The 56,426-nt window shown below is 60.9% G+C and carries 56 protein-coding genes and 1 riboswitch (1 of these 57 only partly in view); of the genes, 30 read left to right on the plus strand and 26 right to left on the minus strand.

Annotation, left to right across the window (positions count from 1 at the left end):
- Positions 1–36 precede the first annotated feature (36 nt).
- The 6 genes from AACY25_RS10920 to cobO are packed head-to-tail and all read right to left on the minus strand — an operon-like array spanning position 37 to position 5,934.
- Positions 37–1,488, minus strand: coding sequence for a cobyric acid synthase (locus AACY25_RS10920; protein WP_339524487.1), 1,452 nt, complete (start codon positions 1,486–1,488; stop codon positions 37–39).
- Positions 1,485–2,477 carry a threonine-phosphate decarboxylase CobD gene (gene cobD, locus AACY25_RS10925; protein WP_339524489.1) on the minus strand — a complete coding sequence of 331 codons (993 nt, stop codon included), beginning with the start codon at positions 2,475–2,477 and terminating at the stop codon, positions 1,485–1,487. The genes AACY25_RS10920 and cobD overlap by 4 nt, the downstream gene beginning before the upstream one ends.
- Positions 2,470–3,378 carry an adenosylcobinamide-phosphate synthase CbiB gene (gene cbiB, locus AACY25_RS10930; protein ID WP_339524491.1) on the minus strand — a complete coding sequence of 303 codons (909 nt, stop codon included), beginning with the start codon at positions 3,376–3,378 and terminating at the stop codon, positions 2,470–2,472. The genes cobD and cbiB overlap by 8 nt, the downstream gene beginning before the upstream one ends.
- Positions 3,375–4,022, minus strand: a complete 648-nt coding sequence (bluB, locus tag AACY25_RS10935; protein WP_339524493.1) for a 5,6-dimethylbenzimidazole synthase — start codon at positions 4,020–4,022, stop codon at positions 3,375–3,377. The genes cbiB and bluB overlap by 4 nt, the downstream gene beginning before the upstream one ends.
- Complete coding sequence (locus AACY25_RS10940; protein ID WP_339524997.1) at positions 4,019–5,323, minus strand: cobyrinate a,c-diamide synthase; 1,305 nt, start codon at positions 5,321–5,323, stop codon at positions 4,019–4,021. Before AACY25_RS10940 ends, bluB begins: the two co-directional genes overlap by 4 nt.
- Positions 5,323–5,934: a cob(I)yrinic acid a,c-diamide adenosyltransferase gene (gene cobO / locus AACY25_RS10945; protein WP_339524495.1), complete on the minus strand. Its 612-nt coding sequence runs from the start codon at positions 5,932–5,934 to the stop codon at positions 5,323–5,325. The genes AACY25_RS10940 and cobO overlap by 1 nt, the downstream gene beginning before the upstream one ends.
- A 110-nt stretch (positions 5,935–6,044) precedes the next feature.
- Positions 6,045–6,269: riboswitch (cobalamin riboswitch) on the minus strand.
- A gap of 497 nt (positions 6,270–6,766) precedes the next feature.
- Between cobO and AACY25_RS10950 the strand changes: the two genes are divergently transcribed.
- The 9 genes from AACY25_RS10950 to AACY25_RS10990 all read left to right on the plus strand — a co-directional run bounded on the left by AACY25_RS10950 (position 6,767) and on the right by AACY25_RS10990 (position 15,468).
- Complete coding sequence (locus AACY25_RS10950) at positions 6,767–7,492, plus strand: methyl-accepting chemotaxis protein (protein WP_445262150.1); 726 nt, start codon at positions 6,767–6,769, stop codon at positions 7,490–7,492.
- 33 nt (positions 7,493–7,525) lie between these two features.
- Positions 7,526–7,891: a response regulator gene (locus AACY25_RS10955; protein ID WP_339410726.1), complete on the plus strand. Its 366-nt coding sequence runs from the start codon at positions 7,526–7,528 to the stop codon at positions 7,889–7,891.
- Position 7,892: 1 nt separating this feature from the next.
- Entirely contained in the window at positions 7,893–8,201 is a 309-nt protein-coding gene (locus AACY25_RS10960; protein ID WP_339524498.1) for an STAS domain-containing protein, read from the plus strand.
- A 12-nt stretch (positions 8,202–8,213) separates the two neighbouring features.
- Positions 8,214–10,430, plus strand: coding sequence for a chemotaxis protein CheA (locus AACY25_RS10965; protein WP_339524500.1), 2,217 nt, complete (start codon positions 8,214–8,216; stop codon positions 10,428–10,430).
- Positions 10,431–10,440: 10 nt separating this feature from the next.
- Entirely contained in the window at positions 10,441–12,081 is a 1,641-nt protein-coding gene (locus AACY25_RS10970; protein WP_339524501.1) for a methyl-accepting chemotaxis protein, read from the plus strand.
- Between the two features lie 11 nt (positions 12,082–12,092).
- A complete protein-coding gene (locus tag AACY25_RS10975; RefSeq protein ID WP_339410722.1) occupies positions 12,093–12,602 on the plus strand; it encodes a chemotaxis protein CheW in 510 nt (169 codons plus the stop codon).
- Positions 12,602–13,408: a CheR family methyltransferase gene (locus AACY25_RS10980; protein ID WP_339524503.1), complete on the plus strand. Its 807-nt coding sequence runs from the start codon at positions 12,602–12,604 to the stop codon at positions 13,406–13,408. Before AACY25_RS10975 ends, AACY25_RS10980 begins: the two co-directional genes overlap by 1 nt.
- Before the next feature lie 10 nt (positions 13,409–13,418).
- Complete coding sequence (locus AACY25_RS10985) at positions 13,419–14,480, plus strand: protein-glutamate methylesterase/protein-glutamine glutaminase (protein WP_339524504.1); 1,062 nt, start codon at positions 13,419–13,421, stop codon at positions 14,478–14,480.
- Between the two features lie 343 nt (positions 14,481–14,823).
- Entirely contained in the window at positions 14,824–15,468 is a 645-nt protein-coding gene (locus tag AACY25_RS10990) for a response regulator transcription factor (protein WP_339524506.1), read from the plus strand.
- A gap of 36 nt (positions 15,469–15,504) precedes the next feature.
- Here AACY25_RS10990 and AACY25_RS10995 read toward each other — a convergent pair whose 3' ends face one another.
- From AACY25_RS10995 to ttcA, 7 genes are all read right to left on the minus strand, one after another.
- Positions 15,505–15,825 carry a hypothetical protein gene (locus AACY25_RS10995; RefSeq protein WP_339524508.1) on the minus strand — a complete coding sequence of 107 codons (321 nt, stop codon included), beginning with the start codon at positions 15,823–15,825 and terminating at the stop codon, positions 15,505–15,507.
- 6 nt (positions 15,826–15,831) lie between these two features.
- Complete coding sequence (locus AACY25_RS11000; protein WP_339524509.1) at positions 15,832–16,494, minus strand: O-methyltransferase; 663 nt, start codon at positions 16,492–16,494, stop codon at positions 15,832–15,834.
- Between the two features lie 212 nt (positions 16,495–16,706).
- On the minus strand, positions 16,707–17,231 hold the full coding sequence (locus AACY25_RS11005; RefSeq protein WP_339524512.1) for a C40 family peptidase: 525 nt from the start codon (positions 17,229–17,231) through the stop codon (positions 16,707–16,709).
- Positions 17,232–17,391: 160 nt separating this feature from the next.
- Entirely contained in the window at positions 17,392–18,012 is a 621-nt protein-coding gene (locus tag AACY25_RS11010; protein WP_445262151.1) for a C40 family peptidase, read from the minus strand.
- Between the two features lie 70 nt (positions 18,013–18,082).
- Positions 18,083–18,841 (minus strand): NAD-dependent deacylase, encoded by a 759-nt coding sequence (locus tag AACY25_RS11015; RefSeq protein WP_339524516.1) that lies wholly within the window; start codon positions 18,839–18,841, stop codon positions 18,083–18,085.
- Between the two features lie 96 nt (positions 18,842–18,937).
- Positions 18,938–19,609: a DNA-3-methyladenine glycosylase I gene (locus AACY25_RS11020; protein WP_339524517.1), complete on the minus strand. Its 672-nt coding sequence runs from the start codon at positions 19,607–19,609 to the stop codon at positions 18,938–18,940.
- A 31-nt stretch (positions 19,610–19,640) separates the two neighbouring features.
- Positions 19,641–20,465: a tRNA 2-thiocytidine(32) synthetase TtcA gene (gene ttcA, locus AACY25_RS11025; protein WP_090253070.1), complete on the minus strand. Its 825-nt coding sequence runs from the start codon at positions 20,463–20,465 to the stop codon at positions 19,641–19,643.
- A gap of 97 nt (positions 20,466–20,562) precedes the next feature.
- Between ttcA and AACY25_RS11030 the strand changes: the two genes are divergently transcribed.
- From AACY25_RS11030 to AACY25_RS11045, 4 genes are all read left to right on the plus strand, one after another.
- Complete coding sequence (locus AACY25_RS11030; protein ID WP_339524518.1) at positions 20,563–21,165, plus strand: DNA-J related domain-containing protein; 603 nt, start codon at positions 20,563–20,565, stop codon at positions 21,163–21,165.
- A gap of 158 nt (positions 21,166–21,323) precedes the next feature.
- Positions 21,324–21,923 carry a Yip1 family protein gene (locus AACY25_RS11035; protein ID WP_339410702.1) on the plus strand — a complete coding sequence of 200 codons (600 nt, stop codon included), beginning with the start codon at positions 21,324–21,326 and terminating at the stop codon, positions 21,921–21,923.
- Positions 21,924–22,076: 153 nt separating this feature from the next.
- Positions 22,077–22,739 (plus strand): Yip1 family protein, encoded by a 663-nt coding sequence (locus AACY25_RS11040; RefSeq protein ID WP_339524520.1) that lies wholly within the window; start codon positions 22,077–22,079, stop codon positions 22,737–22,739.
- 63 nt (positions 22,740–22,802) lie between these two features.
- Positions 22,803–23,297, plus strand: a complete 495-nt coding sequence (locus AACY25_RS11045; RefSeq protein ID WP_339524522.1) for a SprT family zinc-dependent metalloprotease — start codon at positions 22,803–22,805, stop codon at positions 23,295–23,297.
- Positions 23,298–23,309: 12 nt separating this feature from the next.
- Here the strand turns inward: AACY25_RS11045 and trhA are convergent, their stop codons facing one another.
- From trhA to AACY25_RS11065, 4 genes are all read right to left on the minus strand, one after another.
- Positions 23,310–23,927: a PAQR family membrane homeostasis protein TrhA gene (trhA, locus tag AACY25_RS11050; protein WP_339524523.1), complete on the minus strand. Its 618-nt coding sequence runs from the start codon at positions 23,925–23,927 to the stop codon at positions 23,310–23,312.
- Between the two features lie 104 nt (positions 23,928–24,031).
- Positions 24,032–25,213, minus strand: coding sequence for a CaiB/BaiF CoA transferase family protein (locus AACY25_RS11055; RefSeq protein ID WP_339524524.1), 1,182 nt, complete (start codon positions 25,211–25,213; stop codon positions 24,032–24,034).
- Between the two features lie 83 nt (positions 25,214–25,296).
- Positions 25,297–26,934, minus strand: coding sequence for an AMP-binding protein (locus tag AACY25_RS11060; RefSeq protein ID WP_339524526.1), 1,638 nt, complete (start codon positions 26,932–26,934; stop codon positions 25,297–25,299).
- Between the two features lie 309 nt (positions 26,935–27,243).
- Complete coding sequence (locus AACY25_RS11065; RefSeq protein ID WP_339524528.1) at positions 27,244–28,383, minus strand: acyl-CoA dehydrogenase family protein; 1,140 nt, start codon at positions 28,381–28,383, stop codon at positions 27,244–27,246.
- 361 nt (positions 28,384–28,744) lie between these two features.
- Here AACY25_RS11065 and AACY25_RS11070 point away from each other — a divergent pair, with 361 nt between their 5' ends.
- Complete coding sequence (locus AACY25_RS11070; protein WP_339524530.1) at positions 28,745–29,743, plus strand: AraC family transcriptional regulator; 999 nt, start codon at positions 28,745–28,747, stop codon at positions 29,741–29,743.
- Between the two features lie 128 nt (positions 29,744–29,871).
- Here the strand turns inward: AACY25_RS11070 and AACY25_RS11075 are convergent, their stop codons facing one another.
- On the minus strand, positions 29,872–32,421 hold the full coding sequence (locus tag AACY25_RS11075) for an EAL domain-containing protein (RefSeq protein ID WP_339524532.1): 2,550 nt from the start codon (positions 32,419–32,421) through the stop codon (positions 29,872–29,874).
- A gap of 244 nt (positions 32,422–32,665) precedes the next feature.
- Between AACY25_RS11075 and AACY25_RS11080 the strand changes: the two genes are divergently transcribed.
- The 3 genes from AACY25_RS11080 to AACY25_RS11090 all read left to right on the plus strand — a co-directional run bounded on the left by AACY25_RS11080 (position 32,666) and on the right by AACY25_RS11090 (position 35,397).
- On the plus strand, positions 32,666–32,917 hold the full coding sequence (locus AACY25_RS11080; RefSeq protein WP_339524534.1) for a hypothetical protein: 252 nt from the start codon (positions 32,666–32,668) through the stop codon (positions 32,915–32,917).
- Positions 32,918–33,324: 407 nt separating this feature from the next.
- Positions 33,325–34,035 carry a 4'-phosphopantetheinyl transferase family protein gene (locus AACY25_RS11085; protein WP_339524536.1) on the plus strand — a complete coding sequence of 237 codons (711 nt, stop codon included), beginning with the start codon at positions 33,325–33,327 and terminating at the stop codon, positions 34,033–34,035.
- A 72-nt stretch (positions 34,036–34,107) separates the two neighbouring features.
- Positions 34,108–35,397 (plus strand): M18 family aminopeptidase, encoded by a 1,290-nt coding sequence (locus AACY25_RS11090; RefSeq protein WP_339524538.1) that lies wholly within the window; start codon positions 34,108–34,110, stop codon positions 35,395–35,397.
- A gap of 22 nt (positions 35,398–35,419) precedes the next feature.
- Here AACY25_RS11090 and AACY25_RS11095 read toward each other — a convergent pair whose 3' ends face one another.
- Positions 35,420–36,382 (minus strand): GlxA family transcriptional regulator, encoded by a 963-nt coding sequence (locus tag AACY25_RS11095; RefSeq protein WP_339524540.1) that lies wholly within the window; start codon positions 36,380–36,382, stop codon positions 35,420–35,422.
- An 83-nt stretch (positions 36,383–36,465) separates the two neighbouring features.
- On the opposite strand from AACY25_RS11095, the gene AACY25_RS11100 reads away from it, so the two are divergent.
- Positions 36,466–37,263, plus strand: coding sequence for an MBL fold metallo-hydrolase (locus AACY25_RS11100; RefSeq protein ID WP_339524542.1), 798 nt, complete (start codon positions 36,466–36,468; stop codon positions 37,261–37,263).
- Positions 37,264–37,270: 7 nt separating this feature from the next.
- Here AACY25_RS11100 and AACY25_RS11105 read toward each other — a convergent pair whose 3' ends face one another.
- Positions 37,271–37,987 carry a UTRA domain-containing protein gene (locus AACY25_RS11105; RefSeq protein WP_160087426.1) on the minus strand — a complete coding sequence of 239 codons (717 nt, stop codon included), beginning with the start codon at positions 37,985–37,987 and terminating at the stop codon, positions 37,271–37,273.
- 343 nt (positions 37,988–38,330) lie between these two features.
- Between AACY25_RS11105 and AACY25_RS11110 the strand changes: the two genes are divergently transcribed.
- The 8 genes from AACY25_RS11110 (at position 38,331) to zapE (ending at position 45,176) form a co-directional block, all read left to right on the plus strand.
- Positions 38,331–39,389, plus strand: a complete 1,059-nt coding sequence (locus AACY25_RS11110; protein WP_339524544.1) for an ABC transporter substrate-binding protein — start codon at positions 38,331–38,333, stop codon at positions 39,387–39,389.
- Positions 39,390–39,445: 56 nt separating this feature from the next.
- Positions 39,446–40,252, plus strand: coding sequence for an alkaline phosphatase family protein (locus AACY25_RS11115; RefSeq protein WP_339524546.1), 807 nt, complete (start codon positions 39,446–39,448; stop codon positions 40,250–40,252).
- Positions 40,252–41,091, plus strand: coding sequence for an ABC transporter permease (locus AACY25_RS11120; RefSeq protein WP_339524998.1), 840 nt, complete (start codon positions 40,252–40,254; stop codon positions 41,089–41,091). Before AACY25_RS11115 ends, AACY25_RS11120 begins: the two co-directional genes overlap by 1 nt.
- Complete coding sequence (locus AACY25_RS11125; RefSeq protein ID WP_339524548.1) at positions 41,078–41,872, plus strand: ABC transporter permease; 795 nt, start codon at positions 41,078–41,080, stop codon at positions 41,870–41,872. Before AACY25_RS11120 ends, AACY25_RS11125 begins: the two co-directional genes overlap by 14 nt.
- Complete coding sequence (locus AACY25_RS11130; protein ID WP_339524550.1) at positions 41,869–42,858, plus strand: ABC transporter ATP-binding protein; 990 nt, start codon at positions 41,869–41,871, stop codon at positions 42,856–42,858. Before AACY25_RS11125 ends, AACY25_RS11130 begins: the two co-directional genes overlap by 4 nt.
- Positions 42,858–43,511 carry an HAD family hydrolase gene (locus tag AACY25_RS11135; RefSeq protein WP_339524552.1) on the plus strand — a complete coding sequence of 218 codons (654 nt, stop codon included), beginning with the start codon at positions 42,858–42,860 and terminating at the stop codon, positions 43,509–43,511. The genes AACY25_RS11130 and AACY25_RS11135 overlap by 1 nt, the downstream gene beginning before the upstream one ends.
- 109 nt (positions 43,512–43,620) lie before the next feature.
- On the plus strand, positions 43,621–44,055 hold the full coding sequence (gene arsN2 / locus AACY25_RS11140) for an arsenic resistance N-acetyltransferase ArsN2 (protein WP_339524553.1): 435 nt from the start codon (positions 43,621–43,623) through the stop codon (positions 44,053–44,055).
- Positions 44,055–45,176 carry a cell division protein ZapE gene (zapE, locus tag AACY25_RS11145; RefSeq protein WP_339524554.1) on the plus strand — a complete coding sequence of 374 codons (1,122 nt, stop codon included), beginning with the start codon at positions 44,055–44,057 and terminating at the stop codon, positions 45,174–45,176. Before arsN2 ends, zapE begins: the two co-directional genes overlap by 1 nt.
- On the opposite strand, the gene lpdA is transcribed toward zapE, so the two are convergent.
- Positions 45,173–46,573, minus strand: coding sequence for a dihydrolipoyl dehydrogenase (gene lpdA / locus AACY25_RS11150; protein WP_339524556.1), 1,401 nt, complete (start codon positions 46,571–46,573; stop codon positions 45,173–45,175). The two genes, zapE and lpdA, sit on opposite strands and share 4 nt — an antisense overlap.
- Before the next feature lie 25 nt (positions 46,574–46,598).
- Positions 46,599–47,807, minus strand: a complete 1,209-nt coding sequence (locus AACY25_RS11155) for an MFS transporter (RefSeq protein WP_339524557.1) — start codon at positions 47,805–47,807, stop codon at positions 46,599–46,601.
- A 121-nt stretch (positions 47,808–47,928) separates the two neighbouring features.
- Here AACY25_RS11155 and AACY25_RS11160 point away from each other — a divergent pair, with 121 nt between their 5' ends.
- A complete protein-coding gene (locus AACY25_RS11160; protein ID WP_325509107.1) occupies positions 47,929–48,510 on the plus strand; it encodes a PaaI family thioesterase in 582 nt (193 codons plus the stop codon).
- 39 nt (positions 48,511–48,549) lie between these two features.
- Positions 48,550–49,128, plus strand: coding sequence for a TetR/AcrR family transcriptional regulator (locus AACY25_RS11165; protein WP_339524558.1), 579 nt, complete (start codon positions 48,550–48,552; stop codon positions 49,126–49,128).
- A gap of 74 nt (positions 49,129–49,202) precedes the next feature.
- Here AACY25_RS11165 and AACY25_RS11170 read toward each other — a convergent pair whose 3' ends face one another.
- The 4 genes from AACY25_RS11170 to AACY25_RS11185 form a co-directional block, all read right to left on the minus strand.
- Positions 49,203–49,997 carry an SDR family NAD(P)-dependent oxidoreductase gene (locus AACY25_RS11170; RefSeq protein WP_339524559.1) on the minus strand — a complete coding sequence of 265 codons (795 nt, stop codon included), beginning with the start codon at positions 49,995–49,997 and terminating at the stop codon, positions 49,203–49,205.
- 244 nt (positions 49,998–50,241) lie between these two features.
- Positions 50,242–51,795 carry an alkyl hydroperoxide reductase subunit F gene (gene ahpF, locus AACY25_RS11175; RefSeq protein WP_339524560.1) on the minus strand — a complete coding sequence of 518 codons (1,554 nt, stop codon included), beginning with the start codon at positions 51,793–51,795 and terminating at the stop codon, positions 50,242–50,244.
- 227 nt (positions 51,796–52,022) lie between these two features.
- Complete coding sequence (gene ahpC, locus AACY25_RS11180; RefSeq protein WP_339410645.1) at positions 52,023–52,586, minus strand: alkyl hydroperoxide reductase subunit C; 564 nt, start codon at positions 52,584–52,586, stop codon at positions 52,023–52,025.
- Positions 52,587–52,702: 116 nt separating this feature from the next.
- Positions 52,703–53,668 (minus strand): NAD(P)H-quinone oxidoreductase, encoded by a 966-nt coding sequence (locus AACY25_RS11185; protein ID WP_339524561.1) that lies wholly within the window; start codon positions 53,666–53,668, stop codon positions 52,703–52,705.
- Between the two features lie 128 nt (positions 53,669–53,796).
- Here AACY25_RS11185 and AACY25_RS11190 point away from each other — a divergent pair, with 128 nt between their 5' ends.
- Entirely contained in the window at positions 53,797–55,878 is a 2,082-nt protein-coding gene (locus AACY25_RS11190) for a carboxy terminal-processing peptidase (RefSeq protein WP_339524563.1), read from the plus strand.
- A gap of 95 nt (positions 55,879–55,973) precedes the next feature.
- A protein-coding gene (locus AACY25_RS11195) for a bifunctional diguanylate cyclase/phosphodiesterase (RefSeq protein WP_339524565.1) crosses the window boundary here: on the plus strand, positions 55,974–56,426 show its start. It continues 1,308 nt past the right edge of the window; 453 of the gene's 1,761 nt are visible here — the first part of the coding sequence; it begins with the start codon at positions 55,974–55,976; its stop codon lies beyond the right edge, outside the window.

Below are 56,426 nucleotides of genomic sequence, written 5' to 3' on the forward strand. Positions count from 1 at the left end.
CGCCGCAAATGGTGGATCGATAAAGCGTGATCCACCCTACAGGCCACATAACGTTCGCAGTTTTGCCGTATCCAGATGCGCCTCGACCAGATCGGCCAGGCGCTCGATATCACGCTCACGCAGGGCGTGGTAATCCACCTGCTGCACCTCGCGTAGGCCCGCCCAACGCAGCAGTGCGCTACAGGCTTCGCTGCTTTCAAACAGGCCATGCAGGTAAGTACCGAGCACCTGACCATCGGCGCTTAGTGAACCGTCGCAGCGGCCATCGTCCAGTTGCACAGCTGCCATTTCCAGGGCCGCGCCACTGCTGACGCCAGCATGAATCTCGTAACCGCTGATCGGCGCATTTTCCAGGTACAGCCGGCCACGCACATTGCGCAGCTGTTTCTCCGGTGCAAGCACGGTACTGAAATCCAGCAGCCCCAGCCCCGGGCTCGACCCCGCCGCACCTTCCAGGCCATGGGGATCGTCGATCTGCGTGCCGAGCATCTGCAAACCGCCGCAGATGCCCAGCAGCTTGCCGCCATAACGCAGGTGCTTGTCGATAGCCGCCGGCCAGCCCTGCTCGCGCAGAAAAGCCAAATCGCTGCGTACGCTTTTCGAGCCCGGCAGGATTATCAGGTCGGCCGCAGGAATCGCCTGACCGGGGCCGACAAAGGTCAGCTCGACCTGCGGGTGCAGGCGCAGCGGGTCGAAATCGGTATGGTTGCTGATGCGTGGCAATACCGGCACCACGACCTTGATCCGCTCGGCCGCCTTGGCGCTCTGGCGAATATCGATGGCGTCCTCGGCCTCCAGATGAAAATCCATCAGATAGGGCAATACCCCGAGCACCGGCTTGCCGGTGCGCTGCTCCAGCCAGTCCAGCCCCGGCTGCAACAGGGCGATATCGCCGCGAAAACGGTTGATCACAAAGCCCTGCACCCGCGCCTGCTCGCTCGCGGAAAGCAACGCCAGGGTGCCGACCAGGTGAGCGAACACCCCGCCCTTGTCGATATCGGCAATCAGAATCACCGGGCAATCCACCGCCTCGGCAAAGCCCATATTGGCGATATCGCCGGCGCGCAGATTGATCTCCGCCGGCGAACCGGCGCCCTCCACCATCACCACCGGATAGGCGTCACTCAGGCGCTGGTGCGATTGCAGCACCGCCTGCATCGCCACCTTTTTGTAATCGTGATAGGCGACTGCATCCATGCTGCTTAGCGCGCGGCCGTGGATGATCACCTGGGCACCTGTGTCGCTATTGGGCTTGAGCAGCACCGGGTTCATATCGGTGTGCGGCAGCAGACCGGCTGCCTGGGCCTGCACCGCCTGGGCGCGGCCGATTTCGCCACCGTCGGCGGTGACGGCCGAGTTAAGCGCCATATTCTGCGGTTTAAACGGCACCACGCTAACGCCCTGGCGCTTAAGCCAGCGGCATAGCGCGGTCACTAGGGTGCTTTTGCCGGCATCCGACGTGGTGCCTTGCACCATCAAGGTGGTCATGCTGATTCCTTGGCAAATAGCGCTAACGCCTGCTGCAGGCGTTGCCAGCCAAACTCATCGGCCGGCAGACCAAAACGCAGACTGCTGGGGCTGCTGAAAAGCCGGGTAAGAACGCCCTGGCTCGCAAGAAACTCATGCAGTTCGGCAGCAACGGTTGTGCAGCAAAACTGAAACAACGCGCAACCACCCGTCGGCGCAAAACCTTGTGCGCTAAGCAGCGCGGCCAGGCGTTCGCCATCGGCCAACAGACGTTCACGCTGCAAATGCTGACCGGCGTGATCCTGCAGCAGCGCGATGGCCACCACCCGACTCGGGCCGCTGACAGTCCAGGGCCCGAGCAATTCGGCCAGCTGTTCCAGCACGGTTGGCTGGGCCAGTACAAAGCCCAAACGGATCCCGGCCAAACCGAAAAACTTGCCGAACGAGCGCAGGACGATCAGCCCCGGCCGTTCGCTAAAGGCCGCCAGGCTGAACTCAGGCGTGCAATCGATAAAGGCTTCATCCACCACCAGCCAACCGCCGCGCTCGGCCAGGCGTGCATGCCACTCCAGCAGGCGCTGGGGCTCGATACGCCGGCCAGTCGGGTTATTCGGGTTAATCAGCAGCAGCACATCCAGGCGCTCCAGCGCCCGTTCGATACCGCCTTCGCTAAGTTCCAGCAGGCGATGGCCCTCGCGTTGCCAGGCAGCCGCGTGTTCGGCATAGGCAGGCGAGACGATGCCGACCCGCGCATCCCGCACCAAACGCGGCAACGCCTGAATCGCCGCCTGGGAGCCCGCAACCGGCAGCAGATTGCTCACCCCGTAGTAATCACGCGCGGCGATTTCCAGGCCATCCTGCTGTTCGGGCAAGCGCGCCCAGGCGCTGGCGGGAATCGTCGGCAGCGGCCAACCGTAAGGCGCGATGCCGGTGGACAGGTCCAGCCAGTCCGCTAGGGCGATGCCATAACGCAGCGCAGCAGCACGTAGACGCCCACCATGCTCAAGCATAAAAAGCACTCCACAACAGCAGTAGCACCAACCACAGCAGTACGCCGCCATTGACCAGATTGAGTGCCCGCTCGATATCGCGCGCCCTGGGTGGCGGCCCCGCCCCCAGTTCCGGCCGTACGTGCAGCTCGCCGTGATATTCCGCCGCGCCGCCAAGGCTGACGCCCAATGCCCCAGCTCCGGCCGCCATCACCGGGCCGGCATTAGGGCTGTCCCATAGCGGCGCCTGGGTACGCCAACAGCGCAAAGCCAGCATGGTTTGGCCAAGCAAGGCATAGGTCAGCGCCACTAACCGCGCCGGGATGTAATTGAGTCCATCATCGATCTTCGCTGCGGCCCAGCCGAAGCGCTCGAAACGCTCGTTGCGATAACCCCACATGGCATCCAGGGTATTGCTCAGGCGGTAGAGCACCACGCCTGGCGCACCGGCAACGACAAACCAGAACAGCGCGGCGAAAACCGCATCACTGCCGTTTTCCAGTACCGACTCGCTGCCGGCGCGGGCCACGCCCGTGGCGTCCAACTGCGCGGTGTTGCGGCTGACCATATAACCAACCCGCTCGCGCGCCAGGCGCAAGTCACCCAGACGCAAGGCCTGGGCCACCGGCATGGCATGCTCGCCCAGGCTTTTCAAACCCAAGGCGGCGTATAGCGCAAGAATCTCCACCGCCCAACCCAGCCCACCGATCTGGCTTAACAGCCAGGTCAGCAGAGTCAGCGGCAACACCGCCAGGCACCAGGCACTGACGCCGTGACTGCGCCAACCGCGCCCGGCCGGATTGAAACGCTGCTCGATGCGCTCGGCCATACGGCCAAAGGCTACGAGCGGGTGCCAACCCTTAGACTCGCCAAACACGGCATCCAGAGCGACCCCGGCGCAGGTGCTAAGAACCAGGCTCATGGCGTGCCCCACTGGTTCTCGAACAGCAATTCGCTAAGCGGGCGTGGCTCGGCCCAGCCTTGCTGCACCAGCATCGGCGCCTCATAGAATTCCGTCACAGGCCCTAGACACAGCACCGCCAGCGGTTTGCTGCCGGCCGGCATACCGAGCAGATCCGCCAGGGCCTGGGGCTCGAACAGCGACACCCAGCCCATGCCCAAGCCCTCGGCGCGCGCCGCCAGCCAGAGGTTCTGAATCGCGCAGGCCAAGGACGCCAGGTCCATTTCCGGCAAGGTGCGGCGGCCAAATACATGGGCCTCGCGGCCGCCCATCAGGGCGACCACCAGCAGCTCGGCGCAGTCGCGGATGCCCTCGACCTTGAGCTGCATAAACTCATGACTGCGCTCACCCAACGCTTCGGCGGTGCGCACACGCTCCTCATCCACCAGACCGTGAATCGCCTCACGCAAAGCTGGGCGAGTAATCCGAACAAACCGCCATGGCTGCATCAGGCCGACGCTGGGGGCCTGATGGGCGGCCTCCAGCAAGCGCGCAAGCAGCTCGGGAGCCACCTCGCCGCCGCTGAAATGGCGCATATCGCGGCGTTCGGCGATAGCGCGGTAAACCGCCGCGCGCTCATCAGGGCTGAAGGCCTGTTCACTCATGCCGGCGCTCCAGGGAGAAACAGCGCAGCGGCCGCAGCCGGATCGGACGGCAGATAGAAGTGGATATAGGAGGCCGTCATCCGCCTCTGGCGATAGACCGCTTCACTGGTGCGCTTGTAGTTCGGGCACTCACCACGGGTCAGCGGTTGCAGTTCACTGCTTAACGCCGAGTAGTGGAAGCTGTGGCCGCGCAGCAGCCCTTCCGGCAGTGCAGCCTGCTGCAAGGCCATGGCGGTCATGCGCGGTTGCAGGGTCGCCTCGCCGTTTAACAGCCCGAGCATCTGCCCGCTCGCGCCCTGTTTGTCGGTCAGTTTGTCGAGCAGATAAAGCATGCCGCCGCACTCAGCATGGATTGGTTTGCCGGCAGCATGGTGCGCGCGAATCGACTCGGCCATCGCCTGGTTGGCCTCAAGCGTGGCCAGGTGCAGCTCCGGGTAGCCGCCAGGCAGATACAGGCTGTCGATATCCGGTAATTGCTGATCGCTGAGCGGCGAAAAGAACTGCAATTCGGCGCCCAGTTCGCGCAGCAGATCAAGATTTGCCTGGTAGAGAAAGGCAAAGGCGCTGTCGCGCGCCACGCCGATCCGCACGCCCTCGAGCAGCGGTGCGGGCCTTGCCTGCTCAGGCGCGGCGAAACTGACCGGCGGCGGCAGACTGGTATCGGCGCTGGCGGCCAAGGCATCAGCGGCGGCGTCCAGGCGCGTATCCAGATCAGCCAACTCGCCCGCCTGCACCAGACCCAGATGGCGACTCGGCAAGCCGACTTCGGCGCTACGCGGCAGCGCGCCGTACCAGCGGATCGAGGCCGGCAGCGCATCGCGCAATATCTCGCCATGCCGCGTACTGCCAACCCGGTTACCAAGCACCCCAGAGAACGGCAGATCCGGCTGAAAGGTCGCCAGGCCATGGGCCATCGCGCCGAAGGTCTGCGCCATGGCAGAGCCGTCGATGACCGCTAGCACCGGCACGCCAAAATGCCGGGCCAGATCGGCGGCCGATGGCGTGCCATCGAACAGGCCCATCACCCCTTCAATCAGAATCAGATCGGCCTCACCGGCGGCCTCCCAGAGCAAGCGACGGCTTTCTACTTCGCCGACCATCCACAGGTCGAGCTGGTACACCGGCGCGCCGCTGGCGCGGGCGAGAATCATCGGGTCGAGAAAATCCGGGCCGCATTTGAATACCCGCACGCGCTTGCCCTGGCGTGTATGTAAACGCGCCAGGGCAGCGGTCACTGTGGTCTTGCCTTGGCCAGAGGCCGGCGCGGCGATCAATAGTGCGGGGCAAGAGCGGGCGCTGATCAAAATTCGACTCCCTTCTGCGCCTTTACCCCGGCCTTGAACGCGTGCTTGACCAGGCTCATCTCGGTGACGGTATCCGCCGCCTCGATCATCCCTGGCAGCGCGCCGCGACCGGTTACCACCACATGCTGCAGCAGCGGCCGCCCTTCAATATCGGCGAGCACCGCGTCGAGCTCCAGATAACCGTATTTCAGGGCGATATTCAGCTCGTCGAGCACCACCAGGCCGATGGCCGGATCGTTAAGCAGTTGCGCCGCTACCGCCCAGGCTTCGCGGGCCTTGTCGATATCGCGTTGGCGATCCTGGGTCTCCCAGGTAAAGCCCTCGCCCATTACGTGATAACTGACTTCATCGGGAAAGCGGCGAAAGAAGGCTTCTTCGCCGGTGCTGGCCGCGCCCTTGATAAATTGCACTACGCCAACCTTGAGGCCGTGCCCCAGCGCGCGGGCGACCATGCCAAAGGCGCTGCTGCTCTTGCCCTTGCCATTACCGCTGTGCACCAGCAGCAGGCCGTATTCGTCCCGGGCCTGGGCGATTTTCTCGTCAATAAGGGCTTTCTTGCGGGCCATTCGCGCCTTATGCCGGGCGTCACGCTCAATCGATTCAGTCAACGCACTGCTCCACCGCCACAGGGCGATCTGGCTGGAAAAAGCATGCGGAGATAGAGAAAGCGCGCGCCCACGCAAAGCGCCAAGCACGCGCCAGCCATCGCCCTCCGCGATGCCGTGGACTGCAACAGGCCGGTCTCCGGGCTTGTGAGCGAACCGTCAAGGCTCTCGGCCGCGCCTTCCCATGCATACAGCACAGTGGCACTTGCGGCGATTGACTCACTTACCGTTGCGGGGGCAGCGTCGGAATGACTGGCGTAAACGCACAACGCACCGACTTCCCAGTTTCACCCCGCACACGCACAGCGTTGGGGGGCACCTGTTACAAGGCGCGAAGGGTAGAGAGTTCGGGTTTGGGCGTCAAACGTCGATTGTTCGGGCCTTCAGATGGAAACCCCTAGGCGGTGTAGGGGTTTCCCCTATATTCCGTTGCCACGGCGAACTCCTATCTTTCCCAGCATTCGAACTCGTGGGAAAACTCGCCGTGTTGACCTATTGCACTCTCTGGTTGGGAATCGTCATCTGTCTGGCCGGGCTTGGCTTCGGCCTGCCGTGGGTGAGTGGCGTGGGCGCCCTGCTCACGGCAATCGCCGCGCTGTTCCTGCGGCCGCAAACCGTCGCCGTCGCGCCGCAAATCGAGGTTGTCGAGGCGCCGTCTTCACCAGACTGCGAACCTCTGCTGCGCGCCGTTCTGCCGGCCTGGAACCAGAACCTGGGACAGATCAGGCAATTGCTGACCCTCAATGTCGGCCAGTTGTTCGAGCGCTTCGCCAGCCTTGGCCAGCACCTGGAGCAGACCCTGAGCCGCTCTGACAGCGCAACCGGCAACGCCGGCATGACCGACAGCCTGCGGCAGGCGCAGCGGCGTCTCGACGAAGTCACCACCGCCTTCCACGCCGCCAGCGTGCACAAGAACGAACTGCTCGCCACCATCAGCCACCTCAACAGCTACGCCAGCGAGTTGCAGGCGATGTCCAAACACGTTCAGGACATCGCCAGCCAGACCAACCTGCTGGCGCTCAATGCCGCCATCGAGGCAGCCCGTGCGGGCGAATATGGCCGCGGTTTCTCGGTGGTCGCCGACGAGGTACGCAAGCTTTCCAGCCTGTCCGCGGAAACCGGTCAGCGCATGGTGGAAAAGGTCGGCGAGATCAACAAGGCGATCCGCTCCACGGTGAGCGCGGCTGAGGAGCTTTCCAGCAGCGAGGAAAGCAACCTGCGCTACCTCGACCAAGTCTCGGGCGACATCATCAAGGGTCTCAGCCACAGCCTCGAAGCACTCGCCGACACCTCCCGCGAACTGCAACAGGACGCCCGCTCCACCCAGAGCACCTTGCAGGAAATCATCGTCAGCCTGCAGTTCCAGGACCGCTCCGATCAGATGCTCGACCATCTTCAGCTCAATCTCGAACGCCTGCAACGCGCCATCGAACAGCAGGACCCGATCATCGCCAAGCCGCAGCAATGGCTCGACGAATTACGCCGCCAATTCACCACCGACGAAGAGCGCGGCGTCAAGAAGGCTGGCCGTGCCAGCCAAACCGAAGTCACCTTTTTCTGACGCTTTTTCTCTTCGTAAGCCGGAGCCTGTGCCATGGCAAAAACCATTCTGATCGTCGATGACTCCCTCTCCATGCGCCAGCTGGTCAAGATGACCCTGACCGGCGCAGGCCACCAGGTTATCGAGGCGGTCGACGGGCGCGACGCCCTGACCAAGCTCAACGGGCAAAAGATCAATCTGATCATCAGCGACGTGAACATGCCCAACCTGGACGGCATCGGTCTGGTCAAGGAGGTCAAAACCCGTAACGAGTACCGCTTCACACCAATCGTGATGCTCACCACTGAGAGCGAACAGGGCAAGAAGGCCGAGGGGCAAGCGGCCGGCGCCAAAGCCTGGATCGTCAAACCCTTCCAGCCGCAGCAGCTGCTCGCGGCCGTCGACAAGCTGGCCAGCTGATATGTACCAGCTGACCACTCACGATACGGCCGCCTACAGCCTCAGCGGCAGCCTGACCATCTACGAAGCCCGCGACGCTCACCAGGCGTTGCTGGCGGCTGCCGCCGAACCTGCACCCGGTGTCTGGACGCTCGATATTCAGGCGCTGGAAGAGCTCGACAGCGCTGGCGTGCAATTGCTGCTGGCCCTGGACAAACACCTGCGCCAATACAGCGCCGAGCTGCAGCTGCTACAGCCCGGTCCCGAGTTGCGTGACCTGCTCGACCTGTTGCGTCTGCAGGTCCTGTACCGCTCCTCCCCCTCAGTCTGACAGGACCACGCGATGCTCAATGGAGAACAATGGAGCCAGCTGCTGCTGGGCTTCATCGAGGAAGCCCGCGACCTGACCAAACAGGCCGAGGAGTACCTGTTACAACTGGATCAGCAACCCGAGGATCAGGAAGCGATCAACGGTTTGTTTCGCGCTATGCACACGCTCAAAGGCTCGGCGGGGCTGTTTTCTCTGACGCCACTGGTGAGTTTCACCCACCACCTGGAAAACCTGTTGATGGCGGTGCGCGACGGCCAGCGCAGCCTGACCCCAGAGCTGATCTCGGTAATGCTGCGCTGCCTGGACGAAATCGCCTCGATGGTCGAGCTGATTGATGCGGCCAGCGGTGAGCTGCCGGTCGACACCAGCCACCAGAGCGAGCTGCTCGAAGCGCTCAACGAGCATGGCGGCGGAACCATCGCACCGGCGCTGATCGATATTATCGAAGAAGATTGCAGCAATCGCGGCCGTCTCGCGCGCTGCGCTGACTGTAACGCCCCAGGCGTCTGGCATATTTCGTTGCGCTTCGACAACCAGCTATTGCGCAACGGCTTCGACCCTGCGGGCTTTATCCGCTACCTGCAACAGCTGGGAGAGATCCTCAATCTGCAGGTGATCGACGACACCTTGCCAACGCTCGACGAGCTCGATCCAGAGCAGTGCTATTTGGGCTTCGAAATCGACCTGTGCAGCGAGGCAAGCAAGGCGGAAATCGAAGACGTATTCGCCTTTATTCGCGATTTCTGCACCCTGCGTATCCTGCCGCCCAACAGCGCACTCGACGATTACCTGCAACTGATCCACGAGCTGCCAGAGACCGACGCACGAATCGGCAGCATCCTGGTTGCCAGCGGCCTGCTGACCGAACACGAGCTGCAACAAGGGCTGGCGGTACAGGCCGAAGCCAATGAGCTGAAGCCGGCCCTCGGCGCCGTTCTGGTCGAGGAAGGCCTGGTGGCGCCGCAGGTGGTTAATGCGGCACTGGCCAAGCAACAATCCTCACGCGAGCGCAAGGCCCAGGAAAACACCCAGATCCGCGTCGCCGCGCACAAGCTCGACGAGTTGATCAACCTGGTCGGCGAGTTGGTGATTAGCGCCGCCGGCGCCCAGCTGCATGCGCAGACCCAGGGCAACAGCCAGTGCATCGAAAGTGCGCAGACAGTTAACCAGCACGTCGAGCAGATTCGCGAAGCGGCACTGAAGCTGCGCATGATCGAAATCGGCGACACCTTCAACCGCTTCCACCGCGTCGTTCGCGATGTCAGCCAGCAGTTGAACAAGGACATCCGCCTGGAAATCCGCGGCGCCGACACCGAGCTAGACAAGTCAGTGATCGACAAGCTAGCCGACCCGCTGACGCACCTGGTGCGTAACGCCATCGACCACGGTATCGAGTCTGCCGAACAGCGCCTGGCCGCCGGCAAACCTGCCGAAGGCCATCTGCGCCTGAACGCCTTTCACGAGTCGGGGATGATCGTCATCGAAGTTGCCGACGACGGCCACGGCCTGAATACCGAGCGCATCCGCGAAAAGGCCGTTTCCCGCGGGCTGATCGATACGCAGGCCAACCTGGCCGAACATGACATCCACATGCTGATCTTCGCCGCCGGCTTTTCCACGGCCGAAGCCGTCTCCGACCTGTCCGGCCGCGGCGTCGGCCTGGACGTGGTGCGCAGCGCCATCGACGCCCTGCGCGGCACCATCGAGATCGATTCGCGGCCGGGCATCGGCTGCACCTTCCGCATCCGCCTGCCACTGACCCTGGCGATCATCGACGGCTTCCTGGTCAACCTTGGCGAGGAATATTTCGTGATTCCGCTGGACCTGGTAACCGAATGCCTTGAGCTCGATCACCACCAGCTCGAAGACTGCAAATACGGCCACCTGAGCCTGCGGGGCAAGCCGCTGCCCTGCGTCGACCTGACCGCGCACTTCGGCCTACCGACCAGCCGCAGCAAGCGCCGCAACATCGTCGTAGTCAACTACGGCCGGCACCAGGCCGGGCTGATCGTCGACAGCCTGCACGGCGAGCTGCAAACCGTTATCAAACCGCTCGGCCTGCTGTTTCAGCACCTGCAGGGCATCAGCGGCTCGACCATCCTGGGCTCCGGGCAAGTGGCCCTGATCCTCGATATCGCCAGCCTGTTCCGCCACCTGCAACAGAACATCGACGGCCAGTCGGCCGAGACCCGTACCCCACACCTGCGTCAAGAGCTCAAGGGCATCTAGGAGAACCACCATGCAATTCATTCGAAACATGAAGATCGGCGTACGGCTGATTGCCGGCTTTACCCTGGTGGTTATCCTGACCATCGCGGTAGGACTGATCGGCATCCGCAACCTGTCCCACGTCAACGACCTGTCCAACGACATGTATGAACGCGACCTAGTTGGCCTGAATACCATCCAGAATGCCAATTACACCCTGATCATCGCCGGCCGGGCGCTGCGCAGCTCGCTGCTCGCCAGCACCGTTGAAGAACGCGATGCGGCCGCGCAGGCCAGTCGCAAAGCGATGGCGGACACTACAGCCCTGGTCGAGCAGGCAACGGCGAGCTTCACCACCGACGAAGGTCGCGCCGTGATCGGCAAGCTCGCCGAACCCATGCAGCAGTACAACCAGGTGCTTGAGCAGGTACTCAGCATGCACCTCGGCAGCGGTCAGCTCGTCGAACGCACCGCGGTCAGCGACCTGATGCCAGCACTCATGCAACGCGGCAAGGTGGTCGATGACCTGCTCAGCGACGTGGTGGAATACCGCCGCAAAAGCGCCAGCACAGCCAGTGATGAAATCACCAGCATCTACCTCAGCTCCCGTACCCAGATGATCGGCCTGGTGGTGATCGCAGCGTTGCTTGGTTTTGCCATCGGCATCTTTGTCACCCGTAGCATCGTCCGTCCGCTCAACCGCGCCGTCAGCGTCGCCGACAGCCTGGCTGCTGGCGACCTCAGTGTGCAGGTCGAGGTCGACAGCCGTGATGAAACCGGCAAGCTGCTTGCCTCGATGCAGAACATGACCGAGCGCCTGCGCAGCGTCATGGGTGATGTGCGCAGCGCTGCCGATTCCTTATCGTCGGCCTCCGAAGAAGTCAGCGCCACCTCGCAATCGCTGAGCCAGGCCTCGACCGAACAAGCCGCTAGCGTCGAAGAAACCACCGCATCGGTGGAGCAGATGTCCGCCTCTATCTCGCAGAACACCGAAAGCGCACAGATCACCGACGGCATTGCCGGCAAAGCGGCCAACGACGCAGTCGAAGGCGGCCGCGCCGTACGTGAAATGGTCGTGGCGATGAAGCAGATCGCTGACAAGATCGGCATCATCGATGACATCGCCTACCAGACCAACCTGCTGGCCCTGAACGCCGCCATCGAAGCCGCCCGTGCCGGCGACCATGGCAAAGGCTTCGCCGTGGTGGCTGCCGAAGTGCGCAAGCTGGCCGAACGCAGCCAGGTAGCCGCCCAGGAAATCGGCGGCGTGGCGAGCAACAGCGTGCAACTGGCCGAACAGGCCGGACGCCTGCTCGATGAAATCGTGCCGAACATCCAGAAGACCTCGGACCTGGTCCAGGAGATCACTGCGGCTTCCCAGGAGCAGAGCACGGGCGCCAGCCAGATCAACATCGCCATGGGTCAGATGAACCAGATCACCCAGCAAAACGCCTCGGCCTCCGAGGAACTGGCAGCCACCTCCGAAGAGATGAACGCCCAGGCCAGCCAGTTGCAGGAACTGATCAGCTACTTCCGCCTGGACAACGCACCGGCCGGCAAAACCCAGCGCGTCGAACCGCGGCCGAACAACGTCCGTCCGTTGCACCGCGAAGTTGCCCGCAAGGCGACTCCGGCGCTTGCAGATGAAGGCCAATTCGTCAGTTTCAATTGAGGCCGACCGCCATGAACTCACAACACGCGCTGTTGGCGGAAATCGCCCCCGGCAGCATCCAGCACCTGTCGTTTCGGGTGCGCAAGGAGCGCTTCGCCCTGCCCATCGAACTGATCCGCGAGATCATCGAATACGGGCAGATCACCACGGTGCCGATGATGCCGAGCTTTATCCACGGGGTCATCAACCTGCGCGGCAACGTGGTGCCGGTACTCGACCTGGCGGCACGCTTCGGCCTGGAGCTGACCGAGCCGGGCAAGCGCACCTGCATCGTGATCATCGAGCTGCCGCTGGATGATCAGGTACAACGCATCGGCCTGGTGGTCGATGCGGTGGACGCGGTGCTGGATATCGACGCGGACGAGGTCGAACCAGCTCCGCCGTTCGGCGCCGGCTTGCGCACCGATTTCATCTCCGGCATGGCCCGCGACGACCGCGGCTTTACCATCATTCTCGACGTGCGCCGGGTGCTTTCATTGGATGATATTCGCCAGTTGAGCCTGGCCCAGCAGGCTGGCTGATGCCGGCTAGCAACCTGCCCAGGCTCAGCGACCACGATTTCCGCCGCCTCCAGCAGATGATGCAGGAGGCGTCCGGAATCGTCATGGCCGAGCAGAAGCGCACGCTGATGGCCGGCCGCCTGATGTGTCGCCTGCGCAGCCTGGAGCTGACCAGCTATGCCGACTACCTGCGCCTGCTGGAAGACCCACAGCAACAGGAAGAGCGACGCAAGGTCATTGACCTGCTGACCACCAACGAAACCTATTTTTTTCGCGAGCCGCAGCATTTCCAGGTGCTCGGCGACTGGCTGGCGCAGCAGCGCGGCCCGCTAAAACTCTGGAGCGCGGCCAGCTCATCGGGGGAAGAGGCCTACAGCATGGCCATGACCGCCTGCGAGCGGGCCAAGGGCGACTGGTCGATCTTTGCCAGCGACCTGAGCCGCCGCGTGCTGGACCAGGCGCGTCAGGGCACCTACAAACTCGAACAGGCGCAGAAATTCCCCCCCGGCTGGCTAGAGCGCCACTGTCTGCGCGGCATCGGCGACAGCGATGGGCTGTTTCGCGTCGGACAGCCGTTGCGCCAGCGGGTGAGCTTCGCCGAGGTCAACCTGACCCGGCCGCTGCCCCAGGAGCTCGGCCCGTTCGATGTGATCTTCCTGCGCAATGTGCTGATCTACTTCGCCGCCGACGAAAAGCGGGCAATTGTCACCCGTCTGGTTGAACGCTTGCGTCCAGGCGGCCTGTTATTCATCGGCCATGCGGAAAGTCTGCATGGCCTGAACCTGCCGCTGCGTAACGTACGCCCATCCGTATTCGAACGCCTATGAAGGATTCGGCATGATCAAGGTTTTTATCGTCGATGACTCGGCACTGGTGCGCCAGGTGCTGACAGCCTGCCTGGCCAATCACCCCAGCATCGAGGTGATCGGCCAGGCGGCCGATCCCATCTTTGCCCTGGAGAAAATGCACAAGCGCTGGCCCGACGTGCTGGTGCTCGACGTGGAAATGCCGCGCATGGACGGCATCACCTTCCTGCGCAAGATCATGGCCGAGCACCCGACCCCCGCAATCATCTGCTCCACACTGACCGAAGCGGGCGCAGCCATCACCCTCGACGCGCTGGCGGCGGGCGCTGTTGGCGTCTTCACCAAAGCCAAGGTCGGCCTCAAGGAGAGCCTGCAACAGCTCTCCGGCGAGCTGATCAAGCAGATCGAAATCGCCGCACGCAGCCATCCCCACGCGATGCCGGCGCGAAGCGGCGCGGCACCACCAGCGCGCGAAACGCCCCGTACGACGGAAACGTCGTCAGCACCGATTTTGATCTCTACCACCGACCGGGTGGTGGCCCTAGGCACGTCCACCGGCGGAACCCAGGCCTTGGAAGTGGTGCTGCGCCAGTTGCCGGTGGATTGCCCCGGTATCGTCATCGTCCAGCACATGCCGGAGAAATTTACCGCGGCCTTCGCCCAGCGGCTGAACCAGGTCTGTGCCATCGAAGTGCGCGAGGCGCGGCACATGGACCGGGTCCGGTCCGGCCTGGCGCTGGTTGCCCCCGGCGGTCGGCATATGCAGCTCAAGCGCAGTGGCGCGCAGTATTTCGTCGAGGTACTCGACGGTCCTCCGGTAAACCGGCACAAGCCATCGGTGGACGTGCTGTTTCGCTCCGTGGCCAAGCACGCCGGCCAAAATGCGCTTGGGGTGATCATGACCGGCATGGGAGACGACGGCGCCCGCGGCTTGCTGGCTATGCGCGAGGCTGGTTCCAGGACCGTCGCCCAGGACGAAGCCAGCTGCGTGGTGTTCGGCATGCCCAAAGAGGCGCTACGCATGAATGCGGCGCAAACTTGCGAATCCCTGAATAATCTGCCTAAGTTGATCGTGCAGTACGCGCGTTGTTAAGCCGCAGGGAGGCAGGTGCTACTCGTGCTATATGCCAGGGTAACAAGCAAAAACACCGCAAAACGCTTTTTCACAAGCAGCCGGGTGGCACTCAAGCCACGTAGTGCTGTGTCAGCAGTCGATGCCTCTCAGCGCATCCCGCCACAGAAAATCCAGTCGAACCTTTATGGCCCAAGCCACTCACTTTCAATAGATCCATCGCAGCAAATAGGCGAACCATGACTCGACCGCTACCGATGGTCGCCGCGTGGCAAGGTTGCCAAGCCTATCGAGCAGCCACGCACACCGCCATCAATAAAGTTACCGCTACCGAAGAACAACGGACCGCGACAGGAGGCGACGGATGAGCTGTCGGCTACTGTTGGTCGACGACCATGCGCTGATTCGTGCGGGCGTCAGGGCGATGATCCACGACCTGCCCGATTACGAAATAGTCGGTGAAGCGCAGAATGCCCAACACGCGATTACCTTAGCCGAGGAGCTGCAGCCCAATATCATCCTGCTGGACGTCTCGTTGGATGGCACCAGCGGAATCGACGCGTTACAGGATCTGCAGAGCGTCGCGCCAGATTCGCGGGTATTGATGCTTTCAATGCACTCGCAAGCCCAGGTCGTGCTCGCCGCACTTGGAGCAGGCGCCCACGGTTATCTGCTCAAGGATGCCGCCATGTCCGAACTGCATATGGCGCTTAACGCGATCGACCGTGGCGAACGCTATCTAAGTTCCGCTATCGCCCAACCGGTGATCGCGCAGGCCCTGTCGCGCACACAGGCGGCGCATGAACACGCGCTGACTCAACGGCAGATCGAGATATTGCGGCTAATCAGTCGCGGCGTCTCCACCCGGGCAATCGCTGAAGGGCTGGAACTGAGCGTGAAAACCGTCGAGGCGCACCGCGCGCAAATCATGAAGCGCCTGCAGATCAATGACCTCCCCAGCTTGGTTATCTATGCCGTACGGGCCGGAATCATCCACTTGGACGACTGAACGCGTGCGACGGCAGCGATGACTGCGCGCAGAAGCTCAATGCCGCGGGTTGAAACCCGCAGGCTTGCTCGCCAGCCACTCGACAAAGGTACGTAGGCGTTCGTCGCTGAGCAGGCTGTCGCGATTATTATAGGTCAGCGCCAGCTCCTTCTCGCTGAACAGCCGGTGAATCTGGTTGTGGCACGCGCGGCAGACCCAGAGCGTGGCGCTGATGCGTTCGCTTTTGCCAAAGCGTTTCTGCACATAAACCTTGTTGTGCAGCGCCTTGGGGATCAGGTGATGGCGCGTCAGAGCGGCCGCGCGGGCGCAGAGCTCGCAGACATCGGGCTGCTCGGGTAGGCGAATCGGCTCAGGCATACGGGCTCAGCGTTTACGGCACAGGCTCAGACCGTCGCCCAATGGCAGCAAGGACAGATCGATACGCGGATCATCGCGCAGCGCCAGATTGAGCGCCTGAATCGCTCGGGTGTCGACGCTCTCAGGGTTCTCCTCAAGCACACGCCCGCTCCACAGGGTGTTATCGAACAGGATCAGCCCCCCTTGGCGCACCAGACGCAGGGCATGTTCCAGATAGGCCGGATAGTTGGCCTTGTCAGCGTCGATAAACAGCAGATCGATAGTGCCAGCCAAACCTTCAGCCTCCAGCGCGGCCAAGGTCTGCAACGCAGGAGCCAGACGCTGTTCGATACGCGCACTGAGCCCTGCTTCACGCCAGTAACGCTCGGCGGTGGCGTTGTATTCGCCTGGAATATCACAGCAGATCAGCCGACCATCCTCGGGCATGGCCTGGGCCATGCAGATGGCGCTGTAGCCGGTAAAGGTGCCGACCTCAACAATCCGCCGCGCCCCCGTCAGCTGTACCAGCAAGGCCATAAACTGCCCCTGCTCAGGGGCAATCTGCCAACGTGCGGTGCTCAGTTGCGCAGTTTCCTCGCGCAGACCTTTGAGCAGCGGTGTTTCACGCAGGGAAACATCCAGCAGATATTGGTACAGGGCTGAATCAAGATTGAGTGTTCGGTTGGTCATGCCAACTCCCTCTGCAAACCAAAGCTGTCAGAACCTGTTTACGATCACGCGAGCTAGAGCCAGACAAGGCGCTACGTAGTAACAGCCTCTGGCTGATCAAAGCGCCGAGGAAGCGGACTGGGCTCGCACACGAGTTTACGAGCTGTAAATGAGCATTCCGAGGCTATTTTTAACGCCGGATGGCCGACGCGCAGCAGATCGTAGACAGGTTCTCAGGGGTTACGCGCCAACTCCGGGGTGAATACGCGCTTGGCGTTCAGGTAGGTGCGCTGCCAATACGTATTGCTCAGGCTGTCCAGGCGCACGGTGCCACCGCTGGACGGTGCATGCACAAAACGACCATCGCCGACATAGATGCCGGCGTGGCTGACCTGGCTGCCGCCATTGGTGGCAAAGAACAGCAGATCACCACTTTGCAGACGGTCGCGGCCGACAGTCGGGGCACGCATGCTGATCAGCTCGCGGGTCGAGCGCGGCAGGGCGATGCCCGCCGCATCACGGTAGACGTAGCCAATCAGGCCACTGCAATCAAAGCCGCCATCCGGGGTATTGCCGCCATAGCGATAGGGTGTGCCGACCAGGCCGAGGGCGCGAAACAGCACATCCTCAGCATTGCCGTTAAAGCTGCCGATAGGTGCATGCACCACTGGCTGTGGAGTTGGAGCGGGGGCGCGACTGGAGCACGCGCTAAGCAGCGCGACAAGCACCAGCAGGCTGAGACGGGCGATAGCGGTCATGGACGAGCGATCCTGAGCCGGGATGCGCTCTACTCTGCCGGCTTGCACATCGTAGTGCAAGCTTTAGCTTTGGTTGGCAGGCTATTGAAAACTATCGAGATGCGCCTGAAGTATCCGTTAATCGCAGCGACCGAACAGGTTCAGTCGCCACTGATAAGGCTCATGGGTGACGCACGACCGACTCGCTCGGAGCCAGCGCCAGGGCGCGTTTGGCTTCGATAAAGGTGCGCGACCAGTAGCGATCATCCAGGCTATCAACCCGCACGCCGCCGCTACGGCTGCTGCTCGAGTGAATAAACTGGTTATCGCCCATATAGATGCCGGCATGGCTGACACGATTTCGGCCATTGGTACTGAAGAACAGCAGATCGCCCGGTTCCAGTTCGTCACGCGATACCAGCGGTGCGTCAATATTGATCATGTCGCGGGACGAGCGCGGCAGTTTCATGCCCAGCTCTTCCTTGAATAGATAACCGATAAAGCCGCTGCAATCGAAGCCCGACTTCACCGAACTGCCGCCATAGCGATAACGGGTACCCACCAGCGACAGACCATGGGTCAGGATGCTGTCAGCCAGTTGCGGCAGTTTGTAGGATTTGTCTTCAGAGAAGTCGCCCAGAGCCGCTTCTTTGGCTTGTTCGTCAAACTCGGCAAGATCTGTCGAGGAGAACACTGCGGGCTGGATTGCCAGCTCCGGCTGTGGAGCATGGTTGGCGCAGGCGGCCATAACCAGGGAGAGTGCGATAGGCACGAGGGGTGCGAGGCGTTTTAGCATGGGCACGACCGTGTCGATGAATTTCATAAGAGCGCGACTATGCCCTCTATGACATGCATTTGCAAATTCTATGGCTCTAAATGTGACTCAGTAGTTCCAGTAAAACATCTAACGCCCGCCCTTGCAGATGAACATCCACCCGGCCGCTCAATTCGGTGCGCTGCGGGTTGACCTCCACGGTAAAGCCACCCGCCTGACGGGTACGCAGCAGCGGCTCGACGATATAGGGAAAGCTCGCGCTGGTACCGATACTGATCACCACCTCAAAGCCTTTGCGCACCTCGGTGTAGAGCGTGTCGATCGCCTGCTCGGGGAGCATTTCCTCAAACAGCACCACCGGCGGGCGCAGCACCCCAGCGCATTGGGCGCATCGGGGCGGCAGCGGCCGCTCAAGATGCTGCGCCAGCTCGCCATCGATTGCACCGCAGGACTGGCAATACAACGGGGCCATCTCGCCGTGAATTTCAATGAGCCGCTCCATCGGGCTGCCCGCTGCGCGGTGGTAGCCATCGATATTTTGGGTCAGCAGCCAACACTGCGACTTCTTGCGCTGTAACTCGGCGATAGCTAAATGCCCGGCATTGGCCTGGGCGCCCAGGCAAGCCTTGCCGAGCTCCGCCAGGTATTTCCAACACAGCGCCGGATCGCGTTGCAGCATGGGACCGGACAACGCCTGCTCAATCGGCAAGCCTTCGGCGGTGTGGCCGTTATACAGGCCACCGAGACCACGATAGGTGGGCAAGCCGGAGTCGGCGGAAAGCCCAGCACCGGTAATCAGCAGAATGCGCTCAGCCTGTTTGATTGCTTGGGCAACGCGGGTAATGACCTCGTCCATCTCGAACCCTCATGCGTAGGATGGACGACGCTCTTTTCGTCCACCGCAACATCGCCATGGTGGATGGAAAATCATCATCCACCCTACCCCACTTGCTCAGTGGTTGACGGTATGCGCGAGCATTACCGATAACTGACACAACGGCCGGCCGCTTTCGGCATGCCACTGATTGAACGCCGCCTGCACCGCTGCTCGGTCTTTCTGGCTGGTCGGCGGCTTGTCGATGATCTTCTGCGCCTTGAGCGCAGCGACCATGTCATCGCTGGGAATAAAGGTGTCCTTGCCGACCATGCGCAGGAAGCGTGGCGCAGACAAGCCTCCGAGCTGACTGCCCTGCTTGGCCAGGAATTTCCACAGGCCGACGATGTCGGTTACCGGCCAGTCGGCGATCAGCGCGCCGAAACTGTCCTTCTCCTGGCGCACGTCAAGAATAAACTGGGCATTGCGCGGCACGCTCTTGAGCTTGCCCAGGTGGCGAATGATGCGCGCATCCTGCATCAGATTTTCCAGACGCTCGGCGCCCATCAGCACGACTTTCTCTGGATCAAAACCAAAGAACACTTGCTCGAACGCCGGCCATTTGGCGTCCACCAGACTGTGCTTGAGGCCCGCGCGGAAAATCCTCAGACTGAGCGTCGACAGGTAGCGATCATCGCTGATTGCGCGCAGCTCGTCGGCACTGCGCGGCTGCGGCAGGATCGACTCCAGCGCAGCGGCCGAACCAAAGCGGTTCAGGCAATACTCGTTAAGCCATTTGTAATCGCGCATCAGGCAGTCCTTAAGCCGGGAAACCGCAGGATCAGAGGTTCATCACATCGAGAAAGCGCGGCGTGGCGCTGTCATCGATCTTCAGGCTCTTGAAGTCGAACAGGTTGCGGTCAGCCAGCTGCGAGGGCACCACGTTTTGCAGGGCGCGAAACATGATCTCGGTGCGCCCCGGCGACTTGCGCTCCCAGTCCTGCAGCATTTCCTTGACCACCTGGCGCTGCAGGTTTTCCTGGGAACCACAGAGGTTGCACGGGATGATCGGGAACTCCTTGAGCTGGCTGTAGGCTTCGATATCCGCCTCGTTGCAGTAAGCCAGCGGGCGAATCACCACGTTACGGCCATCGTCGGCGCGCAGCTTGGGTGGCATGGCCTTCAGCGTGCCGCCGTAGAACATATTAAGGAAGAAGGTTTCCAGAATGTCGTCGCGGTGATGCCCCAGGGCCATCTTGGTCGCGCCGATCTCATCGGCAAAGGTATACAGCGTGCCGCGGCGCAGGCGTGAGCACAGCGAGCAGGTGGTCTTACCTTCCGGGATCTTCTCCTTGACCACCGAGTAGGTGTCCTTCTCGACGATGTGGTACGGCACACCAATCGACTCCAGATAGGCTGGCAGCACGTGTTCGGGGAAGCCTGGCTGCTTCTGGTCCATATTCACCGCAACAATCTCGAACTTGATCGGCGCAACCTTCTGCAGGTGCAGCAGCACATCCAGCATGGTGTAACTGTCTTTCCCGCCCGACAGGCAGACCATGACCTTGTCGCCATCCTCGATCATGTTGAAGTCGGCAACGGCTTCGCCAGCCTGACGACGCAAGCGTTTTTGCAGTTTGTTCTGATTGACCGAGAGGGTGCCCATGGTGCGCTGGAATCCGGAGGCTACGAAAAGTGCGGCATTTTACCCAGAAAGCGCGACGCGCCCTACCCCAATCAAAGTGAAATGCTAGGCTGCGCCGATGAACGACGACTTCGATCCGGGCCTCGACCTGCCCGAACAACTGCATCAGCTGCTGCGCGCTGCCCCTGAGGGTTTGGGCGAGTATCAATTGATCCAGCTACTCAAAGCCCGCCAGTGCGTGCATATCCCCAATCTGCCGCTGACCGACAAGCTGGCGCTGTTTCGCACCCATTTCCTGCTATTCAATGCCCTTTATCGCCTGCGTGAACGGCTGTGGGCGGCGCAGAGCGGTTATCTGCAGATCAGCGCACTGAATATCCAGTTACTGCCCTACCAGCCCGGCAGCGCCGAGCTGAGCGAGCACGACCCGCTACGCGACTATTACCTCGATCTCAGCCAGCTCAACGACACCGACGAACAGGATGTGGCCAAACTGCTGCTTAGCTTCTGGACGCGCATGCATGGCAGCGAAGACAAACAGGCAGCGCTGGAACTGTTCGAACTTGAAGGCTGCGAGCAGACGCTCAATCTCGCCACTATCAAGCACCGCTACCGACAACTGGTGAGCCTCCATCACCCCGATCGCGGCGGCAACACGGCGCGCCTGCAGTCAATCAACAAGGCCATGGAAATCCTCGAACGCTATTACGGCCGCGTTTGAGAGTCCAATTTGCTCTAACGCCCTGCCTTTTCCCTCATTAATGGCTGCCTATACTGCGACATACGGTCGCATAGGTTTGGTAACGCACCTGATAACGCTGTGCATGCGGTTCAGGCGCTGTACTGGGGGACGGCCGCTATAACAACAGGAGATCTAACATGATCCATCATGTTTTGGGGCTGTTTACCCATCCCGACCAGGAATGGCAGGAAATCCGTGGCGAAGAAGAAAGCATCAGCCACATGTACCTCACTCATATTCTGATTCTTGCGGCCATCCCCGCTGTCTCGGCCTACATTGGCACCACCCAGGTTGGCTGGGCCATTGGTAGTCGAGCGCCGGTGATGCTAACCGAAGCCAGTGCGCTGCAAATGACCGTCATGACCTACCTGGCAATGCTAGTCGGCGTAGCAGTGATGGGAGCCTTTATCCACTGGATGGCGCGCACCTACGACGCCAGTCCGAATCTGACCCAGTGCGTGGTATTTGCCGCGTATACCGCAACACCGCTGTTTATCGGCGGGCTGGCAGCGCTCTATCCACATCTGTGGCTGGCCATGGTGGTGGGCACGGCGGCCATTTGTTACACGGTATACCTGCTCTATGTCGGGATACCGACCTTTATGGGGATACCCGAGGATGAAGGCTTTATGTTCTCCAGCTCGGTACTGGCAGTGGGGCTGGTGGTACTGGTTGCGATGATTGCCAGTTCGGTAATTCTTTGGGGCTTTGGAGTTGGACCGGTCTACACCAGCTAAAAGCGTGGCAGTGATCATCAGGCCGCCTAAGGGCGGCCTTTTCAATGTTGGCTAGGCTGCGCTGGCATTTTGGTTGAACCCCAAGGGGAGATGCTGGTTCCAAAACTCTGTGAGGCAGCGGAAAGGCCGCGCCGGTGACAGATGGTGGTCCCCATGTTTGCGAATTTCTACGCCTTGATCACACGCCCCGACCAAGCCTGGGCGGCCATTCGCCAAGATGAAGAACACAACAGTAAAAGTTACCTCCCCTATCTGTTGCTGTTCAGCCTACTGCCCGCGGTATGCATGTTTATCGGCACTTATTGGGTCGGATGGAGCCTGGTGGACCGGGAACGAGTGCGCTTGGACCTGCCCAGCGCCCTGCAGCTAAGCGTGCTGCTTTATCTGTCGATTATCATCGGCACCGCCATCATGGGATTTTTCCTGCGGTGGATGTCGCGCACCTTCGACGCCAGGCCAACGCTCAACCAGTGCATCGGTTTCATGGCCTATACCTGCACTCCCTTCTTTCTTGCCGGACTCGGGGCGCTCTATCCAAGCCGCTGGGTGGCCATCACGGTTCTGCTGATAGCAGGGGCAGTTGCCAGTTACCTGCTTTACATCGGTCTGCCGCGTTTTATGCGCATCAGCCACTACCAAGGCTTTCTTTACGCAGCATCGACCTGGGGCATTGCGTTGCTCGTAGTGGTCACCATCATGGTCAGCATGATCCTGTTCTGGACCTACACGCTCGAGCCCACCTACGAGCGCAATGTGCTACAGGATCAAGGCTACAGCCCTCGAGAGGAACGTGCGCTGGAGCCTAGCCGCGAGTGATGCCTGCACGGAAACCACGCTTGCGGCATAATCGCCACCCCGCGATTTTCAGCACCTTTAGCCATGCCCGAACAACTCCACGCCCGTGTCGAGGCTTGTTATCAACAAGCCGAAGCTTTCTTTAAGCGCCCCTTTGCCCGTGCCGAGGTGAGCTTCAAGCTGCGTGGGCAAAAAGCCGGCGTGGCACACCTGACGGAAAACAAGCTGCGCTTCAATCCGCAGCTGTACCGGGAAAATCGCGAAGACTTCCTCAAGCAGACCGTGCCCCACGAAGTGGCGCACCTGATCGCGCATCAACTGTTTGGCCTGAAAATCCAGCCCCATGGTGAGGAATGGCAGCTGATTATGCGCGGCGTGTATGAGCTGCCACCCAGTCGCTGCCACAGCTATGCCGTGCAGCGGCGCACGGTCAACCGCTATATCTACCGTTGCAGCTGCCCGCAGGGCGAGTTCCCCTTCTCTGCCCAACGCCACTCGCTGGTCAGCAAAGGCCGGCGCTACTACTGCCGACGTTGCAAGGTGACCTTGAGCTTTACCGGCGAACAGCGGGTCGAATAACCCCCGTTGGAATTACAGGACGTAACGCAATACCGCGACAAAATGCATCAGGCTGCCGCCCATGACGAACAGGTGCCAGATGCCGTGCCAGTGCCGGAAGCGGCTGTCATAGGCGAAGAAGATGATGCCCACCGTGTACAGCACTCCGCCGCCGGCCAGCCAGATAAAACCCGCCATGCCCAGCGCAGCGATCAGCGGTTTGACCGCAACCAGCACAATCCAGCCCATCACCGCGTAGATCACAATCGACAGCACGCGCGCCTCGGAACGCGGCTTGATCTCCTGCAACATGCCGATCACGGCCAGCGTCCAGACAATGCCAAACAACGTCCAGCCCCACGTGCCCTCGAGGGTCACCAGGCAGAACGGCGTATAGCTGCCGGCAATCAGCAGGTAAATCGAAAGGTGATCGAGCTTGCGCATCACCACCTTCGCCCGGCCCTGCACGCTGTGATACAGCGTCGAGATGCTGTAGAGCAGCACCAGCGTTAGGCCATAGATCGCCACGCTGATGATCTTGCGAAGCTCGCCATCCAGGCTCGCTAACACCAATAGCCATACCGCCCCCGCGCAGGCCAGAATCGCCCCGACCAGATGCGTCCAGGCGTTGAAGCGTTCCCCGTGATACATATTTTTCGTTCCCGAACAGTCAGCTGGCTCGAATGCCCCAGGCTTATGCCGGAAAAATCAGCGTTTGACGAGTGACCTTTGCAACTGATGGCCTGCCCGATGGCTCAAGCGACCACCTTGGCCGCCTTGAGCTGGGCGATCTGCTCAGTGCTGTAGCCCAGCTCCGTCAGCACTTCGCTGGTATGCGCGCCCAGGGTTGCGCCGATATGTCGGGGGGCGGGCAAGCCACTGGAGAACTTGATCGGGCAGGCGATCTGCGCCTGTGGCGCGTTGCCTGCGCGCGGTACTTCGGTAACCAGGCCGCGCGCCTTGATCTGCGGGTGCTCGACCGCCTCGCTTAGGTTGAGCATCGGTTCCACACAGGCATCCAGCCCGGCGAACACCTGGCCCCATTCGGCAAAATCGCGCTTCTCGAACTCGATTTCGATTTCGCGTTTAAGCGCTTGCTGATCCTCCGGCTTCTGCGACAAGCCGCGCGCGGCCAGTTCCGGGCGGCCGATGGCGGCGCAGAACTGCTGCATAAACTGCGGCTCCAGGCTGCCGACCGAGAACCAGCGCCCGTCGCGGGTGCGGTAGTAGTCGTAGAAGCTGCCGCCATTCAGCGCCTGATTTTCCATCGCTGGCTCCACAGCGGCCGCCAGATAGCCCGCGCCGGCCATGCCGTGCAGGCTGAAGGCGCAGTCGGTCATGCTGATGTCTACCTGCTGGCCCAGCCCCGTGGCCTGGCGCTGGATCACTGCCGCGAGCAGGCCAATTACCCCATGCAGCGAGCCGCCGGCAATATCCGCCGCCTGAATGCCCAGCGGCAACGGCCCGGTTTCACGCCGGCCGGTGTAGCTGGCGATACCGGCCAAGGCCAGGTAGTTGATGTCGTGGCCGGCGCGGTCTTTGTACGGGCCGCTCTGGCCGTAGCCGGTAATCGACACATAGATCAGCTTCGGGTTGATCGCCTTTAGCGCCTCGTAGCCCACGCCGAGCTTGTCCATCACCCCAGGGCGAAACTGCTCCAGCACGATGTCGTACTCGGCCACCAGCTGCTTGACCATCGCCACCGCCTCGGCCTGTTTCAGGTCCAGGGCGATGCAGCGCTTGTTGCGATTGAGATAGGCATGGCTGGCCGATACGCCGCCATCGTGCGGCGGCAGTACGCGCACCAGATCCATGCGTGAAGGCGACTCGACCCGCAGCACCTCCGCGCCCATATCGGCCAGTAACAGCGAGGCAAACGGCCCCGGCAACAGGGTGGAGAAATCCAGCACTTTTAGTGACGACAGCGGGCCTGACATAACAGCTCCTTGGGGTAATCGTTAACGCCGATGGGTATCGCTGCGCTCAACCTGCGCGGTCCGCCCGATCCTGCGCAGTGCAGCTATTGCCAATGCAGCGGCTGCTTGGCATCCAGCTCGCCTAGCTGATCGGCAAAGCGTGCTTCCAGTACATTACGGCGGATTTTCATGGTCGGGGTCATGCAGCCGTTATCCACGGTCCAGGCCTCGCTCACCAGCACAAAATGGCTAAGCCGCTCATGGGCCTCAAGCTGAGCATTAAGCTGCTGCAGGGTATGCGCAAGGTCGGCCGCCACCTGTTCACGGGCGTGCTCACGAGCCGCTGGCGACAGTTCGATCAGCGCCAATGGCTGATCCATATTGCTGCCCATCAGGCACACCTGCTCGACCCAGAGGTTCTTGGCGATCTCGCCTTCAATCGGTGCAGGGGCGATGTACTTGCCCTTGCTGGTCTTGAAGATGTCCTTCACCCGCCCGGTGATTTTCAGGTAACCGGCCGCGTCGACCTCGCCCTTGTCGCCGGTGTGCAGCCAACCATCGGTAATGGTTTCCGCAGTTTTCTCCGGGTCCTGGTAGTAGCCCAGCATCAGGCTCGGGCAACGCAGAAGAATTTCGCCATTCTCGGCGATGCGCAATTCATTACCTGGCATCGGCCGGCCCACGGTGCCGAAACGCACCTGCCCCGGCCGGTTGAAGCAACCATAGGCCAGGTGCTCGGTCATGCCGTAGCCCTCGCAGATGGTGATGCCGATGCTCTGATACCAATCGAGCAATGCACGCGGAATTGCCGCCGCGCCGCTGACCAAAATGCGCGCGCGGTCCAGCCCCAAACCTTTGCGAATCTTGCGTGAGACCAGGCCGCCGATCAACGGAATGCCCAGCAACCGCGCCAGCTTGGGCTGCGGCAGTTTCTCCAGCACGCCCTGCTGGAAGCGCGTCCACAAGCGCGGCACGGAGAAGAACACGGTCGGCCGTACATGGCGCAAATCACTGGCAAAGGTTTCCAGCGACTCGACAAAAGCCACCCGCCCACCGCTGTACAGGGCATTCATCTCCACCAGAAAACGTTCAGCGGCATGCGACAGCGGCAGGTAGGAGAAGTACTGATCCTGCTCGGTAATCTGCAGCTCTTTAACCGCCCGCCCGCCGGCAATCGCAAAGGCCTTGGCCGAGAGCATCACGCCCTTGGGCTGGCCGGTGGTGCCGGAGGTATAGAGGATGCTCAGCAACTCATCCGGCGCCTGCGTGTGGCCATCGCGTAACGGCTGATGCGCTGTCAGCAAGGCATGCCAGCCGTGGTTTGCCTCAATGGTCGGATACGGCATGGCGATACGCATGACCTCGGCCGGAATGCCCGGGGCCAGCTTGGCCGGTTCATCCAGCTTGCCGAGGAAGATCGCCTTGCACTGCGAGTGGCGCAGCACGTAGTCGATGCTTTCCGCCGATTGCAGCGGATACAACGGCACGCTGACCAGCCCGGCGAGCATGATCGCCAGGTCGGCGATGATCCATTCGGCGCAGTTCTTAGCCAGCAGCGCCACCCGATCCCCCGGCGCGCAGCCCAGCGCCTGCAAGGCCGTAGCCATGCGCCGTGCCTGATCATCCACCTGGGCCCAGGTGAAGTCATGCCACTGGCCGTTTACCGGTTGGCTAAGCCAGACCGCATCCGGGCGTTTCTCAACCCAGAGCGCCAGGCGCTCCAGAGGCAGTTGATCAGTCATCGCAATCCCTCGTTCTTATTGTTTTGCCGAGATGAACGTTAGCCCTTGAACAACAATCCGGTACTCGCTCGGATTAACTCCTGGGAAACTAAATATTGCGCTGTAGGGTGGGTTAGCGACACCGAATACTGCTCGACAAGCCAACTGCGATAGTGGCGCGGCGCGTAACCCACCAGACGATAGAACGCGTTGCGTCGATGGTGGGTTACGCCGCAGCCAGAGTGGCGTAGTCCTTGGCAATGCTGGCATACGGCTAACCCACGCTACAAAAGCCGCTTAATGGCTAGATCCGATTAAAAGCGCTGTTGCTCAGAGCTTCATGCCGCGGCTGATGATCTCTTTCATGATCTCCGAAGTGCCGGCGAAGATGCGTTGAATGCGCGCGTTCGCGTACATCTTGCAGATCGGGTATTCCCACATATAACCCCAGCCGCCGTGCAGCTGAACGCCCTCATCGACCACCTTGCACAGCAGCTCGGTGGTGAACAGCTTGGCCTCGGCGGCCACTTCCGGGGTCAGTTTCTTCTCGTTGTGATCGGTTACGCAGCGGTCGACAAACACCTGCGCCACGTCGATCTGCGTGCGCATCTCGGCCAGCTTGAAACGGGTGTTCTGGAAGTGCGAGATCGGCCGATCGAAGGCCTTGCGCTCGCGCACGTAATCGATGGTAACCTGCAACGCCGCCTCGGCCGCTGCCACCGCGCCGCAGGCGTTGGTCAGGCGTTCCTGGGCGAGCATGTTCATCAGGTAGAAGAAGCCGCCCTTGGCATCGCCCAGCAGGTTGGCTTTGGGCACCTTGACGTTATTGAAGAACAGCTCGGCGGTGTCCTGGCTCTTCATGCCGAGTTTTTCCAGGTTCTTGCCGCGCTCGAAACCTTCCATTCCGCGCTCGACCAGAAACAGGCCCATGGCGTGCTTGTTGGCCGGATCGGTCTTGGCCGCGACGATCACCACATCGGCCAACAAGCCGTTGGAGATAAACACCTTGGAGCCGTTGAGCAGGTAATGGTCGCCCTGATCCACCGCGTTGGTGCGCATGCCCGCCAGGTCGGAACCGGCGCTCGGCTCGGTCATCGCCACCGCCAGAATCAGCTCACCGCTGATAATGCCCGGCATAAAGCGCGCCTTCTGCTCCGCGTTGCCGTACTCGGCGATATAGGGGCCGCACAGCGCCGAGTGCAGCGGCAACATAAAGCCCGGCTCGTTAATTTTGGCCAGCTCCTCGCACATGATCTGCTCGTAGCGGAAGTCCTTTAGCCCAGCACCGCCGTACTCCTCATCCGCCCAGGGCAGCAGAAAGCCCATGTCACCGGCCTTCTTCCACACCTCGCGACTGACCACGCCGGCTGCTTCCCATTCATCCTGATGCGGCACCACTTCCTTTTTCAGAAAGGCGGCAAACGCGTCGCGGAACATATTGTGTTCGGTGTCGAAAATAAGGCGCTGCATGCGGCTGTGCTCCCAGAGCTGAAGTCGTGCAGCAGGTTAGGCCCCACGCCCCCGCCGCCTCAATGACCCATGCGCTCAGCCTGGATTGACCCAATCGCTCGACCGGCTTGTCGGCGGCGCAGTCAGCTGCCTACCATCGGCGAACAGGCCGTTGAAAAACTACCTGCGTTGGCAATACTGCGTTAAAAACGGCCTCACAGCCGTAAGGCTGAACGCGCTTCAGCGCGGCCCCATAGGTGGGAGCGAAGCGAATCAAATGCTCATTTACAGCACGTAAACTCCGCTTTTTCGGCCGTTTTTGCCTCGTCTTGCCTGCCTCGCCAACATTTTTCAACGGCCTGCTAACCCACTAGGAACCGTCATGCGCGAACGCACCATCGCCAGCCACTTTGTCCGCGCCGCCCTGCGCGGTGCCGAACGCCAGGGCCACGACTGCACGCCGCTGCTGCGCCAACTGGGCATCCAACCGGCGCTACTCGACGAACCCCGTGCACGCATCGCCCCCGAGCAATTCGCCCGCCTTATGCAACTGCTGTGGGAAAGCCTCGACGACGAATACTTGGGCTTTGGCCGCCTGCGCAGCAAACGCGGCACCTTCGCCATGATGTGTTACGCGATCATCCACTGCCATTCACTGGAAAAAGCCCTGGGCCGCGGCGCGCTGTTCTACAGCCTGTTCCCCGAAGCCCCGGCCATCAGCATCCAGCGCGAAGGCGACTGGGCACGGCTAAGCGTGGACGACTCGACCCTGTGGGATCCCGACCATTTTCTGGTGGAAAGCCTGCTGGTGATCTGGCATCGCCTCGGCAGCTGGCTGATCGGCCAGCGCATCCGCCTGGAAGAAGCCACCTTCACCTACAGCCAACCCGCCCACGCCGGCGAATACGAGCTGCTATTTCCCTGCACTCGGCGCTTCACGGCCGGGCGTACCAGCCTGCTGTTCCACGCGCGCTACCTGGCCATGCCGCTGCTGCAGGATGAGCGCACCCTCAAGCAATTTCTCCAGCACTCCCCCGCCGACCTGCTGGCCCGCCCGGATGGCGGCGACAGCCTGATCAGCCAAATCCGCCGCCTGCTCGGCCGCGACTGCAGCAACTGGCCGGACCTGGATGCCGTTGCCCAGCAACTGCATATGAGCCCACAAACCCTGCGCCGCCATTTGCGCGAGGAAGGCTCGAGTTTCCAGGAATTAAAGGATCACCTGCGCCGCGATCTGGCGATTTACCACCTGGGGCGCGATGAGCTGGCGATTCAGGATATTGCCGAGCAACTGGGGTTTTCCGAGCCGTCAGCGTTTCATCGGGCGTTTAAGAAATGGACAGGGTTAACGCCAGGCGCTTATCGGGCCCAGGAGGGTTAAGACCGATAAATGAGTAGATGGCTTGAGCAACGCGATACCCATCAAATTGTTGTAGCGCTTTCACCCTAGGCCCGCGCATAAAACTGGGGTTTGGAACTAACAAAACCTGTGGGCAGAAACGCGCCGGCCTATGGACCCGATGAGCGAACCGCGCGCTCGTCCGCCTCGAAGGCTTGCAACCACTGGTTAAGCTCGCTGATCGGCTTGGGCCTGCACAGCCAGAACCCCTGAAGAAGGTCGCAGCCCTGGGCCTTTAGGCGCTGGGCCGTTTCGGCGTTTTCAATTCCCTCACCCACGACCCGGTAGCCTAAGCTGCGCGCCATCTGGATGGCGGTGGCGACAATCACATCGGCACTTTCACTGATGCAGATATCCTCAATCAGCGAGCGATCCAGCTTCAGCTCCGAGGCCGGCAGTTGCTTGAGGTAGGACAGGGAAGAATAGCCGCTGCCAAAATCATCGATGGATATCTGATAGCCCAGTTCAGCCAGACCATTCAGCGCCTGCAGGCTGCGTAGAGGATCGAGCATGGCGGCAGTTTCGGTAATTTCCAGGGTTAGCGCGCGTGCCTGCAGGCCACTTTGTTGCAGAGCCAGATCTAGCACATCCTTAAGCTCGCTAGACTCCAGGTCGCGAGCGGAAATATTAATGGCGACGCTTAATCGGGGGTTGTCTTTGTGCAGTTCCGCCAAATCTCTCGTGGCCTGACCGATGACCCATCGGGTGAGCTGGGTGATCATGCCAGTGTCTTCGGCCAGAGGTATGAAATCTGCCGGATTTACCCAGCCGCGCTCGGCGTGGTGCCAACGAATCAAGGCCTCCACACCGACAATCTGCCCGGTTTTGAGATCTTGTTTGGGCTGGTAATAGAGCATGATCTGGTTCTGCTGCAGGGCATTGCGCAGGTCCGCCATCAGGGTCAGGCGGCTCTCGTTATAAATATCGTATTTGGGCGAATAGATACCGGTCTCGTTACCGTCCCGGGGCGCGATTTCCATGCCGACATGGGCGTTGCGGATAAGCTCGGCGGCAGATTGGCCGTGCTCGGGATAACTGGCTGCGCCGAAACTAGGCTGCAGTTCAATGGCCAGGTGATCCAACCATATCGGCTCGGCCAAACGCCTCAATGCGGTGTTAAGGGCTGAGAAATCGTTTCCGGCCTTGTCTATGTCTACCAGCAGGCAGAAACAGTCGCCCGATAGGTGATAAACCCGCTCTTCGCGGCCTTGATCATCGCGAACAGCTTGAATAAATGGCAGACCAGCAGCCAGCTCGACCATCTGTTGCGCCACGCACTTCATTATCCATTCACTCCTGGCCAAGCCAAGAGTGCGATTGATTTCATCCAACCGTGTGATCCGCGCAAGCCCCACCATATATCGGCGCTCGGGGGCCTGCTGCAGTTGCTGATCAACCATCCATTCAAAACGGTTGCGGTTGGGCAACCCGCTCACCGGGTCGTGGGTCAGGGCCTCGGTAAGCAGGTTCTGCGCGATACTGCGCGACTGCGCCTCCTGCAGGCTGGCGGCCTGGGCGGCGATCTTGTCTTCCCGTTCACGATAAAGCCGGTCCGCCAGCGCCAGGGTCAGGATAAAAGCTTCGAGCGCAGAGCCTATCTGCATGCCGTTTTCGGTAAAGAAATTCTCAGGAAAGCCCCCGAGCGCCCTACCCGCGGTGGCAAGCACCCCGATGGTCAAGGGCGTCCAGGCCAGGGTAAAAAATGCCCCGGCCCTTACGCCTGCCACCCAGACCACCGGGCCAGCGACCAGTAGCAGCGAGAAAAAGAACAGCGCAGAAAACGACGCCAGCTGGATACCCCGCTGATAGTCGAGTAACGGCGCGCAGAAGAGGAACAGCAGCTCGAAGACCATCATGCCGATCAGCACTTTATCCAGCCGCGGGCTGTTAATCCGGGTATTCAGGAACTCCCGGCAGAACAGCAGGGAAAACAGCGCCAGGGCGGGTATCGACACCAGCAGCACCTTAGCGTGCAGTACCGGCGAGTGGGGATAGAGGTGCTGAAAGCTGAAGCCTTTGATGGAGGCAAAAAACAGCAAATAACCAAGGAGCGCGAGGGCGTAATAGAGATACAGCTTTTCCCGCAGGCTCAGGTACACCGCAAGGTTGATCAAAATGATGACGAAAATGCAGCCGTAGTAGAAAAAATGCAGCTTCAACTCATAGGCGGCGGTTTCAAAAAAGCTCTGCTCGCGCGCGATACGCAGCGGCACGATCATAGACCCGGCCGTCGCGACCCGAACAAAGACGGTTTGCGTCTCTTCGGAAGCCAGGGATAGGCGTAGCAATACGCTCGGGTGGTCCACGTCACGTGGATAAAAAGGCCGGCTATCCCCGGTTTTCAATTCTTTGACGGGGGCGCCATCGGCATAGACGTAGAACACTACGTCGTCCAACTGGGAGTAGCCCAGCTCGGCAATCAAGTTCAGGTTCAATGGGGTTTGATTACGTACGGAAAAGCGCAACCAGTAAGCCGACTGCGTAATGCCGAAGGCGGCACTGCCACTCGCGGCCAGGGACCAGCGATCATCCGGCAGGCTGACCACCTGCTCAATCGGGGTATCGCCTGCGGTGTCCTCCCAGTACTGGAAATGAGCCTGGAAATTGGCCGCTGGAGTGATCTCAATCGGCTCTGGTTGCGCCAAAACCTCAAGACTCAAACAGGCAACTATGACGGCAACCAGAAGGCTTAATGCCCGGTTCAGATGCACGGAATGATGTCTCCATCAGCGGCCAGTGGATGGCACTTTATTTTTTCTTATTGCTCGCAGTGTAGACCTTTGATACCTGAAGGGAAGCACCACGAATGGGTGCCCCGATAGCGCTTTAATGCTGATAAAGAAAAGTACCGAACCCTGACCGATAGGCGACCTCTAACGACTATCGCGACTGGAGGAATGACTAATGAGCCAACTACCCGAGCCCGTTCTGCAGGCCATACAACGCGGCGATCACGACCAGGCCATTCGCATGCTTAGCCTGAACCAGGGCGTCAGCCCGGAAGCAGCCCAAGAGCAGATAAATACCTACCTCGACCAAAACCCGCCAATTCGCCTGCGTGGGGCCGGCATCATCGGACTAAGTAGGACCAACGCTCTGATCTGGCTGGGCCTGATCGCATTGATGGCGGTGGTTTATCTGGTGCTGATGAGTTGAGCACTAAGGACGCGGCGAATCGCGCAACGGTAATCATCCTGACTTCGGCAGCCTGGGTATCGCTGCGCTCAACTCTTACTGCAGATTGCGTACTGCACATGCCGGAGCTGCGCCTCACTCATACAGGCGTACGCGAAGAGTCGCGCCGCACCCAGCGAGTGGTTGCCATAAATGGCACGCAAAAAAACGGGAGCCTAATCGGGCTCCCGTACTCATTCTCAGAGAAATGCCGGCACAAGCCTCACGCCCGTACCAGCTACAACCTCACCTGCGTCCCCGAAGAAACGCATGCCGCAGTGTGGCAAAAAAGCCTGGGCAACTCCGTTTAGCTTTGTTGCCGCTTTGCAAAGAATTGTAAACACGCGCAGCGGCTGGTCGTACAAAGCGCCGCGCGGCAGAATAGGCCGATGAATACAGCCTACTTGCCATCTTGCTGCAGCCCGCTGAATGACCACTGGCCATTGCCGCACCAACTGCCGTCAGTGCAGTTGATCAGCACCCGCTTTGGCCCCGACCTGCTGGATGCTGCGGACTTCAGCCGCTGCGCAGTCGAGCCCGTACGCGGCGTGGCCAAGCGCCAGGCCGAGTACCTGGCCGGCCGCCTGTGTGCACGTGAGGCCTTGCTGCGTTTGACTGGGACCGCGGCGGTTCCAGCCTGTGGTGAGGATCGTGCGCCGCTGTGGCCGGTAGGGACGATCGGCTCAATCACCCACGGCAGCGGATGGGCCGGTGCGGTGGTGGGCAACAACGCAGATTGGCGCGGCCTCGGTCTGGATGTCGAGCAGATCATGCCGGCCAGCCGCGCCGAACGCCTGGCTGGGGAAATCCTCACCCCAGCCGAATTGTTCCGCCTGGAAGCCCTGCCGAGCGAACAGCGCGCACAACGCATCAGCCTGACCTTCTCGCTCAAGGAAAGCCTGTTCAAGGCGCTCTACCCTCAGGTATTGCAGCACTTCTACTTTCAGGATGCTGAGCTGCTGAGCGTCGAGGCTGACAATAAAGTGCGTATGCGCCTGTTGATTGACCTGCATACCGACTGGCCCGCCGGCAGCGAGCTGGAAGGCCAGTTCGCCGAGTTCGACGGTTATCTGCTCAGTCTGGTCAGCATCCCGCGCTGATCTGTCGAGCGCGGCAGCCCAAAGCGCTAGGCAAATCCGCTAAACTCGGCCGATTGCCGTCTGGAGTGCCCTATGCGCGAAGATTTGAATCAAGGCCTGATCGAGTTTCTCAAGGCCTCGCCAACCCCTTTCCACGCCACCGCCAGCCTGGCTCTGCGCCTTGAAGCGGCCGGCTTTCAGCACATGGACGAGCGCGCCAGCTGGCACACCGAGGCCGGCGGCCGCTATTACGTGACGCGCAACGACTCCTCGATCATCGCCTTCAAACTGGGCAAGCGCGCGCCGCTGGAAGGCGGTATCCGCCTGGTTGGCGCGCACACCGACAGCCCGTGCCTGCGGGTCAAACCGCAACCTGAGCTGCAGCAACAGGGCTTTTTCCAGCTCGGCGTTGAAGTGTATGGCGGCGCATTGCTCGCCCCCTGGTTCGACCGCGACCTGTCGCTGGCCGGCCGGGTCACCTACCGCCGCGATGGCAAGGTGGAAAGCCAGCTGATCGATTTTCAAAGCCCGATTGCAATCATTCCCAACCTGGCCATTCACCTCAACCGTGAAGCCAACCAGGGCTGGGCGATCAACCAGCAGATCGAGCTGCCGCCGATCCTCGCGCAGATATCCGGCGATGAGCCGGCAGATTTCCGCGCCCTGATCACCGATCAACTGGCCCGCGAACACGACTTCAGCGCCGATGCGGTGCTCGACTACGAGCTGAGCTTCTACGACACCCAGAGCGCTGCAGTGATTGGCCTGAATGGCGACTTTATCGCCGGAGCACGGTTAGACAACCTGCTGTCCTGCTACGCCGGCCTGCAAGCGCTGCTTGCCGCACCGGATGAAGAAAGCTGCGTGCTGGTCTGTACCGACCACGAGGAAGTCGGCTCCTGTTCGGCCTGCGGCGCCGACGGCCCGATGCTGGAGCAGGTATTGCGCCGCGTACTGCCGGACGGCGATGCCTTCGTGCGCACCATCCAGCGCTCGCTGCTGGTCTCGGCCGACAACGCCCACGGCGTGCACCCCAACTACGCCGACAAGCATGATCAGAACCATGGCCCCAAGCTCAACGCCGGCCCGGTGATCAAGATCAACAGCAACCAGCGTTACGCCACCAACAGCGAAACTGCCGGATTCTTCCGTCACCTATGTTTGGAAAATGAAGTGCCGGTGCAGAGCTTCGTCACCCGCAGCGACATGGGTTGCGGTTCAACCATCGGCCCGATCACCGCCAGCCAATTGGGCGTGCGTACTGTGGACATCGGCCTACCAACCTTCGCCATGCACTCGATCCGCGAACTGGCCGGCAGCCATGACCTGGCCCATCTGGTGAAAGTACTGACGGCCTTTTACGCCAGCGCCGAGCTGCCGTGATCCTTACCCCGGTGCGCGACAGCTAGCGCTTGTACTGCTGCCGATAAGCCGCCGGGGTCAGGCCGGTGACATGCTTGAAGGTGCGGCGAAAACTCGACTCATCGCCGTACCCCAAGGAATCACTGATTCGGCTGATCGAATCGGCCGTGAGAATCAACCGCTCGCCGGCCTGGTTGAGTTTGATCAGGCGCACCTGATCGGCCACCGCCAGGCCCGTCAGCGCCTTTACCTGACGCGCCAGAGTCCGCGCGGAAACGGCCAGCTCATCAGCGAGCCGCTGCACACTCAGCTGCTGCGCCGGCAGTTGCTCTACCAACAGATGCAGGCGGCGCAACAGTGGCTCGGTCTGCTGCATCAAGCCAACGGAACGAAACACCGGCGTCGCCGGATCTGGACGCGGTAACACCATCAGCGTGGCGATCTCGCGATAGACCACCTCACCCAGTTGCTCTTCAAGCAGCGTTCGGGCAATCGCCAGGTAACCGCTAACGCCGGACGCCGTAGCAGTCAGGCGATTGCTCACCTGGGTCTGCTCGAACTGCCACTCAACCTGGGGGAAACGCGCCTGCAGGCTGGACGCCAACCACCAGGTGGCCGTCGCACGCTCACCGTGCAAACGCCCGCTCTGCGCCAGTACGCAGACGCCGGTGCAGTAGCTCCACAACTGCGTTGTACGCGGCAGCTGGCTTAGCGCCCGGATCAAGGCACGGTTGGCGTCCAGCGCCTGGGTGATCATCGCCTCAGAATCCGCCCAGAGCCCAGGAATCAGCACAGCGCTGCAGCCGGCCTGGGCCAGGCTGCTCTGCGGCTGCAAGCGCATGCCCTGGGCACAATCAACCGCTTCACTGTCCAGGCCCACCCAGCACAGCTGATAACGCGGCTCGCCCGCGCGCCGATTGGCCGCGGTCAGCAGGTCGGCGAAGGCAAACAGCCCCGCCGGCATGCAACCGGGGTACAGCAGCAGGCCGATTTTCTGCACAGGCATGAAATGTCCGATTTATGGCAATTCCTGCCATCTTTATCCCGCAGACGGATTTTTACAATGGCCCACCAACCCCGGAGGTCGCCATGAAAATCACTCAACTGCGCAATGCCACTCTGATCATCGAATTCGGCGAAGTCCGTCTGCTGGTCGACCCCATGCTGGCCGCCCAGGGCCAGTTGCCCGCGCTCAAGTACCTCGCCCGGCGGCGACGTAACCCGCTGGTCGAGCTGCCAGACAATGCCAACGAACACCTGCAACGCGTGACCCACTGCCTGATCACCCATTGCCAGAAGGGCCATTTCGACCACCTCGACCGAACCGCCATCCGCTGGCTGCGCGAGCGCAATATTCCGGTGCTGTGCATGACGGAGGACGCGGAATACCTGCGCAAGCGCCGCCTCAATGTGCAGGAGCTGCCCAGCCAGAGTGGCGGTGCATTCTTCAACGGCGCTATCCAGGCAATTCCCTGCCTGCATGGCGAGGGGTTTATCGGCAGCCTGATGGCCCACGGCTACGGCTACTTCATCCGGATCCCGCAGGAACCGAGCCTCTATCTCGCCGGCGATACCCTGCTCACCGCTGACGTCCGCCAATGCCTGACGCAACTGGCACCCGCTGTCAGCGTGCTTCCTGCAGGCGGTGCGCGCTTCGACCTAGGTGGCGACATCATTATGGGTCAGGCCGAGATTCTCGCCGCGCTGCAACTCAGCAGCGGCATCATTGTCGCCAACCACCTGGAAGCCCTCGATCATTGCCCGGTGACCCGCGCAGGTTTACTGCAAGAAGCCACTCGCCGGGGGATCAGCGAGCGCCTGCGCGTGCCGCTGGATGGCGAAACGCTGGTGTTCTCATCGGCGCAGAAAAGCCAGGTTGTCGCTTAAATAGCTATCACTCCGGCACCTCGACGCTTACATGCAGAGCGTCGTGGCGCCAGAACTCCAGATCGCAATCAATCAACCGGCCATGCTGGTCGCGGTTGATCCGCACGATACGCAGCGCCGGGCTGCCCACCGCCACTTTCAACGCCGACGCGGCTTCGCTGTGCAACGCCGTGGGCACCATATCGAAACGCACCCGGCCGTAATGAATGCCGTATTCGCTGGCATACAGCTCGGTCAGCGAGCGGGTCAGGTCGAAATCCAGAATACCGGCGAAGTAATTCGGATTGAGGTAGTGCTCGACATACAGCACCAGACGCCCGTCGATGCGCCGTGCGCGGCGGATCTGATAGACGCTGGACAGAGCCGGCAAGGCCAGTAGCTGGCAGATCTCGGCGCTGGCGGGGATCAGCTTGGCGCTCAGCACTTCGGTGGCAGGCACTCTGCCCTGCTCGCCGACCATCGCATGAAAGTGGCTGCGTACCAGCGGGTTGTAGGCCACTCGTGGCGGCGAAACAAACCAGCCGCGCCGCTCCTCGCGGTAGATCAGCCCCTGGGCCTCAAGCTGGCCCAGCGCTTCGCGCAGGGTGATGCGCGTGGTATCGAATACCTCGCTGAGCTTGCGCTCGGCCGGCAGCTGACTTCCCGACGGCAACAGGCCGTGTTCGATCTGCTCTTCCAATGCCCGGCATATAGCTGTGACTGCCCGCGGCGCTTCGTCGCGCATCAAGACCTCCAAAATTGGACTAGTCCAGCCCCATTTCGGGGCATCAACCTGTGAGTGCTGCGGTGAAAACTAGGTTTCAAGTTTAAGCAGTCTTGATGACCACGCCATGACAACTTTCTTACAGCTGCGTCAAAAGCCGATAAAACTTGGTCTGCAGGCCATACGTGAGCGTATTTGTTCATGGTCTACGCTAGTGGTGCGCCAGTTTGTGCAACCCGGCTCAAGCCGGTAAATGACCAACATACATAAAACTGTCATTTAACAAGCCTAAATTGGCCTGGGTCTTGCTGATCTAGACCAGTACTTTTCACTGCACGCACTTCAAATCGCAAAGGAGTTTCCAATGAAACAACTGCTGCTGGCTTCACTGATGGGCTCAGCCATCGCCCTGGCCACCTCGGCCATGGCTGCTGAAACGGATTTGCAAGCACTGGAAAAGGCCGCGCGCGCTGAAGGCGCGGTGAACAGCGTGGGCATGCCGGACAGCTGGGCCAACTGGAAGGACACCTGGGTTGATCTGGAGAAAAAGTACGGCTTGAAGCATATGGACACCGACATGAGCTCGGCCCAGGAAATTGCCAAGTTCGCCGCCGAGAAGGAAAACGCCACCGCGGATATCGGCGACGTCGGTGCGGCCTTCGGCCCCATTGCCGTGCAGCAGGGTGTTACCCAAGCCTACAAGCCGAGCACCTGGGAGCAGATTCCAACTTGGGCCAAGGACACCGACGGTCATTGGATGCTGGCCTACACCGGCTCCATCGCCTTTATCGTCAACAAGCAACTGGTCAAGGACATCCCGCGTTCCTGGGCTGACCTGAAAACTGGCACCTACAAAGTCTCTGCTGGCGATGTCAGCACCGCTGCACAAGCCGTAAACGGCGTACTGGCTGCCGCCATCGCCATGGGTGGTAATGAAAGCAACGTGCAACCGGCGCTGGATTTCTACGGCGAGCTGGCCAAACAAGGTCGTCTGTCGCTGGCCAACCCGACCATCCAGACCCTGGAAAAAGGCGAAGTGGAAGTCGGCGTGGTGTGGGACTTCAACGGTCTGAGCTACCGCGACCAGATCGACCCAAGCCGCTTCGAAGTGCTGATCCCGTCCGATGGCTCGGTGATCTCCGGCTACAGCACCATCATCAACAAATGGGCGAAAAACCCCAACGCGGCCAAACTGGCGCGTGAGTACATCCTCAGCGACGCCGGCCAGATCAACCTGGCCAAGGGTAACGCTCGGCCGATCCGCGCCGAGCACCTGACCCTGCCAGCCGACGTGCAATCCAAGCTGCTACCGCAGGAACAGTACGCCAAGGTGCAGCCAATCAAGGATGCTACCGCCTGGGAAGCCACCTCCAAAGCGCTGCCGCGTCTGTGGCAGGAACACGTCATCATCAATATGAACTAACGCAATCTGGCCCCGGATACACTCCGGGGCCGATTCGGTTGCTAAGGCTTTCAATCATGTCGCACAACGTCATCCTCGTGGTTCTGGATGGCTTGAGCTATCAGGTGGCTCAGCATGCGCTGGGGCATCTGCAGGCTTACTGCCAGGCTGGGCGAGCCGCGCTGTACAAGCTCGATTGTGAACTCCCAGCGCTGTCACGCCCGCTGTATGAAGCGATTCTGACTGGTGTTGCGCCCATCGACAGCGGCATCGTCAATAACGATGTATCGCGCCTGTCGACCCAGCGCAGCATGTTCCACTACGCCCGCGATGCTGGCCTGATTACCGCAGCGGCGGCCTATCACTGGGTCAGCGAGCTGTATAACCGTTCCCCTTTTCAGGCAGCCCGTGATCGTCATACCAACGATGCGGCACTGCCGATTCAATACGGCCACTTTTACTACGCAGATCACTACCCGGACTCGCACCTGTTCGCCGACGCAGAAAGCCTGCGCCTGCACCATGCGCCCAACCTGCTGTTGGTGCACCCGATGAATATCGACGACGCCGGCCACAAGCACGGCCTCGACAGCGCGCAGTACCGCAACAGCGCGCGCATGGCCGATGTGCTGCTGGCCGAATATATCCAGCCCTGGCTCGATGCCGGCTACCAGATCCTAGTGACCGCCGACCACGGCATGAACAACGACCGCAGCCACAACGGCCTACTGCCGGAAGAACGCGAAGTGCCGCTGCTGGTACTCGGCAGCGCCTTCAGCCTCAACCCCAACGCCCAGCCGAAACAGCTGGAGTTGTGCGGTACGGTCTGCGAGCTGCTCGGCGTGGCCCACGACAAACCTGTCTGCCGGGAGCTCCTCGCATGATGTCTGCCCTGCGCGGCAAAGGGTTGGCGCTGCTCTGCCTGCTGCCCTTTGCCCTGTTCTTTATCGCCTTTCAGATCGCCCCACTGCTCTGGGTCGCCAGCAACAGCCTGCACACCGCAGAGGGTTGGGGTCTGGGCAACTTCCAGCAGGCCTTCGCCTCGCCGTTCTACCGTCAGGCCATGCGTCACAGCCTGGAAGTGGCGTTCTGGTCCAGCCTGATCGGCATCAGCATTGCCATTCTCGGCAGCTACTCGCTGCGTCAGGTAGACAGCCGCCTACGCGACTTCGTCATGGCGTTTTCCAACATGACCAGCAACTTCTCCGGGGTGCCGCTGGCCTTCGCCTTTATCATCCTGCTGGGGTTCAACGGCGCACTGACCATCCTGCTCAAGCAGGCGGGGATCATCGAGGATTTCAACCTCTACTCGAAAACCGGCCTGATCGTGCTCTACACCTACTTCCAGATTCCCCTCGGTGTGCTGCTGCTCTACCCGGCCTTCGACGCCCTGCGGGAAGACTGGCGCGAATCCGCAGAGCTGCTGGGCGCCAGCAAGTGGCAGTTCTGGCGGCATATCGGCCTGCCAGTGCTGACTCCTGCACTGCTCGGCACCTTCGTAATTCTGCTGGCCAACGCCCTGGGGGCCTACGCCACGGTGTATGCGCTGACCACCGGCAACTTCAACATCCTGCCGATTCGGATTGCCGCCATGGTTTCCGGCGATATCTTCCTCGACCCGAATATGGCCAGTGCCCTGGCAATGATTCTGGTGGGCCTGATGACCCTGATCACCATCGTTCACCAATGGCTGCTGCGCCGGAGCTACCATGTCCCACGCTGAAAAACGCTCGCCGCTGTTCCACCAGCTGGTGGTCTACAGCCTGCTGCTGATTCTGTTGCTGCCACTGCTTGGCACCCTGCTCTACTCGTTCTCTACCAGCTGGTCGGCCAGCGTTTTGCCCAGCGGGTTGACCTTCAAGTGGTACCTGGCGCTGTGGAGCGATGTGCGCTTTCTCTCCGCGTTCGGTCGCTCCTTGCTGGTGTGCTTTGCTGCTCTCGCGTTGTCACTGGTGTTGATTCTGCCGCTGCTGTTTGTGGTCAGTTATCACTTCCCCAAGCTCGACGCAGTGATGAACGTACTGATCCTGCTGCCGTTCGCCATCCCGCCGGTGGTCTCCTCGGTCGGGCTGATGCAGCTGTTCGCTGGCGGCCCACTGCCGATCCTCGGCACGCCGTGGATTCTGATTGGCTGCTACTTCACCATCGCCCTGCCCTTTATGTACCGAGCGATCAGCAACAACCTGCAAGCGATCAACCTTCGCGACCTGATGGACGCCGCCCACCTGCTCGGCGCAAGCACCTCACGCGCAGCCTTTATGGTGGTGCTGCCCAACCTGCGTAAAGGCCTGATGGTCTCGGTGTTTCTCTCCTTCAGCTTCCTGTTCGGTGAGTTCGTCTTCGCCAACCTGCTGGTCGGCAGCCGCTACGAAACCCTGCAGGTGTACCTCTACAACATGCGCAACGACAGCGGCCACTTCACCAGCGCCCTGGTGATTTCCTACTTCATGTTCGTGCTGCTGATGACCTGGGCGGCCAACCGCCTGAATAAGGACAAGTCATGAGTTATCTGAGTATTCAAGGCCTGCATAAAAGCTACGGCAGCACCTCGATTTTTACCGACATCAACTGCGAAATCGCCAAGGGCGAATTCATTACCCTGCTCGGCCCTTCTGGCTGCGGTAAATCCACCCTGCTACGCTGCGTCGCCGGCCTGACTGGGGTCAATGGCGGCAATATTCTGCTCGATGGCGAGGATCTGGTACCCGTTGCTCCGCAGAAACGCGGCATCGGCATGGTGTTCCAGAGTTACGCGCTGTTCCCCAATATGACCGTGCAGCAGAACGTCGCCTTCGGCCTGCGTATGCAGAAAGTAAAAGGCAGCGAAGCCGAGCAGCGGGTTAAGGAAGTGTTGGAACTGGTCGAGCTGAATGACTTCGCCAACCGCTACCCGCAGCAACTGTCCGGCGGCCAGTGCCAGCGTGTGGCCCTGGCCCGCTCGCTTGTCACCCGCCCGCGTTTATTGCTACTGGATGAGCCCTTGTCGGCGCTGGATGCGCGTATTCGCAAGCACCTGCGCGAACAGATCCGCAGCATCCAGCAGGAGCTGGGCCTGACCACCATCTTTGTCACCCATGATCAGGAAGAAGCGCTGGTCATGAGCGATCGGATCTTCCTGATGAATGCCGGCAAGATCGTCCAGAGCGGCGACGCCGAAACCCTCTACACCGCCCCGGCCGACGCCTTTGCCGCCGGATTTATCGGCAACTACAACCTGCTCGATGCCGATGCCGCCAGCCGCCTGCTGCTGCGCCCGATCAACAGCCGCGTGGCGATCCGCCCGGAAGCCATTCAGATTGGCGATCAAGGCAGCATCGAAGGACAGGTCCGCAGCCATCGCCTGCTCGGCAACGTGATCCGTTACCGCGTCGAAGCGCGTGGCGTCGAACTGCTGGTGGACGTGCTCAACCGCTCCCCAGCCGACCTGCACGCCAGCGGGCAGCGCATCAACCTGAACATTGAAGACAACGCAATCTGTGAGGTGGCCTGATGGCCCTGGCAATTTTCGACCTGGACGAAACCCTGATCGGCGGCGACTGCGCCAGCCTGTGGACCCAGGAAATGGTCAAGCTAGGCTGGGCCGACGGCGACAGTTTTATCGCCCATGAGCAGGAGCTGATGCGCCAATACGCCGCCGGCAGCCTGGCCATGGAGGACTATATGACCTTCACCTTGTCGCCATTGGTCGGGCGTACCGCTGAGGAAGTCGCCCATGTCGTCGAGCCCTTTGTTGAAGACGTGATCGAACCGATTTTCTACAGCGACGCTACCCGCTGCCTGGCTAACCACCGTGCAGCCGGTGACCGCATTCTAGTGATCTCCGCCTCGGCGCATTTTCTGGTCAGCGCCATCGCCGAACGCCTCAAGGTCGGCGAAGTGCTGGCCATCGACTTGGAAGAGCAACACGGCCACTACAGCGGCCGCACCCGAGGGGTACTGACGTACCGCGAAGGCAAAGTCAGCCGCCTGCACGATTGGCTGCAAGAGCAAGGCGAAACCCTCGACGGCGCCTACTTCTACTCCGACTCGCGCAACGACCTGCCACTACTGCAGGCGGTCGACAAGCCCTATGTGGTCAACCCCGACCCCACTCTGCTTGCGCACGCGCAGCAGGCCGGCTGGCCGATCCTGAGCTGGCGCTGATTGGCACTTAGCTGAATGCAAAAGACCCACACCGGTGGGTCTTTTGCTAAGCGCTCGGTTAAAGTGCGAGCGCGACACTGATCCGATTATCTCGCCCAGATGGACGCCCATGAACTTTTACCGTCACCCGCCGGCTGCGGCTGCCAAAGCGTTACTGGCCGCGGCCGGGCTGCCAACAGCCGACCTTGCAGCCGAGCACTTTGTGCACTTTATCGCTGCAGGGCCGGCGCACGCGCCTGAGGCGCTGATCGGCTTGCAGCCTTATGGCGACGTGGCGCTGCTGCGTTCACTGGTGGTCAGCCCAACGACGCGCGGCAAGGGTTATGGCGGCGCGCTGGTCGCCGAGATTGAGGCCTATGCGCAGCAACTCGGCGTACGCGAGCTGTACCTGCTGACCAACACAGCCGAAGCCTTCTTCGGCCGCCGTGGTTACAGCAGCGTGGAGCGAGCCGACGTGCCCGAAGCGATCCGCCAGACCGCCGAGTTCTCAAGCCTCTGCCCCGCCAGTGCGGTCTGTATGCACAAGCGGATCGAGGCGCGCTGATGAACTGCAGCTCCCCGCTCAGCGCCTACCAGCAGGCCATCGATCGCGACGGCTTTAAATCCGACCCGGCGCAGTGGCAGGCCGCCCAGGCGTTGCACGACTGTCATCAGGCCTTGCATCAGGGCGAAACAACGCACTCGGTCAACGGGGTGTATCTGTGGGGGCCGGTTGGCCGTGGCAAGACCTGGCTGATGGACAGCTTTTACAAAGGCCTGAAAGTCCCGGCGCGGCGTCAGCACTTTCACCACTTTATGCGCTGGGTGCATATGCGCCTGTTTCAGCTCACCGGCACGCCGGACCCGCTACAGGCGCTGGCAGTGGAGCTGAGCCTTGAGGTACGCGTGCTGTGCTTCGACGAGCTGTTTGTCAGCGATATCGGCGATGCGATCATTCTCGGCCGGCTGTTCCAGGTGATGTTCGAACAGGGTGTCGTGCTGGTGGCCACCTCCAACCAACCGCCCGAACTGCTGTATGCCGAAGGCTTTAACCGCGAGCGTTTTCTGCCAGCAGTGGCCGCCCTGCAACGGCATATGCAGGTGGTAAGCATCAATGGCGAGGAAGACCATCGCCTGCACCCAGGCACAGCGCATACCCGTTACTGGGTAGCCACGCCTGGACTGCCCAACGTGCTCAGCCGGACCTTCAGTCAGTTGGCCGCAGGCAAGCCCAGCAGCGATCAAGCGCTCACACTCGGCAACCGCAGCGTACAGACCCTGCGCCACTGCGACGGCGTGCTCTGGTGCCGCTTTGCCGATCTGTGCGAACAGCCCTTGGCCACGCCGGACTTTATCGCCCTGTGCGATCGTTTCCAGGCCATTCTGCTTAGCGAAGTACCGAACCTGACCAGCCCGCAACGGGCGGCGAAGATCGCTCGCGGTACTGAAGATGGCGTCGAGCGGGTGCAGGCCGGCGACCGCCAGTTGCCCGCTCTATCGGTCAAGGATGACAGCGTGCGACGCTTTATTGCCCTGGTGGATGAGTGCTACGACCGCAAGGTGCCGCTGTACCTCGAAGCCCAGATGCCGCTGGCCGAACTCTATACCGAGGGCTACCTGAGCTTCTCCTTTCGCCGCACCCTAAGCCGGCTACAAGAAATGCAACTCCAGCGTTTCGGCGCTTAGGCCTGCATCGCCCAGCCATGTACATTCATCGCCGCCTGGCGCAACGCCTCGGAACGCGTCGGGTGCGGATGGCAGATCAGTGCGATGTCTTCGGCCGAGGCGCTGAACTCCAGCGCCACGCAGTATTCGCCGATCAGCTCACCAGCGCTGGGGCCGATGATATGCACGCCGAGAATCTGGTCGGTGCGCTCATCGGCCAGCACTTTGACGAAGCCTTCGGCCTCGTGATTGATCTTCGCCCGGCTGTTGGCGGTAAAGGGAAACTTGCCGACCTTGTAGCCGCGCCCTTCAGCCTTCAACTGCTCCTCGGTCTTGCCCACTGTAGCGACTTCCGGCTTGGTGTAGATCACCCCGGGAATCGTCTCGTAATTGACCTCGGCAGCATGCCCGGCGATGCGTTCGATACAGGCGATGGCCTCATCTTCGGCCTTGTGCGCGAGCATCGGCCCGGAGGTCACGTCGCCGATAATCCAGATGCCCGGCACACTGCTGCGGTGCTGCTGGTTTTCCAGCATGCCGCGCTTGTCGGTGACCAGGCCGACGGTTTCCAGGCCCAGGCCGGCGGTATAGGGGCGGCGACCGATGGCGACCAGCACATAGTCAGCCCGTAGTTGCTCGACTTCGCCGCCAGCCGCTGGCTGTAGATCAAGTGTTACGCCTTTGGTCGTGGCCTTCGCCGCGCTGACCTTGGTGGCCAGTTTGAAACGCATACCCTGCTTGCTCAGAGTACGTTGCAGGGTTTTCGCGGTTTCATCATCCAGGCCCGGGCAGATGCGATCGAGGTATTCCACCACCGTCACTTCGCTGCCCAAACGCCGCCATACCGACCCCAGCTCCAGGCCGATCACCCCGCCCCCGATCACCACCAGATGCTTGGGCACCGTGGGCAGAGACAGCGCACCGGTTGAGTCGAGGATGCGCTTATTATCAATCGTCACTCCAGGCAGTGGCGTCGGTTCCGAGCCGGTGGCGATCACGATGTCCTTGGCCTGCAGCTCGCGTACGCTGCCATCAGCCAGGGTCACCGTGACCTTGCCCGGTCCATTCAAACGGCCCCAGCCCTTGATCCACTCGACTTTGTTCTTGCGAAACAGAAACTCGATGCCTTTGGTCAGGGCCGTTACGCTCTCATCCTTCTGCTTCATCATCTGCGCCAGATTGAGCGTCGGCGTGACCTCGATACCGAGGTTGTTGAGCTCGCCGCTGGTCGCCGCTTCGTACAACTCCGAGGCATGCAGCAAGGCCTTCGACGGCATGCAGCCGACATTCAGGCAGGTGCCGCCGAGGGTCTCGCGTCCCTCGATGCAGGCAACTTTCAGGCCCAGTTGGCCAGCACGGATAGCAGCGTTGTAGCCGCCGGGGCCGCCGCCGATGATCAGCACGTCATAGTTGCTCATTGAGTTACTCCTAGGCTGCAGAGGTTTAGCGAACCAGGGCCGCGTTCGCTGCCGGCCGTGGGCGCAGCAGGTGGAAGGCGCAGAACGCCGCGACGGCAAATAAACTGTTCAGCAACACCATAGGCCACGCCGAGCCATCCGCCAGCAGGCTAAGCAAGAGGCCGCTGCAGGTGGCGCCGGCCATTTGCGCAAAGCCCATAAAGCCAGCCGCCAGGCCCGCGCGGTGGGCATTGGGAATCACCGCGCCAGCCACCGATGCCGGCAGCAACATGCCGCCGCCCAGGGTGACCAACACCTGGGGTAACGACAGGCCGAGCAACGACAAACCAAACAGCAGATAAATCGCCAAGGTGGCCAGGGCGCCGCTTACCACCAGCGCCGCGCCTATGCCGACTATCTTCTCGGGGCCCAGCTGCAAAATGCGCCGCTGGGTAAACAGCGCACCGGCGATCAGCGCCGAAACAATCGCCGCGAAGGTAATGCCGTATTGCGCCGGACTCAGCCCCAGCAGGCCGATATACACAGCTGAAGAGCCGGCAACTACCGCAAACATCGCGCCATAGGTGCAGGCCAGCGTCAAGGCCAGCGCGCGGAACGAGGCGGCGCGCAGTAGATCGGCATAGTTGCCGGCCAAGCGGCTCAGCTGCCCGGCCTGCGGGTCGAGCTGCCGATTACTTTCGCGATACAGGCCCAACACTGCGGCAACGATGGCAACCCCGATCACCAGTGCCAAGGCAATCGGCGCGCGCCAACCGCCATACAGCACCAACACGCCGCCCAGCATCGGCGACAGGACGATGGCGCAGAGCATGCCAATCACCGTCAGCGCCAATGCCGGTCCAGCCTGCGCCTGCCACACATCGCGGACGATGGCCCGAGCCAGAACCAATGCCGCACAGGCCCCAAGCCCCTGCAGCACGCGGGCGGCAATAAACTCGCCCATGCTGCTGGCCAGCAGCATCCACAAAGTGGCGAGCAGATAGACCAGCAACCCGGCGATCAGCACCGGACGCCGGCCGATGCGATCCGACAGCGGACCGAGCAGCAACTGGCCCAGACCAAAGGCGGCGACGAAGGCCGATAAGGCCAGCAGGCTGCTGCCGGGGCGGGCACTCATGATCAGCTCGATAACGCCCAGGCTGGGGATGATCAGCTGGGTGGAAATCTCTCCAAGGGCGGTCAGGGCCACCAGAATCAGCAGCAGGCTGCGCGACGGCAAGGGATAGGGATGCATGGGCGTTGGGTCCTGTGATCATGGGCTGGCGTGGCTCGCCGAACACTAATATTTCAACCATAATATAAATAATTAAATTACGCTTGTAATTTTAAAGCTACCAGCCGACGAGGCCTGATCCATGAGCATCCCATCACGCGAAGAAAAACTGGCCGAATGGCTCGCCGCCGAACAGGCCATGCGCGCCAGCCTTGGTGCACCCGGCAGCATGAGCCTGGCGCAGGTCAGCGAACTGTTGCCGCAGGAGTTCTTTGACGGTATCGGCCGCGGTGAACTGCCCTCGCCGCCCATCGGTCACCTGCTGGATTTTGTCCCGCTGGAATGGTCATCCGGGCGCTTCGTCTTCCAGGGCACACCCGATGCGCGCCACTACAACCCGTTGGGCAGCGTGCACGGCGGTTATGCGGCCACCCTACTCGACTCCTGCATGGGCTGCGCCATCCACACTCAATTGCAGCGCGGCCAGGGTTACACCACCACTGACCTGCGCATCAGCTACATCCGCGCCCTCAGCACCAAGGTCGGGCCGATCCGCGCCGAAGGCCGCATCGTGCATATCGGCCGCACCACCGCGCTGGCCGAAGGGCGCATTTACGATGTCGACGACCGCCTGTACGCCGTCGGCTCAACCACCTGCCTGATTCTCAGCATGCCTGGAACAGCGCCTACACCCGGCACTGAAACACCGGGGCGAAGCGAGTAAGATGGCAGGCAACATCTGAAACCAGCGGCCAGGTACTCCATGCGATATTCCGAAGACCACAAAGCCCAGACCCATCAGCGCATTATCGAAGAGGCCGCGCGCCTGTTTCGCCGCGACGGCGTCGGTGCCACCGGCCTGCAGCCGCTGATGAAAACCCTGGGCTTAACCCATGGCGGTTTCTACGCCCACTTCAAATCGAAAGATGAGCTGGTGGAAACCGCCCTGCGCCACAGCGCTGACAAGCTGACGGCCGCTACCACTGAGATGGCCAACAGCGATAAACCGCTGACCCGCCTGATCAGCGGCTACCTGTCGTCCGCCCACCGCGCCGATCCCGGTGAGGGCTGCCCCTTGCCGACCATGTCCGCCGAGCTGGGCCAGCGCGGCGCACCCAGCCCGGTGACCGACGAGCTGATCCGCGACCGCCTGCAAACCATCGAAGCCGGCCTTGGCGTTGAGCATGCCGATGAGCAAAGCGTGCTGATTCTTAGCGCCATGGTCGGCGCCCTGCTGCTGTCACGCAGCGTCAGCGACCCGGAACTGTCTGACCGCTTGCTGAAAACCACCCGCCGCCTGCTGATCGAACAGAACACCGGCGACGCAGCGCAAAGCGCCTGATTGCAGAAAATCAGTGCCACACAAGAAAGCCCTGATTGTCTCCAGCCAGGGCTTTTCTTGTTACGGCCAGCGCTTTACTTGTAACGAGCAGCCGCGCTGCTGTGCGACAGGTTCGGGGCCAGCTTGCCGCGAGCATCGGTAAAGGCCTGCCAGTCAGCCGCATCAGGCAGCGATGGAATGGTGATCAGCTCGCCCTGATCGAAACCGGCCAGCGCCGCATCAACCATCTCACCGACCTCCATGATCATGCTCGCCGGCAGTGCCGAATCATCCATGCCGCTGCGCTCCCAGATCTCGGTGCGGGTAATACCAGGCAATACGGCCTGCACCTGCAGGCCCTGCGCCTTCACTTCACCGTTGAGGGTCTGGGTCAGGCTCAGTACATAGGCCTTGGTGGCGCTGTACACGGCATTGAACATTTCCGGAGCCAGGGCCACCACCGAGGCGATATTGATGATTGCCCCACGCCCAGCGGCGGTGAAGTTGGCAGCGGCTGCGGTGGACAGGTGAGTCAGCGAAACCACGTTGAGCAGAATCATCCGATCAACGGTGTCGAGATCGGCCTCGGCCAACTGACCATTCATGGCCATACCGGCGTTATTGACCAGCGTGCTGATCGCCTTGTCAGTGCGCAGGCGCTGAGTAACAGCGTGCAGATCAGCCTTGTCAGTCAGGTCGGCCTTCAGCGCTTCGACCTTTACCCCGTACTGCTCGGTCAAGCGCGCAGACAGGGCCTGCAGGCGCGGCAGATCGCGGGCAACCAACAGAAGATTGTATCCGCGCTGCGCCAGGCGCTCGGCGTAGGTGGCGCCAATACCTGACGAAGCGCCGGTGATCAATGCAGTGCCTTTCTCGTTATGCGTGCTCATGGTGCGTCTCCTGGGTGTGCGGGGGTGGTGAGGCTGTCTGGAGGTATAGTGCGCCAACTAATATTACACACATAATATAAATTTTATATGTCGACTATAATAAAAACTCTCGACGGCTATGCTGTGAACGCCTGAGACGTATAAACACCGGAAAAGGACCGCTAACCGCCTGATGGCAGAGCACAAAAAAGCGGACAACCCGTAAAGGTTGCCCGCTCTTGTGCGATTTAGTGCCTCTAGCTTGTTAGCTACGGATCAGATGATCGAAGGCGCTTAGCGAGGCCTTGGCACCATCGCCCATGGCTATCACGATCTGCTTGTACGGCACGGTGGTGACGTCACCGGCAGCAAACACACCCGGGATATTGGTAGCGCCCTTGGCGTCGACGATGATTTCACCGAAACGCGACAGCTCTACGCTGCCCTTCAGCCAGTCGGTGTTAGGCAGCAGACCGATCTGCACGAAGATGCCTTCCAGCTCGACGCTGTGCAGCTCTTCGGTGGTGCGGTCCTTGTAAACCAGCGCATTGACCTTCTGACCATCGCCTTTGACTTCGGTGGTCTGCGCGCTCTTGATCACAGTGACGTTCGCCAGGCTGTAGAGCTTCTTCTGCAACACGGCATCGGCACGCAGGGTGTCGGCGAATTCCAGCAGCGTCACGTGAGCAACAATGCCGGCAAGGTCAATAGCCGCCTCGACGCCGGAGTTACCACCGCCGATCACCGCCACGCGCTTGCCCTTGAACAGTGGGCCGTCGCAATGCGGGCAGAAGCACACGCCCTTGGCCTTGTATTCCTGCTCGCCGGGCACACCCATCTCGCGCCAGCGCGCGCCGGTCGACAGAATCACAGTCTTGGCCTTGAGGCTCGCACCATTGTCGAACTTCACCTCATGCAAGCCGCCTTCGCTGCTAGCTGGAACCAAAGCACTAGCGCGCTGTAGGTTCATGATGTCGACTTCGTATTCACGCACGTGCTCTTCTAGGGCGCGGACCAGTTTCGGCCCTTCGGTTTCCTTCACCGAGATAAAGTTTTCGATAGCCATAGTGTCCAGCACTTGGCCGCCGAAACGCTCGGCGGCAATCGCCGTGCGAATCCCCTTGCGAGCGGCGTATATGGCCGCTGCGGCACCGGCTGGGCCACCACCGATCACCAGCACGTCGAAGGATTCCTTGGCGCTCATCTTCTCGGCATCGCGGTTGGCGGAGCCGGTGTCGATCTTGGCGAGGATTTCCTTCACCTCCATACGGCCGGAAGCAAACACTTCGCCGTTCAGGTAGATGCTCGGCACGGCCATGATCTGGCGACGCTCTACCTCTTCCTGGAACAACGCGCCGTCGATGGACACGTTACGGATATTCGGGTTGAGCACCGCCATCAGGTTCAGCGCCTGAACCACGTCCGGGCAGTTCTGACAGGACAACGAGTAGTAGGTCTCGAACTCGAACGAGCCTTCAATGCTCTTGATCTGCTCGATGGTCTCGGCATCCAGCTTGGACGGATGGCCGCCCACCTGCAGCAGTGCCAGTACCAGCGAGGTGAACTCGTGGCCCATGGGAATGCCGGCGAAGGTCAGGCCAATGTTTGCGCCTGGACGGTTCAGCGAGAACGACGGACGACGGGCGTCGCGGCCATCGGTCTTCAGGGTGATCTTGTCGGTCAGGCCAACGATGGCTTGGAGAAGTTCGAGCAGCTCCTGGGATTTCGCGCTGTCATCGAGGGACGCGACGATCTCGAACGGCAGGGTGACCTTTTCCAGATAGGCCTTCAACTGGGTTTGCAGGTTAGCGTCCAACATGACGAATAGTCCTCAATGACAAAAATTCTGGGCAATAAAAAATTGTCAGGAACAATTTTTAACGTCGCGTAGCGACGGCCTACAGGGTGCCGCCACGGAATGGCAGGCAATAAAATGCCCGGGCGGATCGCGCCCGGGCATCGGGCACCACGAGGGTCGGGTTGCGACCCTGACAGCGCTAAGTACTGCCCTCCCCGAGGGTTAGCTCTGGGAGAGTGTTGGCAGATTTAGATCTTGCCAACCAGGTCCAGCGAAGGAGCCAGAGTCTTCTCGCCTTCTTTCCACTTGGCTGGGCACACTTCGCCTGGGTGAGCAGCGGTGTACTGAGCAGCTTTCAGCTTGCGCAGGGTTTCCGATACGTCACGAGCGATTTCGTTGGAGTGAATCTCAACGGTCTTGATCACGCCTTCCGGGTTGATCAGGAAGGTGCCACGCAGGGCCAGACCTTCTTCTTCGATGTGCACGCCAAAAGCGCGGGTCAGTGCGTGGGTCGGATCACCAACCAGCGGGAACTCAGCCTTGCCAACTGCTGGCGAAGTTTCGTGCCAGACTTTGTGGGAGAAATGGGTGTCGGTAGTGACGATGTAAACTTCGGTGCCAGCATCACGGAACGCAGCGTAGTTGTTGGCCGCGTCCTCGATTTCAGTCGGGCAGTTGAAGGTGAAGGCAGCCGGCATAAAGATCAGCACCGACCATTGGCCTTTCAGGGATTGCTCGGTCACTTCGATGAACTTGCCGTTGTGGAAAGCGTTAGCCTTGAACGGTTGAACTTGGGTGTTGATGAGATTCATCTCTGGTTCCTTATTGAGGGTGAGAAATTTACAGGGCGCATATTAGCGCCTTAGACAAAAAAAGCTTATTGATTGCCGCCATGATTCCGATTGATTAAGCCAATCGACTACCGACTTCAAACTAGTGTCGGGTCTATTACTAGCACCAATTTGCCGTTGACCTGATTACCCGCCAATGCAGTAAAGGCGGCCTCAGCATCTTTGAGCTCATAAGCCTGATGAAGTTGCGACTTGAGCCGCCCCTCGGTGAAAAGCGGCCAGACAAACTGCTGCAGATCGCGTAACAAATCGGCCTTTAACTGCTCATCGCGATTGCGCAGGGTCGAACCGATCAACGCAATGCGCTTACTCAATAACAGCGCCAGATCGAGTTCGGCCTTACGCCCGCCGAGCAAACCGATGTTTACCCAGCGACCATCCAGAGCCAGAAGGACCAGATTAAGCGCGGCGTAGCTGCCGCCCACCGGGTCGAGAATCACATCGAACGGGGCGAAATCACGCAGCGCCTGCAAGTGTTCCTCACTGCGCAATACGCCGCCCTGAGCCCCCAGACTCTCACAGTAGGTCAAACGCTCAGCGGAGCCGACACTGACCCAGCACGGGCTGCCAAAGGCCTTGCACAATTGAATGGCCGCCGAACCAACGCCACTGGCGCCAGCATGCAGCAGCACCTTCTGCCCAGGCTTCAACGCAGCCAGCTGGAACAGATTGAGCCAGGCCGTAGCGTACACCTCGGGCAATGCTGCCGCTTCGGCCAGCGTCATGCCCTCGGGCACCGGCAAGGCGTGCCGCGCATCGACCACCACCTCCTCAGCCATGCCGCCACCGGTCAATAGTGCGCAAACCCGGTCGCCGACTTTCCAGTCGCAACCGGCACCCACTTCACTGATGATGCCGGCACATTCCAACCCAAGTACCTCACTGGCGCCAGGCGGTGGTGGATAAAGACCGGCGCGTTGTAACAAATCGGCCCGATTCAAACCGGCGGCCGCTACACGGATGCGAATTTCCCCTACATCACAGACCGGCGCTGGGTATTCTGCCCATTCCACACGGCCTTCAACGCCTTGCAATGCCTTCACGCTGCCTCCATAGTGCATTTGAACCGAGCCCGGCGCTGACCACCGGGCTTTTGCATTGCGCCGATGGAACCTGGCGCCCTTAAAGACGGCCTAATATGCGTTATCAACTGCCCACACGTCGAATTAGCATGAAGCGAACCCTACTCAGCGTCACCCTCGCCTTTTCGTTTGCCCTGAGCGCCCTGCCGCTCGCGGCGAAAACCACCAGTGACGACTCCTGGGAATACCTGCAGCCTGACCGCGAGCAGGTCATCGCCAGCCTCAACGTCGTGGAATTGTTGAAGCGCCACCACTACAACAAGCCACCACTGAACGACGAGCGCTCGGAGAAAATCTATCAGGGCTACCTGAAGATGCTCGATCCCTCGCGCAGCTACTTTATTGCCTCCGATATCGCCGAGTTCGATCAATGGCGCACGCGCTTTGACGACCTGCTGAAAAACGGCGATCTGCAACCTGGCTTTGCCATCTACAAACGCCATCTGGAGCGTTTGCAGAGCCGCCTGCAGTTCACCCTTAACATGCTTGAAAAGGGTGTCGACAAGATTGATCTCGACAGCGATGAAAGCCTGCTGATCGACCGTGAAAACGCCCCATGGGTCAAGGATATCGCCGAGCTCGACGACCTTTGGCGCAAGCGTGTTAAAGATGAGGTGCTGCGCCTGAAAATCGCTGGCAAAGAGCCCAAGGCGATTCAAGAGCTACTGACCAAGCGCTACAACAACCAGCTCGCACGGCTCAAGCAAACCCGCGGTGAAGACGTTTTCCAGGCCTATATCAACGCCTTTGCCATGTCCTATGACCCGCACACCACCTACCTGTCGCCGGACAATGCGGAAAACTTCGATATCAATATGAGCCTGTCGCTCGAAGGTATTGGTGCCGTGCTGCAAAGCGACAATGAACACGTCAAGGTCGTGCGCCTGGTACCGGCCGGCCCAGCGGAAAAGAGCAAGCAGATATCCCCCGCCGACAAGATTATCGGCGTGGCACAGGGCAGCAAGGAAATGGTCGATGTGATCGGCTGGCGCCTGGATGAAGTGGTTAAGCTGATTCGTGGCCCGAAAGGCTCGCAAGTGCGCCTGGAAGTAATTCCAGCCAGCAATGCGCCAAACGATTTGACCAGCAAAGTGGTTGCCATCACCCGTGAAGCGGTAAAGCTGGAAGAGCAAGCAGCGAAGAAGACCATCCTCAACCTCAAGCACGAGAACCGTGACTACAAACTTGGGGTGATCGAGATCCCGGCCTTCTACCTGGATTTCAAAGCTTTCCGTGCCGGCGACCCGAACTACAAAAGTACCACTCGTGACGTCAAACGCCTGCTCACCGAGCTGGAGCAGGAAAAAGTCGACGGTGTGATGATTGACCTGCGCAACAACGGCGGCGGCTCGCTGCAAGAGGCCACCGAGCTGACCGGCCTGTTTATCGACCAAGGCCCCACCGTACTGGTGCGCAACAGCGATGGTCGCGTTGATGTACTGGCCGACGACAATACCGGTGTCTACTACAAAGGCCCGCTCGCCGTGCTGGTCAATCGCCTGTCGGCTTCGGCGTCGGAGATTTTCGCCGGTGCCATGCAAGACTACCACCGTGCCTTGATTCTCGGCGGCCAGACGTTCGGCAAAGGCACAGTGCAGACCATCCAGCCACTTAACCACGGCGAACTGAAGCTGACCCTTGCCAAGTTCTACCGCGTTTCCGGGCAGAGCACTCAACATCAGGGCGTGATCCCCGACATCCAGTATCCAGACATCATGGACACCAAGGAAATCGGCGAAAGTGCCCTGCCCGAGGCCCTGCCGTGGGATAGCATCAAGCCGGCGATCAAACCAGAACTGGACCCGATCAAACCGTTCCTGGCCGAGCTGCAAAGCCGCTATGAAAACCGTACCGCGCAGAATCCGGACTTCACCTTCGCCCGTGAGCGTCTGCTACTGGCGCAGAAGCTGATGGCAGAAGACACCGTCAGTCTCAATGAAGCCAAACGCCGCGCCCAGCAGACAGATATCGAAGGTCAACAATTGACCATAGAGAACAGCCGCCGCAAAGCCAAAGGCGAAACCCTGCTGAGCAAGCTCAAGGAAGAAGACGAAGACGCACTGCTGTTGGAAGACAAGAAAACCAAACCGGAAGACGACGCCTACCTCACCGAAAGCGGTCGCATCCTGCTCGACTACCTGGGTTTGAACACGCACCTGGCCAAAAAGTAAACCGCGAGCGTCATCAAAGAGTCATCAAACTGTCGTGAAATATGGGGACTGGTAGCAATACCAGTCCCCGTTTTTTTTATGCACAGAGAGCCGCCATGATCGTCACCGAGCAGTTCAGCGCGTTGGACTCCATCCTCGCCAATGGCGACCTGCACAGCCTGTTTCAACCGATCTTCTCGCTCTCCGAGCGGCGCATACTTGGTTATGAAGCCCTCAGCCGTGGCCCGTCCAACAGCGCCCTGCACTCGCCGATCAATCTGTTTGCCGTGGCGCGCAGCGCAGGCCGCCTCAGCGAGCTGGAGCTGCTCTGCCGCAAGAATGCCTGCCAACGCTTCAGCCAGCTCAAGCTTGAAGGCAAGCTGTTCCTCAACGTCTCGCCCGATTCGCTAATGGAACCCAAACACCAGCCCGGGCGCACCTTACAACTGCTGCAAACGCTGGGTATTCCGCCGAGTCAGGTGGTGATCGAACTGACGGAGCAGTCGCCCACCGATGATTTCGCCTTGCTCGACACCGCCCTGCATCACTACCGCGCCATGGGCTTTTCC

Source organism: Pseudomonas sp. EA_35y_Pfl2_R111, assembly GCF_963970955.1.
GTDB lineage: Bacteria > Pseudomonadota > Gammaproteobacteria > Pseudomonadales > Pseudomonadaceae > Aquipseudomonas.

Excerpts from the sequence above, each read along its gene's own strand:
- AACY25_RS11165 (WP_339524558.1), top strand. The coding sequence starts at position 48,550 with ATGCGATATTCCGAAGACCACAAAGCCCAGACCCATCAGCGCATTATC.
- AACY25_RS11090 (WP_339524538.1), top strand. The coding sequence starts at position 34,108 with ATGCGCGAAGATTTGAATCAAGGCCTGATCGAGTTTCTCAAGGCCTCG.
- AACY25_RS11100 (WP_339524542.1), top strand. The coding sequence starts at position 36,466 with ATGAAAATCACTCAACTGCGCAATGCCACTCTGATCATCGAATTCGGC.
- AACY25_RS11035 (WP_339410702.1), top strand. The coding sequence starts at position 21,324 with ATGATCCATCATGTTTTGGGGCTGTTTACCCATCCCGACCAGGAATGG.
- AACY25_RS10970 (WP_339524501.1), top strand. The coding sequence starts at position 10,441 with ATGCAATTCATTCGAAACATGAAGATCGGCGTACGGCTGATTGCCGGC.
- AACY25_RS11135 (WP_339524552.1), top strand. The coding sequence starts at position 42,858 with ATGGCCCTGGCAATTTTCGACCTGGACGAAACCCTGATCGGCGGCGAC.
- AACY25_RS11020 (WP_339524517.1), bottom strand. The coding sequence starts at position 19,609 with ATGCGCGATTACAAATGGCTTAACGAGTATTGCCTGAACCGCTTTGGT.
- ahpF (WP_339524560.1), bottom strand. The coding sequence starts at position 51,795 with ATGTTGGACGCTAACCTGCAAACCCAGTTGAAGGCCTATCTGGAAAAG.
- AACY25_RS11040 (WP_339524520.1), top strand. The coding sequence starts at position 22,077 with ATGTTTGCGAATTTCTACGCCTTGATCACACGCCCCGACCAAGCCTGG.
- AACY25_RS10985 (WP_339524504.1), top strand. The coding sequence starts at position 13,419 with ATGATCAAGGTTTTTATCGTCGATGACTCGGCACTGGTGCGCCAGGTG.
- AACY25_RS11080 (WP_339524534.1), top strand. The coding sequence starts at position 32,666 with ATGAGCCAACTACCCGAGCCCGTTCTGCAGGCCATACAACGCGGCGAT.
- AACY25_RS11190 (WP_339524563.1), top strand. The coding sequence starts at position 53,797 with ATGAAGCGAACCCTACTCAGCGTCACCCTCGCCTTTTCGTTTGCCCTG.
- AACY25_RS11095 (WP_339524540.1), bottom strand. The coding sequence starts at position 36,382 with ATGCCTGTGCAGAAAATCGGCCTGCTGCTGTACCCCGGTTGCATGCCG.
- ttcA (WP_090253070.1), bottom strand. The coding sequence starts at position 20,465 with ATGGGCACCCTCTCGGTCAATCAGAACAAACTGCAAAAACGCTTGCGT.
- AACY25_RS11030 (WP_339524518.1), top strand. The coding sequence starts at position 20,563 with ATGAACGACGACTTCGATCCGGGCCTCGACCTGCCCGAACAACTGCAT.
- AACY25_RS11065 (WP_339524528.1), bottom strand. The coding sequence starts at position 28,383 with ATGCAGCGCCTTATTTTCGACACCGAACACAATATGTTCCGCGACGCG.
- AACY25_RS11015 (WP_339524516.1), bottom strand. The coding sequence starts at position 18,841 with ATGGACGAGGTCATTACCCGCGTTGCCCAAGCAATCAAACAGGCTGAG.
- arsN2 (WP_339524553.1), top strand. The coding sequence starts at position 43,621 with ATGAACTTTTACCGTCACCCGCCGGCTGCGGCTGCCAAAGCGTTACTG.
- AACY25_RS10975 (WP_339410722.1), top strand. The coding sequence starts at position 12,093 with ATGAACTCACAACACGCGCTGTTGGCGGAAATCGCCCCCGGCAGCATC.
- AACY25_RS11070 (WP_339524530.1), top strand. The coding sequence starts at position 28,745 with ATGCGCGAACGCACCATCGCCAGCCACTTTGTCCGCGCCGCCCTGCGC.
- AACY25_RS11055 (WP_339524524.1), bottom strand. The coding sequence starts at position 25,213 with ATGTCAGGCCCGCTGTCGTCACTAAAAGTGCTGGATTTCTCCACCCTG.
- AACY25_RS10960 (WP_339524498.1), top strand. The coding sequence starts at position 7,893 with ATGTACCAGCTGACCACTCACGATACGGCCGCCTACAGCCTCAGCGGC.
- AACY25_RS11085 (WP_339524536.1), top strand. The coding sequence starts at position 33,325 with ATGAATACAGCCTACTTGCCATCTTGCTGCAGCCCGCTGAATGACCAC.
- AACY25_RS11045 (WP_339524522.1), top strand. The coding sequence starts at position 22,803 with ATGCCCGAACAACTCCACGCCCGTGTCGAGGCTTGTTATCAACAAGCC.
- AACY25_RS11115 (WP_339524546.1), top strand. The coding sequence starts at position 39,446 with ATGTCGCACAACGTCATCCTCGTGGTTCTGGATGGCTTGAGCTATCAG.
- AACY25_RS11105 (WP_160087426.1), bottom strand. The coding sequence starts at position 37,987 with ATGCGCGACGAAGCGCCGCGGGCAGTCACAGCTATATGCCGGGCATTG.
- ahpC (WP_339410645.1), bottom strand. The coding sequence starts at position 52,586 with ATGAATCTCATCAACACCCAAGTTCAACCGTTCAAGGCTAACGCTTTC.
- AACY25_RS11000 (WP_339524509.1), bottom strand. The coding sequence starts at position 16,494 with ATGACCAACCGAACACTCAATCTTGATTCAGCCCTGTACCAATATCTG.
- AACY25_RS10955 (WP_339410726.1), top strand. The coding sequence starts at position 7,526 with ATGGCAAAAACCATTCTGATCGTCGATGACTCCCTCTCCATGCGCCAG.
- AACY25_RS11130 (WP_339524550.1), top strand. The coding sequence starts at position 41,869 with ATGAGTTATCTGAGTATTCAAGGCCTGCATAAAAGCTACGGCAGCACC.
- cbiB (WP_339524491.1), bottom strand. The coding sequence starts at position 3,378 with ATGAGCCTGGTTCTTAGCACCTGCGCCGGGGTCGCTCTGGATGCCGTG.
- AACY25_RS10950 (WP_445262150.1), top strand. The coding sequence starts at position 6,767 with ATGACCGACAGCCTGCGGCAGGCGCAGCGGCGTCTCGACGAAGTCACC.
- AACY25_RS11170 (WP_339524559.1), bottom strand. The coding sequence starts at position 49,997 with ATGAGCACGCATAACGAGAAAGGCACTGCATTGATCACCGGCGCTTCG.
- AACY25_RS11060 (WP_339524526.1), bottom strand. The coding sequence starts at position 26,934 with ATGACTGATCAACTGCCTCTGGAGCGCCTGGCGCTCTGGGTTGAGAAA.
- AACY25_RS10990 (WP_339524506.1), top strand. The coding sequence starts at position 14,824 with ATGAGCTGTCGGCTACTGTTGGTCGACGACCATGCGCTGATTCGTGCG.
- zapE (WP_339524554.1), top strand. The coding sequence starts at position 44,055 with ATGAACTGCAGCTCCCCGCTCAGCGCCTACCAGCAGGCCATCGATCGC.
- AACY25_RS11155 (WP_339524557.1), bottom strand. The coding sequence starts at position 47,807 with ATGCATCCCTATCCCTTGCCGTCGCGCAGCCTGCTGCTGATTCTGGTG.
- AACY25_RS11125 (WP_339524548.1), top strand. The coding sequence starts at position 41,078 with ATGTCCCACGCTGAAAAACGCTCGCCGCTGTTCCACCAGCTGGTGGTC.
- lpdA (WP_339524556.1), bottom strand. The coding sequence starts at position 46,573 with ATGAGCAACTATGACGTGCTGATCATCGGCGGCGGCCCCGGCGGCTAC.
- AACY25_RS10965 (WP_339524500.1), top strand. The coding sequence starts at position 8,214 with ATGCTCAATGGAGAACAATGGAGCCAGCTGCTGCTGGGCTTCATCGAG.
- bluB (WP_339524493.1), bottom strand. The coding sequence starts at position 4,022 with ATGAGTGAACAGGCCTTCAGCCCTGATGAGCGCGCGGCGGTTTACCGC.
- AACY25_RS10995 (WP_339524508.1), bottom strand. The coding sequence starts at position 15,825 with ATGCCTGAGCCGATTCGCCTACCCGAGCAGCCCGATGTCTGCGAGCTC.
- AACY25_RS11160 (WP_325509107.1), top strand. The coding sequence starts at position 47,929 with ATGAGCATCCCATCACGCGAAGAAAAACTGGCCGAATGGCTCGCCGCC.
- AACY25_RS11110 (WP_339524544.1), top strand. The coding sequence starts at position 38,331 with ATGAAACAACTGCTGCTGGCTTCACTGATGGGCTCAGCCATCGCCCTG.
- AACY25_RS11005 (WP_339524512.1), bottom strand. The coding sequence starts at position 17,231 with ATGACCGCTATCGCCCGTCTCAGCCTGCTGGTGCTTGTCGCGCTGCTT.
- trhA (WP_339524523.1), bottom strand. The coding sequence starts at position 23,927 with ATGTATCACGGGGAACGCTTCAACGCCTGGACGCATCTGGTCGGGGCG.
- AACY25_RS10920 (WP_339524487.1), bottom strand. The coding sequence starts at position 1,488 with ATGACCACCTTGATGGTGCAAGGCACCACGTCGGATGCCGGCAAAAGC.
- AACY25_RS10980 (WP_339524503.1), top strand. The coding sequence starts at position 12,602 with ATGCCGGCTAGCAACCTGCCCAGGCTCAGCGACCACGATTTCCGCCGC.
- cobD (WP_339524489.1), bottom strand. The coding sequence starts at position 2,477 with ATGCTTGAGCATGGTGGGCGTCTACGTGCTGCTGCGCTGCGTTATGGC.
- AACY25_RS11120 (WP_339524998.1), top strand. The coding sequence starts at position 40,252 with ATGTCTGCCCTGCGCGGCAAAGGGTTGGCGCTGCTCTGCCTGCTGCCC.